A 56,477-nucleotide genomic window follows, 5' to 3' on the forward strand; every position below is an offset into this window, starting at 1 on the left:
CCTATGGCCTGACGGGCTGGAAGCTGTATGCCTACGTGATCATGCCTTCGGCCCTGCGCCGTTCGTTGCCCTACTACAGCAACGAAGTGATCCTGATGCTGCACTCCACCACCGTGGCCTTCACCGCGACCATTCCGGACATCCTGAAAGTCGCGCGGGATGCCAACTCGGCGACCTTCCTGACCTTCCAGTCGTTCGGCATCGCCGCGTTGATCTACCTGGCCGTGACCTTCGCCCTGGTCGGTCTGTTCCGGGTGGCCGAACGCCGCTGGCTGGCATTTCTCGGGCCGACCCACTAGCTCTCACGTTGCAGGACACTCACGCACATGCGCCACCAGATTCATGACTTGCTTGCCCCGCTGCCGGGCACCGCACGCCAGATCCACAGCTTCCACTTCGGCCCAACACAGGCCCGGAGCAAGGTCTACATCCAGTCCTCGCTGCATGCCGACGAGTTGCCGGGCATGCTGGTGGCCTGGCACCTCAAGCAACACCTGGCTCAACTCGAAGCCGAAGGCCGCCTGCTGAGCGAGATCGTGCTGGTGCCGGTGGCCAATCCGATTGGCCTGGAACAGGTTTTGATGGACGTGCCCCTGGGCCGCTACGAGCTGGAAAGCGGGCAGAATTTCAACCGTTGGTTTGTCGACCTCGGCGAAGCGATCGCTCACGAAATAGAAGGCCAGCTCAACCAGGATCCGCAGCACAACCTGGCCCTGGTGCGCCGCACTTTACGTCATGCACTGCTGCGCCAGAGCGCCGCCACACAACTGCAATCCCAGCGCCTGGTGCTGCAGACCCTGGCCTGCGATGCCGACATGGTGCTGGACCTGCACTGTGACTTCGAAGCCGTCGCCCACCTGTACACCACGCCCCAGGCCTGGCCCCAGGTCGAACCGCTGGCGCGCTACATCGGCGCCGAGGCCAGCCTGCTGGCCACCGATTCAGGTGGCCAGTCATTCGATGAGTGCTTCACCCTGGTGTGGTGGCAGTTGCAAGAGCGTTTTGGCGAGCATTTCCCTATTCCGTCGGGCAGCTTTTCGGTGACCCTGGAGCTGCGCGGCCAGGGCGACGTCAACCATCCCCTGGCCAGCCTCGACTGCCAGGCCTTGATCGACTACCTGACACACTTTGGCGCCATCGAAGGCCAGGCCCGGCCCCTGCCGGAGCTGCCCTACCCGGCCACGCCATTGGCGGCGGTGGAACCCGTCGCCACCCCGGTCGGTGGCCTGCTGGTGTACAGCGTGCTCCCGGGTGAATACCTGCAAGCCGGGCAATTGATCGCCGAGATCATCGATCCGATCAGCGACCGGGTCACGCCGGTGCACTGCGCCAACGAGGGCCTGCTGTACGCCCGCTCGACCCGCCGCATGGCCACCGCCGGCATGGTAATCGCCCATGTCGCGGGCCTTGAAGCCTATCGCACCGGCTACCTACTTTCGCCTTGAGGATGTTCACCCCATGTACAAATTGACCATCGAAGGCCTGCACAAGAGCTACGGCAGCCATGAAGTCCTCAAGGGTGTGTCGCTCAAGGCCAGGACGGGCGATGTGATCAGCCTGATCGGCGCCAGCGGCTCGGGCAAGAGCACCTTCTTGCGCTGCATCAACTTTCTCGAAACCCCCAACGACGGCGCCATGAGCCTGGACGGCAAGTCGATTCGCATGGTCAAGGATCACCATGGCATGCGCGTGGCCGACGACGCCGAGCTGCAACGCCTGCGCACCCGCCTGGCCATGGTGTTCCAGCATTTCAACCTGTGGAGCCACATGACGGTGCTGGAAAACATCAGCATGGCGCCGCGCCGGGTGCTGGGGGTGAGTAGAAAAGACGCTGAAGACCGTGCGCGCCGCTACCTCGATAAGGTGGGCCTGGCCGCCCGCGTGGCGGACCAGTACCCAGCGTTCCTCTCTGGCGGTCAGCAACAGCGGGTGGCCATTGCCCGCGCGCTGGCGATGGAACCGGAAGTCATGCTGTTCGATGAACCGACTTCGGCCCTGGACCCGGAGTTGGTGGGCGAAGTGCTCAGGGTGATCCAGGGGCTGGCCGAGGAGGGCCGGACCATGATCATGGTCACCCATGAAATGAGCTTTGCGCGCAAGGTGTCCAACCAGGTGCTGTTCCTGCATCAGGGCCTGGTGGAAGAGGAAGGAACACCCGAGGAGGTGTTGGGCAATCCCCGGAGTGAACGGCTCCAGCAGTTCCTCAGTGGCAACCTGAAGTAGTCGTCAGTGGGGGCGCGGGGACCGGCCCCCACTGCTGAGCCTTGAACCGGCTTAAGCCTGGCGTTCCAGTCGGAAACTGCCGTTTGCGATCTGGATCCCGTCGGCATCCGTGCCGCTGAACGTACCGGAGAACTGTCCACCCCCGCCAACGGTCAGTGTCAGGCTGCCCACAGGGTACAGCTCCGCTTCACTGCAGTCCGTCACATGGATAATCGAGGGCAGCCCGATCTCGAGCTGATAGGTACCGGTCTTGATGTCATCCGGCAAATACACGTAAAAACCTTCCCCCTTGTCATTGACCGCTTCAATACTGTGCACCCCTTTGCGCAGGTAGTGCCGCAGGCCCACCATCATGCGAAACGACTCCAGGCCGCTGGCGGTGTGGATGTCAGCGCTGAAATGACCCGATCGAACTGAACTCATTGAAAATTCCTTTTTCACTGGTTTGGCTAGCCGCTCGCCTCCGCTGCTGTTCAAGCCACGCAGGGGAGCACCGTCGCGATAAAAACACGACCTGCCCAGCTATAGGTTTCAACGTTGATCACAGTTGTTTCGGGGCATGAACAACCAGTGAACAGCGGTCAACTCCTACCGCCGTTCACTGGCGTTGCCCTTGGGGCTGGATCAATCAGGCCACAGGCGCGGGAGGTGGCTCGTCCGGCAGGGTCGGCTCACCGGGCTCGGTGGGTTGTTCATTGGGGGTGTCGGGGTCGGGCTGACCGGGAATTCCGCCAGCCTGGGCGACGGACGGATGGGCTAACAACGACCAGGCCAGTACGCCCACCTGATTGGGCTCAAGCCTAGCCAGTTCGGCACTTACGCGTGGATCGATCTTCATTGGGCACTCCTGAGCGATAGCCCGATCCGCCTTGCGCGGATCCGAGCAGTACACTCCATAGAGTCTACGCTCGCCCAGGAATTCCCACGGTCTGTCCGGACGACTGACTCAGGTACGCGGCAGGGTCACGCCACGTTGGCCCTGGTACTTGCCGCCACGGTCTTTGTAGGAGACTTCGCACTCTTCGTCGGATTCGAAGAACAACATCTGCGCCACGCCTTCATTGGCGTAGATCTTCGCCGGCAGCGTGGTGGTGTTGGAGAATTCCAGGGTCACGTGGCCTTCCCACTCCGGTTCCAGCGGCGTGACGTTGACGATGATGCCGCAGCGCGCGTAAGTGCTCTTGCCCAGGCAGATGGTCAGGACATTGCGCGGAATGCGGAAGAACTCGACGGTACGGGCCAGGGCGAAGGAGTTCGGCGGGATGATGCAGACATCGCTCTTGACGTCGACGAAGCTCTTCTCATCGAAGTTTTTCGGATCGACGGTGGCCGAGTTGATATTGGTGAACACCTTGAACTCATCAGCGCAGCGCACATCGTAGCCATAGCTCGACACACCGAAGGAAATCAGTCGTTCGGCGCCTTCGCCACGCATCTGGCGCTCGACGAAGGGCTCGATCATGCCGTGCTCTTGCGCCATGCGGCGAATCCACTTGTCCGATTTGATGCTCATGGCGGGTGTCCTGAATAGCGAGGTGGAAAAATTCTGTCCGGCATCTTACCGGGGCGCGCCGCCGGGTTCAAAGTCCGGTACGCATTAATCGCCGATCGCCTTTAATATCGGATACCGCGCGTCGATCACGCACACCGTCAGTCACGAAAACCAAGAAACCTTCGCAAAGACCATTGGCACGTTCCGGAAAAAGGGTTAAGGTGGCGCCACTGTGCTGCTTGTGTCACTGAGAATCTCTACACGATATGTTGAATTTCGATCCAACCATCTACAAGAATTTTTCCTGCTCTTTGCACTCAGTCTCGGCCAGGGTTCTTCCTGAGTCGCAGTTATCTTTGTTCAAGGAGTTACACCATGTCTAATCGCCAAACCGGTACCGTTAAGTGGTTCAACGATGAAAAAGGCTTCGGCTTCATCACTCCACAATCCGGTGACGACCTGTTCGTTCACTTCAAAGCTATCCAATCCGACGGCTTCAAAAGCCTGAAAGAAGGCCAACAGGTTTCTTTCATCGCTACCCGCGGTCAGAAAGGCATGCAAGCTGAAGAAGTTCAAGTTATCTAACTTGTACTGATTTAGTAAAAAGCCCCGCCCTCAAAAGCGGGGCTTTTTTGTGCCCGTGTGTTTTGTGCCTCCTTGTAGGGGGCAGCAGCCCCCCCTCGCCAGGTGACTGGCTTTACCAGGTCACCCCAAAACCCGCGGTGTAGCGGGTCTTGCTGAAGTCGGCATCATCGGAACCACTGATGATGTCACGCTCGGCCTTGAGGTTGAGCGATGCCCAGTCCGTGACCTTGTAGCGCAGGCCCAACTCGGCATCGAGGGCAAAGTTGGCGACGCCCGACAGCGGCTTGCCGACTTCGCCATTGGTGAAGAACTCCACCGACTTGCCGATCAGGTAGCGGTTGTAATCCCACTTCATCGCCAGCGAATAGAAGTTGTCCTTGCCGCCGTCCGAGTACTCGTAGTCGGTGCGGTTCAGCAGTGAGCCGAGAGAGAACGCGCCCAGCTCGTCATCCCAGAACTGGTAGCCCGGACCGGTACCGACGGTTCGCTGACGAGCGAGGTCTTCGACCTTGTCGCGCTTGTAGGTCAAGCGCCCCTGCCAGAACCATTGCTCGGTAATGAAGCGGTCAAGGGAGTATTCGGCCCGCCAGTTGTCAGTCGTCACCACCTCATCCTGGAACTCGCGATTGTATTCACCCTCTGCGGTATGACGCCATTTGCCATGCCGGGCGGAAGTCTTGAAATCCACGTCATAGTCGTCGGTGTCATTTTCCGCGCGCTGATAATCCAGGGCGACATCGACATTGCCCTTCCACACCAGGTCCTCGACCACCGGCTTGGGCTTGAGAATCTGCTGAATACTCGCCAACTCCACCGTCTTGGGCGTCTCGCCATTGGCCAGGGTGACCTTGCCCTCATCGGCAGGCTGCAGGGACTTGGCTTTTTCGCCGGTGTAGGCATCCTGCTTGACCAGCAGCTCCTGGTCACTCTCCAGGGTCCTGACCTGCTTCCAGTCGATCGGGATGGCGCCCGCGTATTCGGTCTGGATCAGCAGTTTGCCACCGTCAAAGAGCTTGATCTTGCCACTCAGACGATCGCCATTCTTTAACCAGACGGTGTCGCCGAGTGCAGGAGCGCAAGCACTGATGGCGGCGAGGCAGAGCAGGATTCTGGACGGCATAAACAAGGACAGGCCTCAGGTTCGCGAAAAAAGGCGGCATTATCCCTATAGAGAAAGCCTGAGCAAGGACTGACCGGGGTATTTGTGATGAGTTCATTTATCATTGAGTGATCGGAACCTTACTCTACCAACGGTACTTCGACCGCCCCTCAAGGAACCACGCCCGTGAGCGACTGCGAGAACGCCCCCCAGGACCCCGCACAAATCCGCCGAACGGCACTCTACCTCACCCTGGCCCAAGTGCCGGAAGGCAAGGTGGTGAGTTACGGCCAGCTCGCCGAACTGGCCGGCCTGGGTCGGGCCGCGCGCTGGGTGGGGCGCACCCTGAGCCAGTTGCCCGGCGACAGCAAGCTGCCCTGGCACCGCGTGCTCGGCGCGGGCGGACGCATCAGCCTGGTCGTCGGCACGCCCTCGGGCGACGAACAACGCGCGCGCTTGCGGGCAGAGGGCATCAGTATCCAGAACAATCGTGTTGATATTCAGCGCCATGGCTGGCGCCCGGTAGAGCACAGCGGTTAGAGTGCGCGCTTTGTTTCCGCAATTTTGAGGCAGACTCCAGCCCATGCCCCGTAAAACCTGGCGCGCCGCGCTCGCCGCTTATGCCAGCCCCTCGACGCTCGTGCTGTTGTTGCTGGGTTTCGCCGCCGGCCTGCCCTACATGCTGGTGTTTTCGACGCTTTCCGTCTGGCTGCGCGAGGCCGGTGTGGCCCGCGAAACCATTGGCTATGCCAGCCTGATCGGCCTGGCCTACGCCTTCAAATGGGTGTGGTCGCCGCTGCTCGACCAATGGCGCCTGCCTTTGCTCGGCAAACTGGGCCGGCGACGCTCCTGGCTGGTGCTGTCGCAAGCACTGGTGATCCTCGGCTTGATTGGCATGGGCTTCTGCGACCCGCAAAAACACCTATCCTGGCTGATCGCCATCGCGGTGGTGGTGGCCTTCGCTTCGGCCACCCAGGACATTGCCGTCGACGCCTACCGCCTGGAAATCGCCGACGACACCCGCCAGGCTGCCCTCGCCGCCAGCTACATGTCCGGTTATCGGGTGGCCGCCCTCCTGGCGACCGCCGGCGCACTGTTCTTTGCCGAGGGTTTTGGCTCCACCGGCTTCAATTACCAGCATTCGGCCTGGACCGGCACCTACGTACTGTTTGGCCTGCTGATGGTCCCGGCACTGCTGACCAGCCTGTTCATGCGCGAACCGCCGGTGCCGCTGCGTACCCAGCTGTCCGCCGGGCGCTACAGCTTTGTGCACCAACTGGCGTCGGTGTTCGTGCTAATTGTGTTGCTGGTCTCGGTACCGGCGATGTGCACCCAACTCTACAACACCGACTTTGCCAGCGTGCTGTTCGGCGACGCCAGCCTGCTCGACCTGCTGCTCGAAGACCGCGCCTTCCTGCGCGCCATTCTCTACATCACCCTCACCGGCATGTGCCTGTCGACCATGGGCCGTCGCGGCCTGGCGCCCGTGCTGACGCCGATCAACGACTTCGTCATGCGGTATCGCTGGCAGGCCTTCCTGCTGCTGGGGCTGATTGCCACCTATCGAATGTCCGATACGGTGATGGGCGTCATGGCCAACGTGTTCTACATCGACCTGGGCTTTACCAAGGACCAGATCGCCGGGGTCAGCAAGATTTTCGGCCTGATCATGACCCTGGTGGGCGCCGGCATGGGCGGCCTGCTGATCGTGCGCTTCGGCATCCTGCCCATACTGTTCATCGGCGGCGCGGCGTCGGCCGGCACCAACATCCTGTTCGTGATGCTCGCCGACATGGGCGCCAACCTGCAGATGCTGATTGCCACCATTTCACTCGACAACTTCAGCTCCGGCCTGGCGACGTCGGCCTTCGTGGCCTACCTGTCGAGCCTGACCAACCTGAAGTTTTCCGCCACCCAGTACGCCCTGCTAAGCTCGATCATGCTCCTGCTGCCGCGCCTGATCGGCGGCTATACCGGGGTCATGGTGGAAAAATTCGGTTATCACGACTTTTTCATCATCACCGCCCTGCTCGGCGTGCCGACACTGATTCTGATCGCCATTCACTGGTTCCAGGAAAGCCGCCGCGAAGGCCCGACCCCGACGGCGGAGCCCGTGACGAACACCAACACCGTCGAAGAATCCTGACAAACGCCCGGGGTGCGGGGCTTTCCCCGCCCCTGGGCGACACCATGGACCGCACGCCTGTACGCCAGCAGATCTCGCCCGTACAATGCTCCGTCATTTCTAGTCTTCAGCAACCGACAACGGCCTACCATGCGCACCAGTCAATTTTTGCTCGCCACACAGAAAGAAACGCCTTCCGATGCGGTCGTCATCAGCCACCAGCTGATGCTGCGCGCCGGCATGATCCGCAAACTCGCCTCGGGCCTGTACACCTGGCTCCCCATGGGCCTGCGGGTAATGCGCAAGGTAGAAGCCGTCGTTCGCGAAGAAATGAACGCCGCCGGTTCTCTCGAAGTGTTGATGCCGAGCACTCAACCGGCTGAGCTGTGGCAGGAATCCGGGCGCTGGGAAGAGTACGGCCCTGAGCTGCTGCGCTTCAAGGATCGACATGGCCGCGATTTCTGCGCCGGCCCGACCCACGAAGAAGTGATCACCGACCTGATGCGCAACGAGTTGAGCAGCTACAAACAGCTGCCCATCAACCTGTATCAGATCCAGACCAAATTCCGTGACGAAATCCGCCCACGCTTCGGTTTGATGCGCGGCCGTGAATTCATCATGAAGGACGCCTACTCCTTCCACGCCGACCAGCCCTCGCTGCAGATCACCTATGACCGCATGCACCAGGCTTACTGCAACGTGTTCACCCGCCTGGGCCTGAAATTCCGCCCAGTCGAGGCAGACAACGGCTCGATCGGCGGCGCCGGCTCCCACGAATTCCACGTGCTGGCCGAATCCGGCGAAGACGACATCGTCTTCAGCAACGGTTCCGACTACGCAGCCAACATCGAAAAAGCCGAAGCCGTGCCACGGGAAACCTCCCGTCCTGCGCCAAGCGAAGAGCTGCGCCTGGTGGACACACCAGAGACCAAGACCATCGCGGCACTGGTGGAAAAATTCAATCTGCCGATTGAAAAGACCATCAAGACCCTGATCGTGCACGCCGAAGAAGCCGGCAAGCTGATCGCCCTGGTCATCCGTGGCGACCACGAACTCAACGAAATCAAGGCCGCCAACCAGCCGGGCGTTGCCAGCCCACTGGTCATGGCCAGCGATGCCGAACTGCGCGACGTCATTGGCGCCGGCGCTGGCTCCCTGGGCCCGCTGAACCTGCCGCTGCCGATCATCATCGACCGCTCGGTCGAACTGATGAGCGACTTCGGGATCGGTGCCAACATCGACGACAAGCACTACTTCGGCGTTAACTGGGAACGCGACCTACCGGTTCCGACCGTGGCCGACCTGCGCAACGTCGTGGCCGGCGATCCAAGCCCGGACGGCAAGGGCACCCTGGAAATCAAGCGTGGCATCGAAGTCGGGCACATCTTCCAGCTGGGCAACAAGTACAGCAAGGCGATGAAGTGCGAAGTGCTGGGCGAGAACGGCAAGCCGGTAACCCTGGAAATGGGTTGCTATGGCATTGGCGTTTCCCGCGTGGTCGCGGCGGCCATCGAGCAGGGCAACGACGAAAAAGGCATCATCTGGAGCGACACCCTCGCACCCTTCCAGATTGCCCTGGTGCCGCTGCGCTATGAAACCGAGCTGGTACGCGAAGCCACCGACAAGCTCTACGCAGAACTGACTGCGGCCGGCTTCGAAGTGCTGCTGGACGATCGCGACAAGAAAACCAGCCCCGGCATCAAGTTTGCGGACATGGAGCTGATCGGCATTCCCCACCGGATCGTGGTCAGTGACCGCGGCCTCGCCGAAGGCAACCTGGAATACAAGAGCCGTACCGAGGCCGAGCCGCAAGCGCTGCCGGTCGCTGACGTACTGTCGTTCCTTCAGGCTCGTATCCGCCGCTGACACCAGATAGAGACGTCATGTTCAAGCGAAACACCTTAAGCCTCGGTGGTGCTGCCCTGTGCAGCACCCTGCTGCTCAGCGGCTGTGCCAATCAAATGTCACAGCGCAGCGAGCACGAGGAGCGTATCGAGCGCAAACTGCTCGATCACAGCCTGCAGATCGATGTCGGTGAGCCTAAGGTGCTTGAGCTGCCGCAACGCCGAGTGCGGATTCACGAACAGAAGACCTTCGAAGTCACCGAGTTCGAAGTTACCCGGCGCTACGACCGCTACACGCCCTACCAACCCTGGCGGGAGGTCTATGAGATCCCGCTGGGTGCGGTCGCGGTGGTGGCCGGCGTCGGTGCCAACGTGGTCAACGTGTTTGCCCTCGGCAACCTGCCGGACAGCGTCACCAAGGACTGGATCAGCTACGGCTTTGCCGGGCTCAACCCGTTCATGAACGTGCAGTCCCACGGTCGCGCGCAGCAAAACCTGGCGGGCATTGATGAAGTCGAGCGGGAAAAACGCACGGAATACTCAAGCCTGCCCTGGAGCGAACGCCCGGTAGAGGTCAAGACCGGCAAGCAGACCTTCGGGCTAACCACCGACCGCAATGGCGTGTTGCGATTGAATCTGCTGGACAGCCCGTTCTCCGAACATGACCTGAGCCACATCAGCAAGCTGCAGATCTCTGTCGCAGACGCCCAGGATGACGTGCACACCGACTCCTCGCTGGCCATCAGCGGCAATTTGCGCGGCAAGCTGCTGGAAGCCCACGAACTGATCTACGACGACCTCGAAGATGACGAAGTGAGCCAGTGGGTACACCGGGTCAAGCGCCTGTCGGAGCTGGGCCTGGAAGAAGAGGCCAGCGAACTGGAACAGAGCCTGATCGAACTGACCCGCAACGATCCCGAGTTGCAGAGTGAGTTCCTCAAGTCGCTGACCAAGGATGCCGGGCGCCTGGTGGCCGATCCGGGCGTCAACTGACATCGGCAATGTTCGCGGGCAAGCCTTGCCCGCGAACACTGTCTAGCGCCCGAACAGGTCCAACTGCTCGAACCCGCCGCGCATATCCTGCAATCGCACACCAATCCCCAGCAACCGCACCGGTTTCCCACCCCGATTGAACGCCTGGGTCAGCAACAGCTGATAACTGCCCAGGTCACGCCCTGCCCCCGCCTGCTCCAAGGTGGTCTGGGTAAAGTCATGGAATTTGACCTTCACGAACGGCTTGCCCGGACGGTAACTGCTGTCAATGCGGGCCATGCGTCCATTCAGGTTTTCCAGCAGCTCGGGCAACTTGTCCAGGCAACTGACGAGATCAGGCAGGTCCACATCGTAGGTATTTTCCACGCTCACCGATTGCCGGCGACTGTCGTTTTGTACCGCCCGCTCATCGATCCCACGGGCCAGACTCCATAACCGCTCACCAAAACTGCCGAATTCGCGCACCAGCGCCAGCTTGTTCCACTCGCGCAGTTGCAGGCAATCGACGATACCCAGGCGCGCCAGCTTGTCCGCCGTGACCTTGCCGACGCCGTGCAACTTGCCTACTGGCAACTGCGAGACAAAGTCCTCGACCTGGTCCGGCGTAATCACGAACAGCCCGTTGGGCTTTTTCCAGTCGCTGGCGATTTTTGCCAGAAACTTGTTCGGCGCCACACCCGCCGACACCGTGATGTGCAACTGATTGGAGACTCGCCGGCGGATATCCTGGGCAATCCGCGTGGCACTGCCGGCAAAATGCCCACAGTCGGACACATCCAGGTAGGCCTCATCCAGTGACAACGGCTCGATCAGCTCGGTGTAGTCGCGAAAGATCGTCTGGATTTCCCTGGACGCCTCGCGGTAAGCGTCCATGCGTGGCTTGACGATGACCAGGTCCGGACACAACTTCAACGCATGACGGGAAGACATTGCCGACCGAACCCCATAGGCCCGGGCTTCATAGTTGCAGGTCGCAATCACCCCCCGCCGATCCGCGGAACCACCCACTGCCAGCGGCTTACTGGCCAGCGTCGGGTCGTCACGCATCTCGATGGCTGCATAAAAGCAGTCACAGTCGACGTGAATGATTTTGCGTTGAGTCATAAAAGGCGGTGTTCACTGAAGGAAAAAGGACAAATACCAGTCAGAACACCAGTATCTCACTGACACCTGTATATAGCACCAGTGCTTTTAATCTTCTGTTACTGGGAGTCATACCTCCCTTTATGGATTTATTTTATTAATCGAAATCAGACCTTCAATAGAGCTGAAACCCTTACGGGGCAAGCCCTGCAGCCCTCCTCCTCTCTCCATAGAAGCGCTAAGCGATTGAACAGGAACAGATTTTTCTCAGGTAGCGGTTGACACACCGGCGATCCTCTGTAGAATGCCGACACACAGACGCGGGATGGAGCAGTCTGGTAGCTCGTCGGGCTCATAACCCGAAGGTCGTCGGTTCAAATCCGGCTCCCGCAACCAAACATCAAAAAAGGCTACTCGAAAGAGTGGCCTTTTTTGTGCGTGGGTGTTTTTACCCACAGCCTCTGGAGCCGCAACACAGACGCGACGAATTCTCGTTATGCTTCTGACACTTAAGTGCGGGCCTGCGCCCCTCCCCAGGTAATTTACGTTTATTTGACCCAATCCACGATTAACGGTTGACACCCCCGCGTTCCTCTGTAGAATGCCGCCACACAGACGCGGGATGGAGCAGTCTGGTAGCTCGTCGGGCTCATAACCCGAAGGTCGTCGGTTCAAATCCGGCTCCCGCAACCAAACATCAAAAAAGGCTACTCGAAAGAGTGGCCTTTTTTGTATCTGCAGAAAAAGTCCTTTCGCAACAATGGTCTGGCAAGGTACTGCGAACCTTTGCCACGCCCTCCTGGTCCATCAGATCAGGCTATGCTCAATCGCAGGCACCCCCTCAAGCATTGAATTGCGCACACGCGCCAAGGCTCAATGACAGGCCTCAGTATTTGTAACTATTTTTTACTACAGGGATTGGTAACTTGGCTGGATACCCCCATCCTGTCGCGCACAATCCAAGAGGTGATTGATGCGCGCCAACTCTTCTGATTCACAAAACACCGTCACTGCGACCCAACCGATCAAAGCCAGCCGCCTGCACTGGCTGGATCTGCTCAGCAAGTACCGCCAGCCCATCGGCCTGGCCGTAACCTTGCTGTTGTTCGCGATTGCCTTGATTGCCTGTCGCCATCTATTAAGTGAACTGGATCTTTACGCCCTGCATGACTCCATCTTGCAAGTGCCACAACCGGCCTTGCTCGGCGCCCTGGGTGCAACGATCGTCGGCTTTATCATCCTGCTCGGCTACGAGTGGTCGGCCTCGCGCTATGCCGGCGTGAGCCTGCCGCCCCGCAGCCTGATGTTCGGCGGCTTCACCGCGTTTGCCATTGGCAATGCCATCGGCCTGTCGCTGCTCTCGGGGGGCTCGGTCCGTTACCGGCTCTATGCGCGCCACGGTCTCGGGGCTTCGGAAGTCGCCCACATGACCCTGTTTGCCAGCCTGTCCCTGGGCTGCGCCCTGCCCCCACTGGCAGCCCTGGCGACCCTGAGCAACCTGCCGGCCGCCGCTGCCGCCCTGCACCTGTCCGAAGCCCTGCTGGGCGGTATCGCGATTGCCGTGCTGCTGCTCTGTGCCGTCCTGGCGATTGGCATCTATCGCCGCCGTCTGCCCGAACAACCCTACCCCGACAACCTGCTGGTGCGTGCCGGGCGCCGCACCCTACGCTTGCCGGGCCGGCGCCTGACCTTCCTGCAGCTGATCATCACCGCGCTCGACGTCGCCGCCGCGGCCACCGTCTTGTATCTGCTGCTGCCGGAAACCCCGCCATTCGGTGCGTTCCTGCTGGTCTACCTGCTGGCCCTGGCAGCGGGCGTGCTCAGTCACGTACCCGGCGGCGTCGGCGTGTTCGAGGCGATTCTGCTGGCCGCCTTTGCCGACAAGCTCGGCGCCGCGCCGCTGGCTGCCGCCCTGCTGCTGTATCGCCTGATCTACGTGATCCTGCCGATGCTGGTGGCCTGCCTCCTGCTGCTGATCAATGAAGCCCAACGCCTGTTCAACAGCCGTGAGGCGCTGCGCACCGCTTCCGGCCTCGCCGCTCCAGTGCTCGCGGTGCTGGTGTTCCTGTCGGGCGTGGTCCTGCTGTTTTCGGGCGCTACACCGGAGATCGATACCCGCCTGGAACACATCGGCTTTCTGATCCCCCATCGCCTGATCGACGCCTCGCACTTCGGCGCCAGCCTGATCGGCGTCCTGTGCCTGTTGCTGGCCCAGGGCCTGCGCCGACGACTGTCGGCCGCCTGGATGCTCACCACCGTGTTGTTGCTAGCGGGCGCCTTACTGTCGCTGCTCAAGGGTTTTGACTGGGAAGAAGCCAGCCTGCTGATCCTGACGGCCAGCCTGCTGGCGATCTTCCGCCGCTCGTTCTATCGCCCCAGCCGCCTGACCGAACTGCCCTTCTCGCCGCTGTACCTGGTGGCCAGCGTGTGTGTATTGGCCGCGTCGATCTGGCTGCTGCTGTTCGCCTACCAGGATGTGCCGTACAGCCATCAACTGTGGTGGCAGTTCACCCTGGACTCCGATGCACCGCGCGGTTTGCGTTCACTGCTCGGCGCCGCGGTGCTGCTGGTGGTCGTGTCGCTGACCTGGTTGCTACGCACCGCTCGCCCCACCATTGACCTGCCCGGCGCGACTGATCTTGCGAAAGCGCAGAAAATCCTGATGGCCTCGGCCCAACCGGATGGCGGTCTGGCCCTGACCGGTGACAAGGCGTTGCTGTTCCACCCCAACGGCGACGCCTTCTTGATGTATGCCCGTCGTGGCCGCAGCCTGGTTGCCCTGTACGACCCGATCGGCCAGCCGCAGCAACGTGCCGAGATGATCTGGCAGTTCCGCGACCTCTGCGACCTGCACCATGCCCGCCCGGTGTTTTATCAGGTGCGCGCCGAAAACCTGCCCTACTACATGGACATCGGCCTGACCGCCATCAAGCTGGGCGAAGAGGCCCGGGTCGACCTGCTGCGCTTTGATCTGGAAGCCAAGGGCAAGGAGATGAAGGACCTGCGCTACACCTGGAACCGCGGCACCCGTGACGGCCTGTCGCTGGAAATCCACGAGCCCGGCCAGGCGCCGATGGACGAACTGAAAGTGATCTCCGATGCCTGGCTCACCGGCAAGAACGTACGCGAGAAAGGCTTCTCCCTCGGTCGCTTCAGCGATGACTACCTGAAGTACTTTCGCATTGCGATCATTCGTTTCGAGGGGCGCCCGGTGGCATTTGCCAACCTGCTCGAGACCTACAGCCACGACCTGGCCAGCCTCGACCTGATGCGCGCGCACCCGGACGCCCCCAAGTTGACCATGGAATTCATGATGGTCGGCCTGATTCAGCATTATAAGAACCACGGCTATGCACGCTTCAGCCTGGGCATGGTGCCATTGTCGGGCCTGCAACCCCGGCGTGGCGCACCACTGACCCAGCGCCTCGGCTCGATGGTGTTCCGCCGGGGTGAGCAGCTCTACAATTTCCAGGGGCTGCGCCGCTTCAAAGACAAGTTCCAGCCTGACTGGGAACCTCGTTACATGGCCGTGCCCGCCGGACTCGATCCGCTGGTGGCACTGGCCGATACCGCCGCCCTGATTGCGGGCGGCTTGACTGGATTGGTGAAACGCTGATGATTCAACGCTCCTGGCGGTATGTATTGGCCACTCTGGTGGCACTGGCTGTGATCCTCGGCGGTGGGTACTGGTACTGGAGCCGTCCAGCTCCACAACCCACCGTGGAACTGTTGACACCGGCAATCGGCGCGCCCATGACCCGAGTCATTCCGGGCACCCAGGCGCGTGCCCAAGTGGTTGTCGCGGTCAACGAAGAGCAGAAACTCAGCGACACCCAACTGATCACCCTCAGCCGTGGCGGCGCGACAGAAATCGTCCAGGTGATCCTGCCCAAGGACTGCATGCTGCAAGGGCGCGCCCTGCAGTCGGCGCTCAAGCAGCTCAACGGCCCGGCCACCCTGGTCAGCGGTATCGGCCCGGGCGCGGTGCTGGCGTGGCGCTGGCTGGCCGAGCAGAAGGACGACAAGTCCCAGGCGGTCTCGGTCGACCTGGCCCTGGAGAAACCCGGTTGCACCCACCTGCTGCCAAAAAGCGCCGCCCACGGCCACTGGCTGGTGGCATGGAACAACAACCCGGACGACACCAGTGCCGGTTTCGTACGGGACCAGGCCAACGCGCAAACCAGCATCAGCGACTACGACATCAACCTGCCACAGGTGCTGAACAACGAGCTGCGCAAGCTGCTGATCGGCGCCGACAAGGGTAATGGCGGCCTGAACATCCCGGTGGTCGAAGTACCGGCCGGCCTGGCCAAGGACACCGTCACCCTGTTCCTCTCCGGTGACGGTGGCTGGCGCGACCTGGACCGCGACGTGGCCGGTGAAATGGCCAAGATTGGCTACCCGGTGGTCGGCATCGACACCCTGCGCTACTACTGGCAGCACAAAAGCCCTGAACAGAGCGCCATCGACCTCGCCGAACTGATGCAGCACTACCGGCAGAAATGGGGCACCCAGCGCTTCATCCTCACCGGCTACTCGTTTGGCGCCGACGTTCTGCCCGCCATCTACAACCGCCTGGCGGAATCGGAGCAACAACGGGTCGACGCGATCATCCTGCTGGCCTTCGCCCGCACCGGCAGCTTCGAGATTGAAGTCGAAGGCTGGCTCGGTAACGCCGGCAAGGAAGCGGCCACCGGCCCGGAAATGACCAAGCTGCCCGCCGCCAAAGTGGTGTGCATCTACGGCGAGGAAGAAGCCGACGAGAGCGGCTGCACCGACAAGACCGCCGTGGGCCAAGCCATGAAGCTCCCTGGCGGCCACCACTTCGACGAGAACTACCCGGCCCTGGCCCAGCGCTTGGTGGACATCATCGAAAAGCACCAGGGTGCTTCCAGGGTTGCTGAAGACTGAGTGCATCGCCCAACAAAAAGCCCCCGCTATCGCACGATAGCGGGGGCTTTTTGTTACCGCCGACAGACCTCGCCGCGGGCCCGCGAACTACATCTCGACCTGCGTCCCCAATTCAATCACCCGGTTGAGCGGCAGATTGAAGAAGCGCAGGTTGCCGTTGGCGTTTTTCAACATGAAGGCGAACAGGGCTTCGCGCCAGCGGGCCATGCCTTCGAGCTTGGAGGCGATCACCGTTTCGCGGCTGAGGAAGTAGGTGGTGCGCATCGGGCTGAAGTCCAGCTCATCGAGATGACACAGCTTCAGCGCCTGCGGCACGTCCGGCTCATCGACGAAGCCAAAGTGCAGGATCACCCGGAAGAACCCTTCGCCGTGGGCTTCGACCTCAAAGCGCCGCGCCGGTGGCACCCGTGGGATGTCTTCGTAGACCACGGTCAGCAGCACCACCTGCTCGTGCAGCACCTGGTTATGCAACAGGTTGTGCAACAGCGCATGGGGCACGGCGTCCGGACGTGCGGTGAGGAACACCGCCGTACCCTGGACCCGATGGGGCGGTTGCACACGGATGCTGCCGATGAAGATCGGCAGAGGCAGGCCACCCTCGTCCATCCGCTCGACCAACAGTTGTTTGCCGCGCTTCCAGGTGGTCATCAGCACGAACAGCGCCAGACCGGCGATCACCGGAAAGGCCCCGCCCTGGACGATTTTCGGCACGTTGGCGGCAAAATACAGACCGTCCACCAACAGGAAGCCCAGCAGCACCGGCACCGCCAGCAGCGGAGGCCATTTCCACAGCAACAGCATGACCGCCGACACCAGGATGGTGGTCATCAGCATGGTGCCCGTCACCGCCACCCCGTACGCCGAGGCCAGCGCCCCGGAGGATTCGAAACCGAGCACCAGCAGGATCACCCCGACCATCAGCGACCAGTTCACCGCGCCAATGTAGATCTGGCCCTGTTCGGCACTGGAGGTGTGCTGGATGTGCATGCGCGGAATGTAGCCGAGCTGGATGGCCTGGCGGGTCAGGGAGAACGCCCCGGAAATCACCGCCTGGGAGGCAATCACTGTGGCCAGGGTCGCCAGGCCGACCAACGGAATCAAGGCCCAGCTTGGCGCCAGCAGATAGAACGGGTTGCGGGCTGCGGTCGGGTCACCGAGCAGCAGTGCGCCCTGGCCGAAGTAGTTCAGCATCAGTGCCGGCAGCACCAGGATGAACCACGCACGGGCAATTGGCTTGCGGCCGAAGTGGCCCATGTCGGCGTACAGCGCTTCGGCACCGGTCAATGCCAGCACCACCGCGCCGAGGATCGCCACGCCCATGCCCGGGTGGACAATGAAGAAGCGCACACCCCAGACCGGGTTCATCGCCTGCAGCACTTCCGGGTGCTGGAGGATGCCGTAGACACCCAGCGCGCCCAGCACCAGGAACCAGGTGACCATGATCGGCCCGAACAGAATGCCGATGCGCGCAGTACCGTGGCGTTGAATCAGGAACAGCGCCACCAGCACCACCAGAGATATCGGCACCACCCAATGGTCAATGCCGTCGAATGCCAGGCCCAGGCCTTCAATCGCCGAGAGCACGGAAATCGCCGGGGTAATCATGCTGTCGCCATAAAACAGCGCCGCACCGATCAGCCCGCAGACCACCAGCAAGGTGCGCAACTTCGCATGCCCGGCCGCCGCGCGCCGCGCCAGCGCGGTCAGGGCCATGATTCCGCCTTCGCCCTGGTTGTCGGCACGCAGGACAAACATCATGTACTTGACCGACACCACCCAAATCAACGACCAGAAGATCAGCGCCAGAATCCCCAGCACGCCGTCGTGGTTGACCGGCACACCATAGCCCCCGGAGAAGACCTCCTTGAGGGTATACAGCGGGCTCGTGCCAATATCGCCGTACACCACCCCAACCGCCGCCACCAGCATGCCGATCGGCTTGGCCGCCGAATGCTCGACACCTGCCGCCTGACTACTTGCCTGACCCATCCACCCCCCCTACTACCCAGACCCGGACTGCCTTGGCAAAGCACGATACGTTATCGCGCAGCATGCGCTGTTTTACTTCCCGTTACAGACGTTTTGTTGACTGTAAGAAATCGGCAAAGCCCAACGGCGCGAAGCATAGCGCAGCACTCGTCGTATTTCCCTGCATAAAGCTGGTCAAGAGGGCCGACCATCGCTAGAATTGCGCACTTTTTGATCAGAGGCGCAGTAAGCGCCCGTCTGTCGCCTTGCCGTTCCCGGCTGGAGGCGTCACAAATACCGAGGTTAGACATGTCCACCACTCCTGCGTCGGCCAACCCCAAGGTTGGCTTCGTATCCCTGGGTTGCCCAAAAGCGTTGGTCGACTCCGAACGCATCCTTACCCAACTGCGTATGGAAGGCTATGACGTCGTGTCCACCTATCAGGACGCGGACGTCGTGGTGGTCAACACCTGTGGCTTCATCGACTCGGCCAAGGCCGAATCCCTGGAAGTGATCGGCGAAGCCATCAAGGAAAACGGCAAGGTCATCGTGACCGGCTGCATGGGCGTCGAAGAAGGCAACATCCGCAACGTGCACCCAAGCGTGCTGGCCGTCACCGGCCCGCAGCAGTACGAGCAAGTGGTCAATGCCGTGCACGAAGTCGTGCCGCCGCGCCAGGATCACAACCCGCTGATCGACCTGGTGCCGCCACAAGGCATCAAGCTGACCCCGCGCCACTACGCCTACCTGAAGATTTCCGAAGGCTGCAACCACAGCTGCAGCTTCTGCATCATCCCGTCGATGCGCGGCAAGCTGGTCAGCCGCCCGGTGGGCGACGTGCTGGACGAGGCCCAGCGCCTGGTCAAATCCGGCGTCAAGGAACTGCTGGTGATCTCCCAGGACACCAGCGCCTACGGTGTTGACGTCAAGTACCGCACCGGGTTCTGGAACGGCGCGCCGGTCAAGACCCGCATGACCGAACTGTGCGAAGCCCTCAGCACCCTCGGTGTCTGGGTACGCCTGCACTATGTCTACCCGTACCCGCACGTCGACGAGCTGATCCCGCTGATGGCCGCCGGCAAGATCCTGCCGTACCTGGACATCCCGTTCCAGCACGCCAGCCCGAAAGTCCTCAAGTCGATGAAGCGCCCGGCCTTCGAAGACAAGACCCTGGCGCGCATCAAGAACTGGCGTGAAATCTGCCCGGACCTGATCATCCGCTCGACCTTCATCGTCGGTTTCCCTGGCGAAACCGAAGAAGACTTCCAGTACCTGCTGAATTGGCTGACCGAAGCGCAACTCGACCGCGTGGGCTGCTTCCAGTACTCGCCGGTGGAAGGCGCACCGGCCAACGACCTGGACCTGGACGTGGTCCCGGACGACGTCAAACAGGACCGTTGGGAGCGCTTCATGGCGCACCAGCAGGCCATCAGCTCGGCGCGCCTGCAAATGCGCATCGGCCGTGAAATCGAAGTGCTGGTCGATGAAGTCGACGAGCAAGGCGCGGTCGGCCGCTGCTTCTTCGATGCCCCGGAAATCGACGGCAACGTGTTCATCGACAACGGCAGCAACCTCAAGCCCGGCGATAAAGTCTGGTGCAAGGTCACCGATGCCGACGAGTACGACCTGTGGGCTGAACAGATCTAAACGACACACGTCCGGTGGGAGCGAGCAGGCTCGCTCACCATCGATTGCGCTGAATCCGAAAGCCCCGCTCTTTTTCACGAGATGCGGGGCTTTTTTACAGCTATCGTTTGCTTATCCACCAAAAGAGGCAGACGGGCATGCGTCACCATTCGGTCATCCATACGCCGACACTCAACGATTATCAGGAACTGACCCAGGTCTGGGAGGCATCGGTCCGCGCGACCCACGATTTTCTGCCAGACAGCTACATCGAGTTGCTGCGCAATCTGGTACTCACCCGCTACCTCGACGCGGTGATGCTGATCTGCACCCGTGACAAACAGCAGCACATCACCGGGTTCGCCGGGGTCGCGGCCGGCAAGATCGAAATGCTCTTCATCGCCCCCCAGCATCGTGGCGAAGGCCTGGGCAAACAACTGTTGCACTACGCCATGGAACACCTGAATGCCGATGAACTGGACGTCAACGAACAGAATCCCCAGGCCCTGGGCTTCTACCACAAGCAAGGGTTTGAAGTGATCGGACGCTCGGCAGTCGACGGCATGGGCCAGCCCTATCCGTTGTTGCACATGCGTTTGAAGCAGCCCAAGCCGCAGGCGCTGCGCGGCTAAAAGCCACACAAGGCAAATGGACCCGCGATTAACCGGCGCGAGGCAGGTACAATGCCTGCCCCCTTTTTGTTACGGCCCTGTCATGACTGACCCGATTCGTCTCTCCAAACGCCTCATCGAACTCGTCGGCTGTTCCCGTCGGGAGGCTGAGCTGTTCATTGAAGGCGGCTGGGTCACCGTGGACGGCGAAGTCATCGACGAGCCGCAGTTCAAGGTCGACACCCAGAAAGTCGCGCTGGACCCCGAAGCCAAGGCCACTGCGCCGGAGCCGGTGACCATCCTGCTGCATGCCCCCGCGGGCATGGACGTCGAGAGCGCCCAGCAATTGATCAGCGCCGACACCCTGAGCGAGGAGCACCGTTTCAGCAAGCGTCCACTCAAGGGCCATTTCCTGCGCCTGACCGCCAGTGCCGACCTGCAAGCCAACGCCAGCGGCCTGCTGGTGTTCACCCAGGACTGGAAGATCCTGCGCAAGCTCACGGCCGACGCGAGCAAGATCGAGCAAGAATATGTGGTCGAAGTCGAAGGCGACATGGTCGCCCACGGTCTCAACCGCCTGAACCATGGCCTGACTTACAAGGGCAAGGAGTTGCCAGCGGTCAAAGCCAGCTGGCAGAACGAAAACCGCCTGCGCTTCGCGATGAAGAACCCGCAACCGGGCATCATCGCCCTGCTCTGCCAGGCGGTCGGCCTCAAGGTCATCGCCATCCGCCGCATTCGTATCGGCGGCGTCTCCATCGGCAAGGTTCCTCTGGGCCAATGGCGCTATCTGTCCGCCAAAGAGAAATTCTGAGGCTGCCACACATTTCGGTGTCGCCGGTACCGGCAACGCCCACAGCTGAATGATCAGGACTGCACACATGATTCATAACGACGTACTGCGCAGCGTGCGCTACATGCTCGACATCAGCGACAACAAGGTCGTCGAGATCATCAAACTCGGCGGCATGGACGTCACCAAGGAAGACCTGGTGACCTACCTCAAGAAAGACGAGGAAGAAGGTTTCGTGTTCTGCCCCGACGACGTCATGGCACATTTCCTCGATGGCCTGGTGATCTTCAAGCGTGGCAAGGACGAAAGCCGTCCGCCACAGCCGATCGAAACGCCGGTGACCAACAACATCATCCTGAAGAAACTGCGCGTGGCCTTCGAACTGAAGGAAGACGACATGCACGCCATCCTCAAGGCCTCCGAGTTCCCGGTGTCCAAGCCGGAGCTGAGCGCGCTGTTTCGCAAGTTCGGCCACACCAACTACCGCCCGTGCGGCGACCAACTGCTGCGCAACTTCCTCAAGGGCCTGACCCTGCGCGTCCGTCCGCAGTAAGAGCCGGCCTGCCAGCGATGGTGTCCCTCAAAACGCCATCGCCCGCAAGCGCCTCCTGCCCCTATGGCTGCACATTCCGGGCAAAAATAGTGGCTCCGCTTCCGGCGGCTGACGACTAGGGTGTAGTGACCCTCAGTGATCAGGATTCGCCATGCACCCCTACTTCTCCCTGCAAGGCCGCACCGCTCTGGTGACCGGCGGTACTCGTGGTATCGGCAAAATGATTGCCAAAGCCTTCCTCGAAGCGGGAGCGACGGTGTATGTCTGCTCGCGCGACGCCGGGGCCTGCCAACAGACCGCCGATGAACTGGGCGCTCTGGGGCGCTGCCACGGGATCGCGGCCAACCTCGCCACAGAGGAAGGTGTCGCCCATTTGGCCAGCCGTCTCGGCGAACGCGTGAGCCACCTGGACATCCTGGTGAACAATGCTGGCACCACCTGGGGAGCACCATTGGAAAGCTACCCAGTCAAAGGCTGGGAAAAAGTCATGCAGTTGAACGTGACCTCGGTGTTCAACTGCATCCAGCAATTCCTGCCGCTGTTGCGCAAGGCCGGTTCGGCCGCCAATCCGGCGCGGATCATCAACATCGGCTCGGTCGCCGGGATCTCCTCCTTCGGTGAACAGGCCTACGCCTATGGCCCGAGCAAGGCAGCCCTGCACCAGCTGTCGCGGATTCTCGCCAGGGAGCTGGTCAGCCAGCACATCAACGTCAACGTGATTGCCCCAGGACGCTTCCCGAGCAAGATGACCCAGCACATCGGCAACGATGCCCAGGCCTTGGTCGAAGACACGGCCTTGATCCCCATGCAGCGCTGGGGGCGCGAGGAGGAAATGGCGGCGCTGGCTATCAGCCTGGCGAGCACCGCCGGGGCGTACATGACCGGGAACATTATTCCGCTGGATGGTGGGTTCAGCCTCCGAGGCCGGTGGGGCGGCTCCAGGGTCGCCTGAGTTATCATGCTCGCCCTAACCCCGCCTCGACCCGCCACCATGACCTACAGCGTTTCCCCCATCGGCTTTGTGCACTCCTGCTTCAAGGAGAAGTTCGCCATTCCCCGCCAGCCCCAACTGGCCCCTGCCGCGCGGGGCATCCTGGAGCTGGTGGCGCCGTTCGACCAGGGAGATGCGGTGCAGGGCCTGGAGCAGGTCAGCCATGTCTGGCTGCTGTTCCTGTTTCACCAGGCCCTGGAAGACAAGCCACGGCTCAAGGTGCGCCCACCACGCCTGGGCGGCAACACATCCATGGGGGTATTCGCCACCCGGGCCACCCATCGCCCCAACGGCATCGGTCAGTCAGTGGTCAAGCTGGACCGGGTCGAAGCCAATCGCCTGTGGATCTCCGGTATCGACCTGCTCGATGGCACACCGGTTCTGGACATCAAACCCTATGTGCCCTACGCCGATATTATCGACAGCGCCTCCAACAGCATCGCCAGCGCCGCGCCGCAACTGATCCCCGTGCAGTGGGCGGATGTTGCGCTGCAACAGGCTCACGAGCACGCTCAGCGCCTTGCAGAGCCGCTGGTTGAGCTGATTGAGCAATGTCTGGCACAGGACCCACGCCCGGCTTATCAGATTCCTACACCTGAGCGGGAATATGGCGCGCAGTTCTGGGACCTGGATGTGCGTTGGCATTATCCCGAGGCCGGGGTGATTCGCGTCCTCGAAGTTATTCCGACATAAAAAAGCCCCCACTGCCTACACAGGCAATGGGGGCTTTTCAGTGATGCGGGGACTTACTTCTCGACGAACGCACGCTCGATCAAGTAATCACCCGGCTCACGCATGCGCGGCGACACTTTCAGGCCGAAGCTATTGAGCACTTCGCTGGTCTCGTCGAGCATGCTCGGGCTACCGCACAGCATGGCGCGGTCGTCCTGCGGGTTGATCGGGGGCAGGCCGATGTCGCTGAACAGCTTGCCGCTGCGCATCAGGTCGGTCAGGCGGCCTTCGTTTTCGAACGGCTCGCGGGTCACGGTCGGGTAGTAGATCAACTTGTCACGCAGGGCTTCGCCGAAGAACTCGTTCTGTGGCAGGTGCTCGGTGATGAACTCGCGGTAAGCGACTTCGTTGACGTAACGCACGCCGTGGCACAGGATCACTTTTTCGAAACGCTCATAGGTTTCCGGATCCTGGATCACGCTCATGAAGGGCGCGAGGCCGGTACCGGTGCTGAGCAGGTACAGATGCTTGCCCGGTTTCAGGTCGTCCAGCACCAGCGTGCCCGTAGGCTTCTTGCTGATGATGATCTCGTCGCCTTCCTTGAGGTGCTGCAACTGGGAAGTCAGCGGGCCATCAGGCACCTTGATGCTGAAGAACTCCAGATGCTCTTCCCAGTTCGGGCTGGCAATCGAGTAAGCGCGCATAAGCGGGCGGCCGTTGGGCTGTTGCAGGCCGATCATCACGAACTGACCGTTCTCGAAGCGCAGGCCCGGATCGCGGGTGCACTTGAAGCTGAACAGAGTGTCGTTCCAGTGGTGAACACTGAGGACACGCTCGTGGTTCATGTTGCTCATGTACGTGGGACTCCTGGAGATTTTGCCTGCGCCGCTGTGCGCAATTGCATCGCATTCTAATGGCAGCGACAATATCTGTTAAATGGATTATTAAGATAAGGGTTATCGGTTATATAGATATGCGATTTACTCTACGTCAACTTCAAGTCTTCGTCGCCGTTGCCCAGCAGGAAAGCGTATCCCGTGCTGCGGGTCTGCTCAACCTCTCGCAATCGGCGGCCAGCACCTCGATCACCGAACTGGAGCGCCAGTGCAGCTGCCAGTTGTTCGATCGCGCCGGCAAACGGCTGAGCCTCAACGCCCTGGGTAAACAGCTGTTGCCGCAAGCGGTGGCCCTGCTCGACCAGGCCAAAGAAATCGAGGACCTGCTCAACGGCAAGTCCGGTTTTGGCTCGCTGGCGGTCGGCGCCACCCTGACCATCGGCAACTACCTGGCGACCTTGCTGATCGGCAGCTTCATGCAGCGCCACCCGGAGAGCCAGGTGAAGCTGCATGTGCAGAACACAGCCAATATCGTGCAACAGGTCGCGCACTATGAAATTGATCTGGGTCTAATCGAGGGCGACTGCAGCCATCCGGACATCGAAGTGCAGAGCTGGGTCGAAGATGAACTGGTGGTGTTCTGCGCCCCCCAGCATCCGCTGGCACAGCGTGGCACCGCCAGCATGGAGGAGCTCAGCCATGAGGCGTGGATTCTGCGCGAACAGGGTTCCGGCACTCGCCTGACCTTCGACCAAGCCATGCGCCATCACCGCAGCGCCTTGAACATCCGCCTGGAGCTGGAACACACCGAAGCGATCAAACGCGCGGTGGAGTCGGGCCTGGGCATTGGCTGCATTTCCCGCCTGGCCCTGCGCGACGCCTTCCGGCGCGGCAGTCTGGTGGCGGTGGAAACGCCAGACCTGGACCTGGCCCGGCAGTTCTATTTCATCTGGCACAAACAGAAGTACCAGACCTCGGCCATGCGCGAGTTCCTCGAGCTGTGCCGCGCCTTCACCGCCGGGGTTCAGCGCAGCGACGAAATCGTGCTGCCGAGCATCGCCTGAGGGGTCAGATCAGGATCACCGCCCACACCAGCGCGATCATGCTCAAGGCCACGAACTGAGCGGCGCTGCCCATGTCCTTGGCATTTTTCGACAGCGGGTGCAGGTCGAGGGAGATGCGGTCGATGGCCGCTTCTACCGCGGAGTTGAGCAACTCCACGATCAGCGCCAGCAGGCAGACGGCAATCAGCACAGCCTGTTCGACGCGGCTGACATTCAGAATGAAGGTCAGCGGAATCAGTATCACGTTGAGCAACACCAGTTGCCGAAAAGCCGCTTCGCCGGTGAAGGCGGCACGCAGGCCGTCCAGGGAGTAGCCCGAAGCGTTGAGGATGCGTTTGAGGCCGGTCTGGCCTTTGAAAGGTGACATAGGAGTAGGCAACTGAACAAAAAGGAGTAGGAAAACTAGATCAACAAAAGTCAAAAAAGCGTGAATGAGCCGGCTTTATTGCGGCGAAATTGACTCAAGTTGTTGCAAGAGCAGCGCCGCCTGAGTCCGCGTGCGCACACCCAGCTTGCGGAAAATCGCCGTCACGTGGGCCTTGATGGTCGCCTCCGACACACTCAGCTCGTAGGCAATCTGCTTGTTCAGCAAACCTTCGCAGACCATGGTCAGCACGCGGAACTGCTGCGGGGTCAAACTCGCCAGGCCCTCGCTCGCCGCCTTGGCTTCTGGTGAGACACTGACGGCTTCGAACGCTTGCGGCGGCCAGAACACATCGCCGTCCAGCACCGCACGCACCGCCTGCTGGATCACTTCCAGCGAGCTGGACTTGGGAATGAAGCCGCTGGCCCCGAACTCCCGGGACTTGACCATGATCGACGCTTCTTCCTGTGCCGAGACCATCACCACCGGAATCTGAGGGTACTGGCCGCGCAACAGCACCAGCCCGGAAAACCCGTATGCACCCGGCATGTTCAGGTCCAGCAGCACCAGGTCCCAGTCGGCCTTCTCGGTCAGGCGGGTTTCCAGCTCGGCAATGCTCGCCACTTCCACCAGGCGCACGTCCGGGCCCAGGCCCAGGGTGACGGCCTGGTGCAGTGCGCTACGAAAGAGGGGGTGGTCATCGGCAATCAGGATTTCGTATGTGGCCATTGTTCAAATGATCCTGTTTTTTATGGCAGGCCTGATGCATTCAGGCCTCACCAACACAACTCAAGGTAGCACCAGCAGGCGCAACCAACAGGGTACGTTCAACGCCAAGAGCCCATAAAACCGGCGTTTCAATCTTCGGCCGCACCCTAATCGGCGCCAAGGATGCCCAGCGAAGCCGGGGTGGTCAAGCCGCATCCTTTACGGCATCTTAGCTGGCTAACTAATAAGAGTGCCATCATGCAGACCACAGCCCTGCGTGCCGATGTCCTGATGTTGATCACCGCTATGATTTGGGGATCAGGATTTGTCGCACAAACCTCCGGTATGGATCACATTGGTCCTTTCCTCTATTCCGGCCTGCGCTTCGCACTGGGTTCGTTGTGTCTGCTACCGCTGGTCCTGCGTGGCACCCGTCAGAACAGCCACCACGAACCCTTCCTGACCCGTGGTTTGTTGATCGGCGGTGGCCTGATGGGCCTCGCCCTGGCCCTGGGGATCAACCTGCAACAGGTCGGCCTGCTGTTTACCAGCGTAACCAATGCCGGCTTCATCACCGGGCTCTACGTCATCGTCGTGCCGCTGCTGGGGCTGTTGATTGGCCACAAGACCGGGCTCGGCACCTGGTTCGGGGCGACTCTGGCGGTGGTCGGGATGTTCCTGCTCAGCGTCGGCGATCAGTTCCAGGTCGCTTCCGGCGACTGGTTGCAGTTGATCGGTGCTTTTGTCTGGGGCGGACACGTGGTGCTGGTGGGCGTTTTCGCCAGCCGCCACGACCCGATTCGCCTGGCATTCCTGCAGTTCACCACCTGCTCGGTGGTCAGCCTGGTCCTGGCGCTGTGCCTGGAGACCTTGGACCTCAACGCGATCATCGCCGCCGGCCCGGCCATTCTCTATGGTGGCCTGATTGCGGTCGGCATCGGCTACACCTTGCAGGTCATTGCGCAGAAAGACGCAATTGCCTCCCATGCCGCGATCATTTTTTCCCTGGAGGCGGTGTTTGCCGCCATCGCCGGTGCCTGGCTGCTGGGTGAAGAACTGAGCCTGCGCGGCTATATCGGCTGTGGGTTGATGTTGGCCGGGATGCTGGCGGCTCAGCTCTGGCCAAAAAGCCCAGCGCTGGCCCGCAGCACCACCTAGAGGTAGGGCTTGAGGCGAGTGTGGACTGCGTCGTGCGGATCAATCGCCTGCTGAAACTTGGCCGACAGGTAATGGGTGCTGAAGACGTCCAGGTAGGCGTCCAGCACTTCGCTGGCGACTTGGTCGTCGGCCAGTTCCAGGCAGAGCGCGGCCACTTCGGCGGTGCAGAAGTGATCATCGCGTTTGGAGCGGCGCAACTTGTAGCGCGACAGTTGCTCGGGCTGCAGGCTCAACACCGGCAAATGCTCAAGATAAGGGCTCTTGCGAAACATCTTGCGTGCCTCGCTCCAAGTCGCGTCCAGCAGAATGAACAGCGGGCGCTTGCCCGGCTCCAGCCGGACCTCACTCACCACCCGCTGCGGGGCGACAAACTCCCCCGGAAACACAATGTACGGCTGCCACTGCGGGTCGGCGATCAAGGCCAGCAAGCCCGGCTCGACCTCGGTTCGGGACCAGGGAAACGCACTGGTTTGCTCGATCACGTCGGCAATCAGCCAACCGGTATTGCTCGGTTTCATCGGCTCGACGTCATGCATCACCAGGCACATGGCCGATTTGGCGGCAACGGTCGGCCGCCAGGCACACAGGCAATGGCTGGGGATCACCCGGCAGCCGGCGCACCGCTCAGCCCGCGAACCCCGCGCAACAAAGGGGCGGACGGCGCGGGCCAGGCGCTGGGCGCGCAAACGGGAAACGGCGTGGCTCATGGCAGGTTTCGACGGCAAGGGGATTGAATCGACACAAAAAGCGCTCGGCAGGGCAATAAAGTGCCAGCAGTTTACCAGAGCAGCCCGCGCAAGCCTGTACCACCCGCCGCCCGCACCCTATAATTTGCCGCCACTGAACGCTCAGCCCTGTGACGGGTCGAAGCACCAGTCACTGAATCAGGAGAGTTTCATGCTGCGCCTAATCGTCCCCACCGCCGCCCTTGTGCTGGCTCTGCCCTTCTGCGCCCAGGCCGCGTCCCTGAAAGACTTGAACTTGAGCAAGATGCTGGAGAAGGTGGCCGCGGAAAGTAACGTTGGCCTGCCTCGTGAGCTCAATGACAACATTCTGGACCAGGGCTACACGGTCGAAGGAAAGGAGCTGGTTAGTCACCTCAGCGTGCAATCGGTGTATGCCGAAGAAATGCGCGCCAACCCGAAAGCCGTCTACCTGCAACTGGGCGCCAGCGTTTGCCGCAACCCCAACTACCGCAAGCTGATGGCCCAAGGCGCGATCATGCGTTACGAATTCACCGAGAACAAAACCAACCGTCCGGTGGCCTCGGCCCGATTCCAGGAGTCGGACTGCCCGGCAGAACCTGCGAAAAAGAAGAAGTAACTACCCCGAGCCCGCGCGTCGCTGCTCTTCATCGGCGCGCAGTTCCGCCACCAGCGCCTGCAGATATGGCAAGCGCTGTTCCTTGCCTTCCAGCCGCCGCCGACATTCCTCCTCGAGGCTCACCTGATGGTCCTCGGCTGCCGACTTGAGCATTCGATACAACTGCGTATCGATCTCCAGTATCACCAGCGTCATAACCCGCCTCCGTGCTTAAGAATCGCCACTACTTTGTTGCGCGATGACTCCCCACAGCTCCTGGTGCCTTGCGTCTTGCCCGGGACGCACGACAAATGTGTTGCGTGTCTGTGTTTCAGTAAATCAGAGCGTAGGACCTGCGGTGCAGCTTCGGACGGGCGGTGAAAGTCGATTACCTGTCGCCAACAAGCTATTGCCAGCACAGACTTTTCAGGACCATGATCACGTCAGCGCAACTGACGCCGAGCGTCTAGATTTAACCTGTGGATATTCAATGCTCATGGCAGAAAAGGGCTGCCCTCCAGAGCGGTGTCTTACGAACGTTTCTTTCATCCAAGGGATAAACAGAGCCCGTCAGGATGACTCGACGGCCGTCCGCGGAGAGTCGGGTTGGCTGTAATGCCCAGGCGACACAAGGTGTGTCGCGGCCCCGACGAATCTTTCGGTCGGGCCGAAGGTTCTGTGTAGAAGGAGAAGTTGAATGCCTTACCAACCGAATGACCTTCTGATACGTCATTTTCAGAGCAACGGTATCGATCTCACGAGCAAGATCGAAGAACAACTCAACCTGGTTTCCCCCAACAGTCCGAACATTCCGATCTACCGCGACATGATGTTGACTGTCCTGCGCATGGCCCAGGACGACCACAACCGCTGGAATGCCAAAATCACCCTGCAAGCCTTGCGCGAACTGGAGCATGCGTTCCGTGTGCTGGAACAGTTCAAGGGACGGCGCAAGGTGACGGTGTTCGGCTCAGCGCGTACGCCGGTGGAGCATCCGCTGTATGCCCTGGCTCGGGAACTGGGGGGGAAACTCGCGCAATCGGACCTGATGGTGATCACCGGTGCCGGTGGCGGGATCATGGCCGCCGCTCACGAAGGCGCCGGCCGCGATCACAGCCTTGGGTTCAACATCACCCTGCCCTTCGAACAGCATGCCAACCCCACCGTCGGTGGCACCGCCAACTTGCTGCCCTTCCACTTTTTCTTCACCCGCAAACTGTTCTTCGTCAAGGAAGCGGACGCGCTGGTGCTGTGCCCGGGCGGCTTCGGCACACTGGACGAAGCCCTGGAAGTACTGACCCTGATCCAGACCGGCAAAAGCCCGCTGGTGCCCGTGGTGCTGCTGGATGCCCCGGGCGGCAAGTTCTGGGAAGGCGCACTGGATTTCATCCGCAATCAACTGGAGGCCAATCGCTACATCCTGCCCAACGACCTGAAACTGGTGCGCCTGGTGGATAACGCCGAGGACGCCGTGGCGCAAATCAATCAGTTCTACAGCAACTTCCACTCCAGCCGCTGGCTGAAGAACCAGTTTGTGATCCGCATGAATCATGCGCTCAACGAGCAGGCGCTGGCACACTTGCAAGTGGCCTTCGCCGACCTGTGCCTGAGCGATCACTTTCACCAGCATGCCTACAGCGGCGAGGAGCATGACGAAGCCCAGTTCAGCCACCTGGCGCGCCTGGCGTTCACCTTCAACGCCCGGGATCATGGGCGTCTGCGTGAGCTGGTGGACTACCTCAACCTGCCGGAAAACTGGGTCACCTCCCAACCCGCAACGACCCAACGCCAACGGGACCCCAGCAAAGTGACGTGAATAAAAAAGCCCGACTATTTTTAGTCGGGCTTGTTTACTCGTCCATTGCTCGGCCGCTGAACAAACGGCCGATCATCTCCATGGAGTAGCCTCGATACGCGAGGAAGCGCCCTTGCTTGGCACGCTCGCGGGCATCGATCGGCAACTGCCCGGCAAATTTACGGCGCCAGGTGTCTTCCAATTGTGCCTGCCAACTGATTCCACACTCACGCAAGGCGAGTTCGATATCGGCGCGCTGCAACCCACGCTGACTCAGCTCTTCACGAATGCGCAAAGGGCCATAGCCTGAACGGGCTCGGTAGGAGACGAAGCTTTCGAGGTAACGGGATTCGGACAGCAGCCCCTCTTCCGTCAGACGGTCGAGGGCAGTGTCGATCATTTCATCGGGGGCGCCGCGCTGACGCAGTTTGCGCGTCAGCTCGACTCGACCGTGCTCGCGTCGCGCGAGCAGGTCCATTGCGGTTCGCCGCACCGCGACGAGGGTATCGAGTACGGCGGTCATTGGATCAATCAGATATCAGCGTCGGCCAGGTCATCTTCGGTCTCTTTGACCGGCGCGGCGTTCAGGTCCACCGGCGTCAGCAGCTTGTCGCGAATCTGCTTCTCGAGCTTGGCGGCGATGTCCGGGTTGTCTTGCAGGAACTTGGCCGAGTTGGCCTTGCCCTGACCGATCTTGCTACCGTTGTAGGCATACCAGGCACCGGACTTCTCAACAAAACCGTGCAACACGCCCAGGTCGATCATCTCGCCATTGAGGTAGATGCCCTTGCCGTAAAGAATCTGGAACTCGGCCTGCCGGAACGGTGCTGCCACCTTGTTCTTGACGACTTTGACGCGGGTTTCGCTGCCAACCACTTCGTCGCCTTCTTTCACCGCGCCGGTACGGCGGATGTCCAGGCGAACCGAGGCGTAGAACTTCAGCGCGTTACCACCGGTGGTGGTTTCCGGGCTGCCGAACATCACGCCGATTTTCATCCGGATCTGGTTGATGAAGATCACCAGGCAATTGGCGTTCTTGATGTTACCGGTGATTTTACGCAGCGCCTGGGACATCAGGCGGGCTTGCAGGCCCACGTGCATGTCGCCCATCTCGCCTTCGATTTCCGCCTTGGGTACCAATGCTGCCACGGAGTCGACGATGATCACGTCAACCGCGTTGGAACGCACCAGCATGTCGGTGATTTCCAGGGCTTGTTCGCCGGTGTCTGGTTGGGAAACCAGCAGGTCGTCAACGTTGACCCCCAGTTTGCCAGCGTATTCCGGGTCCAAGGCGTGCTCGGCGTCGACGAACGCGCAGGTCGCGCCGGCTTTTTGCGCCTGGGCGATGACCGACAGGGTCAGGGTAGTTTTACCGGAGGATTCAGGACCGTAGATTTCAACGATACGGCCTTTTGGCAGGCCGCCAATGCCGAGCGCGATGTCCAGCCCCAGAGAGCCAGTGGAGATAGCCGGGATCGCCTGACGGTCCTGATCGCCCATACGCATTACGGCACCCTTGCCGAATTGACGTTCGATCTGACCCAGGGCCGCAGCCAAGGCTTTCTTCTTGTTGTCGTCCATTAAAGTCCTCACGTAATCAATAAGGCCTGACGGCCAACACCTGTATAAGTAGACAGTATTATTCCACAGCGATTGTGGATCGCCTACCCCTGATTTGAGATTTCTCCGGCGGCATGTCGCAGCAAGCCCTCTAGCGCGGCCTTCACCGTTTGTCGGCGGACCTCATCGCGGTTGCCGGGGAAGTGCTGGCACTCGCTAAACACGGCCTCGCCCACCCCCCAGGCCAGCCAGACAGTCCCCACCGGCTTGGCCGGCGAGCCACCGTCAGGTCCGGCGATCCCGCTGACCGCCACGGCAAACCGCGCATGGCTGTTGCGCTGCGCCCCGCGGACCATGGCCTCCACGACCTCGCGACTCACCGCCCCGACCCGCTCGAACAATTCACCCGGCACCTTCAGTTGCTGGGTTTTCTGGCGATTGGAGTAGGTGACATAACCCGCTTCGAACCAGGCCGAACTACCGGCAATCCGGGTAATCGCTTCAGCGATCCCGCCCCCAGTGCAGGATTCGGCCGTGCTGACGTGGGCATTGAGAACCTGTAAACGCCGGCCCAGTTCCGCGGCCAGCTGGGTGATTTCATTCACGACTCTCTCTCCTGATCAGACGGGCGTGGGCACTACCCTACATGAGCAGGTTGCGCTTGCAAGGCGCTGGGTGGATCAAAATATGAGTCGCGCCGCGCCAGTGCACTACCGCTGATCCTCCGAGGCATTGGCTTGCGCTACGCCGATACGCCTGGCTACCCAGCGCTGATACAAGCCAATGGCGAAATCTGCACCGGCCAAGGCCGTCAGGCAGCCGAACGCGCCAGCCGTCCAGGCCGAGATGTTGGCGGCGTACAACAGCATCACCACCGAGACACCGCAGATCATGCTCGACCCGGAGCGCAGGCCCAGGCGCCGGACCAAGGACCAACCACGGTCACCCTCCTTGTCCGCTCGCCACATTTCACCCGACAAGCCACCCAGCAGCGTGAGCGCAATGACCAGCCAGACAGGGATCTCCAGCAAGGCTTGCTGTTCAATTGTCATTTCAGTACTCCTGAGTGGCGAGCCAAAAGACTATGCACTGATGCATAATCAGTCAATCACAAATGCTGCAACTTTGAACAAGATCAATGCGCAAACGCATCAAACTAATTCATGGCCAAATACCCAAAAGAATTCCAGGCACAAAAAACCCGCCGTAGGGCGGGCTTGCATTGACGCGCAAAACCATCAGCGGGCGTACATCCCCCACCAGAACACATGCCCCAGGATGATGATCTGCCCTGCCTGGATATCCTGGAAGCCATAGTCCTCATCCGGATGCTCCTCACGATTAAAGCTGCGCAGGCGAATCCCGGTGGGCAGGCGATACAGTTGTTTGACGCGTAACTGGCCGTTGTGGTTGATGGCGTAGAGGTCGCCGTCGACGATATCGCCGATCCCACACTTGCCGGCATTCACCCCGACCGTGGCGCCATCACGCAGCACCGGCAACATGCTGTTGCCGCGCACGGTCACGCACTTGGCCTGATCGAACTGCACGCCGTTGTGGCGCAGGCTGCGCTTGCCGAAACGCAGGCTGGCGCGCTCGCTTTCTTCGATGACGAATCGTCCTGATCCAGCAGCCAATTCAACCTCGCGCAGAAAGGGTACCGAGACCTCGTCGTCTTCGATGGGTGTATCGTCATCCCACAGGCTGATGTCCTTGAGTTCCGAGTGCGCGGGATCCCGTGCAGGCGGACTACCCGGCGCGACATCGACGCGACCCCGCAACTGGTCGGTGCTCACGCGAAAATACTCGGCGATCTTCGAGATGTGTTTATCCGATGGATCGGCGATCTTGCCGCCGAGTATCCGCGAGAGGGTGGATTGCGGCACGCCGGTACGACGGTGAAGCTCCGTAGGGGAGATCCCGTGTTGATCGAGCAGCGCCCTGAGGACGGTAGAAACATTGCGTTTTTGCATAATTCCCATGATGCGGGTTCTTTTCAGTGATGACAAATGCAGTTTTGCATAAATGGCCTTTTGGATCTGCAAAACACCCCGCATGACGTTCATCCCTGGGTCACGCGCAGCCGCCCATGGTAACCTTGCGCCCATCGCGCAAAGGCCTGGGCAACGCCCTCCTTTACCCACCCCTTTGAATGAATCCGCCTGATTACCCGATGAATAAAGCACTTTCCGACCTGTCCTCCCACACCCCGATGATGCAGCAGTACTGGCGCCTGAAGAACCAGCACCCGGACCAGTTGATGTTCTATCGCATGGGTGACTTCTACGAGATCTTCTACGAGGACGCGAAGAAAGCCGCCAAGCTGCTGGACATCACCTTGACGGCACGTGGGCAGTCGGCCGGTCAGGCGATCCCGATGTGCGGGATTCCTTACCATGCCGCCGAAGGCTACCTGGCCAAGCTGGTCAAGCTGGGCGAGTCGGTGGTGATCTGTGAGCAGGTAGGCGACCCGGCGACCAGCAAGGGCCCGGTGGATCGCCAGGTGGTGCGCATCATTACCCCTGGTACCGTCAGCGACGAGGCGTTGCTGGACGAGCGACGCGACAACCTGATCGCCGCTGTGCTGGGTGACGAACGTCTGTTCGGCCTGGCCGTGCTGGACATTACCAGCGGCAACTTCACAGTGCTGGAAATCAAAGGCTGGGGAAACCTGCTGGCCGAGCTGGAGCGGGTCAACCCGGTGGAACTGATGATCCCGGATGACTGGCCCAAAGACCTGCCGGCCGAAAAACGGCGTGGCGTTCGTCGTCGCGCGCCGTGGGATTTCGAGCGAGATTCGGCGCTCAAGAGCCTATGCCAGCAATTTTCCACCCAGGACCTCAAGGGTTTTGGTTGCGAAAACCTGACCCTGGCCATCGGCGCTGCCGGTTGCCTGTTGAGCTATGCCAAGGAAACCCAGCGTACCGCCCTGCCGCACTTGCGCAGCTTGCGGCATGAACGCCTGGACGACACCGTGGTGCTGGACGGCGCGAGCCGGCGCAACCTGGAACTGGACACCAACCTGGCCGGCGGCCGTGACAACACCCTGCAATCGGTGGTCGATCGCTGCCAGACCGCCATGGGCAGTCGCCTGCTGACCCGCTGGTTGAACCGCCCGCTGCGTGACCTGCAGGTGCTGCAGGCGCGGCAGAGTTCGATCACCTGCCTGCTGGATGGCTATCGCTTCGAGAAGCTGCAACCGCAGCTCAAGGAGATCGGCGACATCGAGCGGATCCTGGCACGGATCGGCCTGCGCAATGCTCGCCCGCGCGACCTGGCACGTTTGCGTGACGCCCTCGGTGCCCTGCCGCAACTGCAGGTGGCGATGAGTGAACTGGAGGCGCCCCACCTGAACCAGTTGGCCGTGACCACCAGCACCTATCCCGAGCTGGCGGCGCTGCTGGAAAAAGCCATCATCGATAACCCGCCTGCGGTAATCCGCGACGGCGGGGTATTGAAAACCGGGTACGACGCCGAGCTCGACGAACTGCAATCGCTGAGCGAAAACGCCGGCCAGTTCCTGATCGACCTGGAAGCTCGAGAAAAGGCCCGCACCGGCCTGTCGCATCTGAAGGTCGGTTACAACCGGATTCACGGCTACTTCATCGAACTGCCCAGCAAGCAAGCCGAACAAGCTCCCGCCGACTACATCCGGCGCCAAACGCTCAAGGGGGCCGAGCGTTTCATCACTCCGGAACTCAAGGCGTTCGAGGACAAGGCGCTGTCGGCCAAGAGCCGTGCGCTGGCCCGCGAGAAAATGCTTTACGAAGCCTTGCTCGAGGACCTGATCAGCCAACTGCCGCCCCTGCAGGACACCGCTGCGGCGCTGGCCGAGCTGGATGTGCTGAGCAACCTGGCCGAACGGGCCTTGAACCTGGACCTGAACTGCCCGCGCTTCGTCAGCGAGCCGTGCATGCGCATCAGCCAGGGGCGCCACCCAGTGGTCGAGCAAGTGCTCACCACACCGTTCGTGGCCAATGACCTGAGCCTGGATGACAACACGCGGATGCTGGTGATCACCGGCCCGAACATGGGCGGTAAATCCACCTACATGCGCCAGACCGCACTGATCGTGTTGCTGGCCCACATCGGCAGTTTCGTGCCGGCAGCCAGCTGTGAATTGTCGCTCATGGACCGGATCTTCACCCGGATCGGCTCCAGTGACGACCTCGCCGGCGGGCGTTCGACCTTCATGGTGGAGATGAGCGAAACCGCGAACATTTTGCACAATGCCACCGAGCGCAGCCTGGTGCTGATGGACGAAGTGGGGCGTGGCACCAGCACCTTCGACGGTCTATCCCTGGCCTGGGCAGCGGCCGAGCGCCTGGCCCAGTTGCGCGCCTATACCCTGTTCGCCACCCACTACTTCGAGTTGACGGTCCTGCCGGAAAGCCAGCCATTGGTAGCCAACGTGCATCTCAATGCCACTGAGCACAACGAACGCATCGTGTTCCTCCACCACGTGCTGCCTGGCCCCGCCAGTCAGAGTTACGGCCTGGCGGTGGCACAACTGGCGGGCGTACCCACAGAGGTCATCCTGCGTGCCCGGGAACACTTGAGCCGCCTGGAAACCACCAGCCTGCCCCATGAAGTCCCGGCTCCGGCCAAAGGCAAACCGGCTACGCCGCAGCAGAGCGACATGTTCGCCAGCCTGCCTCACCCCGTGCTGGATGAGCTGGCAAAACTCGATCTGGATGACCTGACACCACGTCGTGCACTCGAAATGCTCTATACACTGAAGACACGGATCTAACGCTGTTGCCTGCAAGCTGTTAGAATCTCGCGCGGTTTGGGGTGCTGCAGGCTATTAGCCTGGTCTGCAGGCAAGCGCTCCCAAACCTGGCGACCCCACCGTGAAGGGGCGCAGCACGCCGCCTGAGGAGAGAATTAGAAATGACCTTCGTCGTCACCGACAACTGCATCAAGTGCAAGTACACCGACTGCGTAGAAGTCTGTCCGGTGGACTGCTTTTACGAAGGCCCGAACTTCCTGGTGATTCACCCGGATGAGTGCATCGACTGCGCCCTGTGCGAGCCGGAATGCCCTGCTGTGGCCATCTTCTCCGAGGACGAAGTTCCGGAAGGGATGCAAGAATTCATTCAGCTGAACGTTGAACTGGCCGAAATCTGGCCCAACATCACTGAGAAGAAAGATCCGCTGCCAGACGCAGCGGAGTTTGATGGCGTCAAAGGCAAGATCCAAGACCTGGATCGCTGATCTTCGCTGCACGCTCAAAAAAGGCCCTTCGCGGGCCTTTTTGCGTATTCGGGAGCGGTACTTTTCGGCGGGCAAAAAAAGGGGCGGTGTGACCCGCCCACATTTTTTCCCTAGTCCCTGTGTTCCTTTTCATCGTCCTGATGAATCACATCCTTGCGATGTTCCCTGACCATCATCCTTGATGGCTGTGTCTGTCCGTCGACACAGGGCTGATATTAAAGGCTTCGTCAGCAATCACAATCACCGCTTAGGCTTAAACAGTAGGTGTAGAAGTGCCTTCAGCAACAATTAATTCTTTATAAATCAGCATGTTAAAAAATGTATTACTGAGTAACGGCATTCATCCAGCAAACATAAAAACCGAACACTTACGAAAGAGTAAGCCACGGCTTACAGCAACACGGGAAAGCACCCGGGTTACTCTCCCAGCTAAACAAAGGGTGAAATCGCGGGCACAAAAAACCCCGAGATGTCGGGGTTTTTGCTGATCGAGTACCGGGGTTCCTGCTACTGGAACAGAGACTCGCTCGACAATCCATTTTTCTCGAGGATTTCACGCAGGCGTTTCAGCCCTTCTACCTGGATCTGCCGGACCCGTTCGCGGGTCAGTCCGATTTCCAGGCCTACGTCCTCCAGCGTGCTGCTCTCATGGCCGCGCAAGCCGAAGCGGCGAATCACCACCTCGCGTTGCTTGTCGGTCAATTCACACAGCCACTGATCGATACTCTGTGACAGGTCATCATCCTGAAGCAACTCACAGGGATCGGTAGGACGGTCGTCGGTCAGGGTGTCCAGCAGGGTTTTGTCCGAATCCGGACCCAGCGAGACGTCGACCGAAGAAACCCGTTCATTCAGGCCGAGCATGCGCTTGACCTCGCCCACCGGTTTTTCCAGCAGGTTGGCGATTTCTTCGGGCGAGGGTTCATGATCGAGCTTTTGTGTCAGCTCTCGGGCGGCACGCAGGTAGACATTCAGCTCTTTGACTACGTGAATCGGCAACCGGATGGTCCGGGTCTGATTCATGATCGCGCGCTCGATGGTCTGACGAATCCACCAAGTTGCGTAGGTCGAGAAGCGGAAGCCACGCTCCGGATCAAACTTTTCCACTGCCCGGATCAGTCCGAGGTTGCCCTCTTCGATCAGGTCGAGCAATGACAGCCCACGATTGACATAGCGCCGGGCGATTTTCACCACCAGCCGCAAGTTGCTTTCAATCATGCGTTTTCGCCCAGCCGGATCACCGCTTTGCGACAGGCGCGCAAAATGAACTTCTTCTTCCGGGGACAACAGGGGGGAAAAGCCGATTTCATTGAGGTACAGCTGGGTGGCGTCAAGCGCCCGCGTGTAGTCAATGTACTTGTGTTGCTTGAGTGAGGCGGAGTGCTTGGATTTTGCGCGAACTGAAGGTGTAGCAGACCCCTCATTCGACGTCTGATCCGATGCGACGTCGGTCTCCATCAGGAGAACCTCATCGTCGATGTCAAACTCCGGCACTTCTTTACTGAGAGCCATTGTTATAGTCCTTTGGTGAGTTCGACCTCAAGCTCGAGCGGCGCCTTTATCCTTGGCAACGCTGGAGCCTGTTCCTCTACGTGAAGGAACAGGCTGGTAACAAATCAACGACGCGGCAGGAATTGCAGCGGATCAACTGGCTTACCTTGTCGGCGAATCTCAAAATGCAGTTTCACCCGGTCCGTACCCGTTGACCCCATTTCGGCAATTGTCTGTCCGACCTTGACCTGCTGCCCCTCCCGAACCAACAGCCTGCGGTTGTGACCGTAGGCACTGACGTAGGTATCGCTGTGTTTGATAATGACCAATTCACCGTAGCCCCGCAAGCCACTCCCGGCGTAAACGACAGTCCCATCAGACGCAGCTAAAACAGGCTGTCCCAAATCTCCGGCGATATCAATTCCTTTATTCAAACTACCGTTTGAAGAGAATTTTCCAATAAGAATGCCATTAGATGGCCAACCCCATCCTGTGGGAGCGGGCCCCGCCGGGGGCATTGGCGCCGGCGCTGGCTTGCGGGCAGTGGACGGCGCAGCGGTGGTCGTACTGGTGCCGGCCGAAGCGGGACGGCGGGTCACCGTGAATTTTCCGGAAGGCGAAGAACTGGTGGTGGAGGACGTCACCACCGGGGTCGGCGTTGAACCGGAGCGCCCATCGAAGCGAATCGTCTGACCCGGATGTATCGTGTAAGGCGCAGGAATATTGTTGCGCGCCGCGAGGGCTTTGTAGTCCCAGCCGTAGCGAAAAGCGATGGAAAACAAGGTATCGCCGCGACGGACTACATACTGGCCGGTGGTAACGGCAGGACGCTGGGCGGCCGTGTTGCTGCGATCGACAACCCGCACGTCACTCGACTTGGTGCTGGAGCAACCGACCAGCAAGGAGCTCAAGACAAGGCCAGTCACCAGGCACTGAAAGCTTTTTGTACCAATACGCTGCGCAATGACGTTGAGACTCACCCGCCGCTCCCTTTCTGGTGGCTGAAAATAGTAGATGCCTGGTTCAGGCATGAAGTGTCGCAAGTATAACTGGCCGTTGGCGCATTACCGTCGGCAAAACGAAATCGTACAGGCCCAGGGTTTACTGGCTGTAGTACAACGACGTTGAAGCCATCCTTGCCGCTGTAAGACCAAGGCAATCGAAGAGAATTCAGCGCCGTTGAACAAATGCTCAGGCCAATGGCCCGTTCAGCAACGGGACGAAGCGCACCGAGCCCAGCACGCGCCTGGAAAACCCTTGTTCTTCTCGGATGATCAACATCAATTGTTGAACCTCCCCTGACCCGACCGGAATCACCAGACGCCCTCCTGGCGCCAACTGATCCAGCAGGGCCTGGGGCACATCGGTCGCTACCGCCGTGACAATGATGCCGTTATAAGGCGCCAGCGCCGGCCAGCCTTCCCAACCATCGCCCCAGCGAAACACCACGTTGCGCAGGTTCAACTCCACCAGGCGCTCTTTGGCCCGATCCTGCAGGACCTTGATCCGCTCGACCGAAAACACTCGCTCCACCAGTTGCGACAACACCGCAGTCTGGTAACCGGAGCCCGTACCGATCTCCATGACCTTGTCCAGGGGCCCCGCCTCCAGAAGCAGCTCGCTCATGCGCGCCACCATGTAAGGCTGGGAAATGGTCTGGTTGTGGCCAATCGGCAGGGCCGTGTCTTCGTAGGCACGATGGGCCAGCGCTTCATCGACAAACAGATGGCGCGGCGTGCGGCGAATCACCTCCAGGACCTGGGCGTTGCTCACGCCCTCTTCATAAAGTCGCTGGATCAGGCGCTCACGGGTACGCTGGGAAGTCATCCCGATCCCGCGGCGCAGCATATCGTCTTGCTCGCGAGCCATCAGCGCAGCCCCTCCAGCCAGCCGTCGAGACTGGCAAAGGCATCATTGAAGGTGCGATCGAGCTGCAGCGGGGTGATCGAGACATACCCCTGCATGACAGCGTGGAAATCCGTACCCGGCCCACCGTCTTCCGCGTCACCCGCCGCGGCAATCCAGTAGCCGGACTTGCCGCGGGGGTCGACCACTTTGGTCGGTGCCGCAGCGCGGGCTCGGTGACCCAGGCGGGTCAGTTGAATGCCGCGGATGTGATCCAGCGGCAGGTTCGGAATGTTCACGTTCAACACCGTGCGCGGCGGCAGGTTCAGCTCGGCATGAGCCTCCACCAGTTTGCGCGCAAAGTAGGCCGCTGTCGGCAAATTATCCACCTGCCGCGAGACCAGGGAAAAAGCAAAAGACGGCTTGGCGAGAAAGCGCCCTTCGAGGGCCGCGGCCACCGTACCGGAGTACAGCACATCGTCCCCCAGGTTGGCCCCCAGGTTGATCCCGGAAACCACCATGTCTGGCTCACGCTCGAGCAAGCCGTTGAGGCCCAGGTGCACGCAATCGGTCGGTGTGCCATTGAGGCTGATAAAGCCGTTGCCCAGGGTTTGCGGGTGCAGCGGACGGTCCAGCGTCAGCGAACTGCTGGCGCCGCTTTTGTCCTGGTCCGGGGCGATAACCACGCACTCGGTGTAATCCGCCAGCGCAGCATGAAGCGCAGCGAGACCGGGTGCGGTTACCCCATCGTCGTTAGAGATCAGAATACGCATGGGCTGTCCGTCTGCCCCACCGGCACCAGATCAACGAGTTCACGCACCAATACGGTGGCGAAGCATCCGGCCGGCAGGACGAATTCCAGTTGCAGAATGTCCAGCGAAGGATAATGCCACGTCAACCCGCCAATGGGCAGCCGCAGGATGCGCCGTTCGTGGCTCATTCCGGCGTTTACCAGCCAGTCGCGCAACTCCGCTTCGCCCGTGGCGATCCGTTGTTCCAGCTCATGGGTCGCACCAGTGGCAGGCGAGTCGCCCTCGCCCCATTGCGGCCCGGTCGGATGCAGGTCGAGGATCGCCAGGCGCGGGTCGCTGCACTCCGCTTCGCCAGCCGGAAAAAAACTGCGGCTGTCGGTGAATGCCAGCAAATCACCCACTTGGGCGCGCTGCCAACTGCCATCGGCAACACGCGCCGCCAGCACCTGATTGAACAGAAAGCTGCGAGCGGTGGACAACAACCGCGAACGCACATTGTGCTGCTCCGGCAAGGCTTTGCGCGCGGCCCAGGCACGCGCATCCACCACGTTGCCGCCGTCATGGCCAAAACGCTGCGCACCGAAGTAATTGGGGATGCCCTGCTTGGCGATCAGTTGCAGACGCGCCTCGATCGCCTCTTTGTCACCGGCGAACTGGGTCAGGCGTAAAGTAAAACCGTTGGCCGAATGTGCGCCTCGTTGCAGCTTGCGCTTGTGCCGGGCGGTCTTGAGAATTTTCAGGGTGTCGTTTTCAGCCGCCGACAGATCCGGATCAGCCTTGCCGGGCAATTGCACGCTGAACCACTGACGGGTCAGCGCCTGGCGATCCTTCAGACCGGCATAGCTAACCGTGCGCAAGGGCACGCCGGCGGCCTTGGCGATGCGCCGTGCCGCTTCCTCGGTATTCAGACCGCGTTTTTCCACCCAGATCCACAGGTGCTCACCGTCGCCAGTCAGCGGAATGTCGAGCACTTCATCGACCTGGAAATCTTCCGCGATGGCTTTTAGTACGGCGGTGCCCAGGGGTTCACCGTAGGCACGCGGGCCAAGCAATTGCGCTTCGTTCATGGGCGCAGCAACAAGGCAACGGAATGCACGGCAATGCCTTCTTCGCGACCGACAAAGCCGAGTTTTTCGGTGGTGGTAGCTTTCACGTTCACTTGATCCAGTTCTACTTGAAGATCGGCGGCAATCAGCGCGCGCATCGATTCGATATGGGGGGCCATTTTCGGCGCCTGGGCCACGATGGTGTTGTCGACGTTGCCGACTTTCCAGCCCTTGGCATGAATCAGCGCAACGACATGACGCAACAGCGCACGGCTGTCAGCACCCTTGAACTGTGGATCGGTATCGGGGAAGTGTTTACCGATATCGCCCAATGCCGCAGCACCCAGCAAGGCATCGCTCAACGCGTGCAACAACACGTCGCCGTCGGAGTGGGCGAGCAGCCCGAAGCTATGTGCAATCCGCACGCCGCCCAGAGTGATGAAATCGCCTTCAGCAAAACGGTGCACATCGTAGCCGTGGCCAATACGCATAAAAAAACGCCCTGATTGAGTCAGGGCGTGATTCTACCTGCTTTAGGCGCCTAGGGCGTGCGCGTGATGCCGTAAGTGATCATCGATGAAGCTGGCGATGAAGAAATAACTGTGGTCGTAGCCCGGTTGCAAGCGCAAGGTCAACGGATGGCCGGCGAGTTTGGCCGCCTGCTGCAAAGCTTCAGGCTTGAGTTGCGTGGCGAGGAAATCGTCCCGATCGCCCTGATCGACCAGCAGTGGCAGCTGTTCGCCGGCCTCGCTGATCAGCACCGTGGCATCCCACTCACGCCACTTCGAACGCTCTTCCCCCAGATACCGGGAGAACGCCTTCTGACCCCACGGGCAATCCATTGGGTTATTGATCGGCGCGAATGCCGAGACTGACTGGTAGCGCCCCGGATTACGCAGTGCGCACACCAGTGCGCCGTGGCCACCCATGGAATGACCGCTGACGCCACGTTTGTCCGAAGCCGGGAAATGCGCCTCGACCAATGCCGGCAATTCCTGCACCACGTAGTCGTGCATCCGATAGTGTTTGGCCCAGGGTTCCTGGGTGGCGTTCAGGTAAAACCCGGCCCCCAGGCCGAAATCCCAGGCGCCCTCCGGGTCCCCCGGCACATCGGCACCGCGCGGGCTGGTGTCCGGCGCCACGATGATCAAGCCAAGCTCGGCCGCCAGGCGCATGGCCCCCGCCTTATGCATGAAGTTCTCATCGGTGCAGGTCAAGCCTGACAACCAATACAGCACCGGCAACTTGCCGCCCTGCTCCGCCTGAGGCGGCAGATACACGGCAAACACCATGTCGCAGCCCAACGTTTCGGAGTGATGCCTGTAGCGTTTATGCCAGCCACCGAAGCTCTTCTGGCATGAAATATTTTCCAGACTCATGGGGATACTCCCAACTTCAAGCTTGTAGCTTGCCGCTGCTCTTAAAAATGGATGACGGTGCGAATGCTTTTGCCTTCATGCATCAGGTCAAAAGCCTTGTTGATGTCTTCCAGGCCCATGGTGTGGGTGATGAAGGTGTCCAGTGGAATCTCGCCGGTCTGGGCCATTTCCACGTAGCTTGGCAACTCGCTGCGACCGCGCACCCCACCAAAGGCCGAACCGCGCCAGACGCGCCCGGTGACCAACTGGAACGGACGGGTAGCGATTTCCTGGCCGGCACCGGCCACGCCGATGATCACCGACTCGCCCCAGCCTTTATGGCAGCACTCCAGTGCCGCACGCATCAGTTGAACATTGCCGATGCACTCAAAGGAAAAGTCCACGCCACCATCCGTCATGTCGACAATGACGTCCTGGATCGGACGATCGAAATCTTTCGGATTCACACAGTCGGTGGCACCCAACTGTTTGGCGATCTCGAATTTGCCCGGATTGATGTCGATGGCAATAATGCGCGCGGCCTTGGCCTTGACCGCACCGATCACGGCCGACAGGCCAATCCCGCCCAGACCGAAGATAGCCACGGTATCGCCCGGCTTGACCTTGGCAGTGTTGATCACGGCACCGATCCCGGTGGTCACGCCGCAGCCCAGCAGGCAGACCTTTTCCAGCGGCGCCTCTTTAGGAATCTTGGCCACGGAAATTTCCGGCAGCACGGTGTACTCGGAGAAAGTCGAGGTGCCCATGTAGTGGAAAATCGGCTGGCCTTTGTAGGAGAAACGAGTAGTGCCGTCCGGCATCAGGCCTTTGCCCTGGGTCGCACGGATCGCCTGGCAGAGGTTGGTCTTGCCGGACTTGCAGAACTTGCACTGGCCACATTCCGGGGTGTAGAGCGGAATCACATGATCACCCACCGCCACCGAGGTCACGCCTTCACCGATGGCTTCGACGACCGCGCCACCTTCGTGCCCGAGGATCGACGGGAAGATGCCTTCCGGATCGGCACCCGACAAGGTGTAGGCGTCGGTGTGGCATACACCGGAGGCGACCACGCGCAACAGCACTTCACCGGCCTTGGGCATGGCGACATCGACTTCAACGATCTCCAGGGGTTTCTTGGCCTCGAAGGCAACGGCAGCGCGCGACTTGATCATCCTGACTCTCCAGCAAATTAAAACGAGACCGGGAGTGTAATACACGGTCATCCGATGAATAATCGAGACAAACGCAAAATATTATTGCCACACAGGGATAATCAGAATGTCCGAGAACCGCTGGGAAGGCATTGACGAGTTCGTCGCCGTCGCTGAATGCAGCCAGTTCACCGCCGCCGCCGAGCGCCTGGGAGTCTCTTCCTCACACGTCAGTCGACAAATCGTACGCCTGGAAGAACGCCTGCAAACCCGCCTGCTCTACCGCAGCACACGTCGGGTGACGCTCACCGAGGCCGGACAAACCTTCCTGCAACACTGCCAACGCCTGCAGGACGGGCGCGAAGAGGCTCTGCGCGCGGTCGGCGACTTGACCAGCGAACCCAAGGGCATGTTGCGCATGACGTGTGCCGTGGCCTACGGCGAGCGCTTCATCGTGCCACTGGTGACCGGCTTCATGGGGCTCTATCCGCAGTTGCGGGTCGACATCGAACTGAGTAACCGGCCTCTTGACCTGGTCCACGAAGGCCTCGACCTGGCCATCCGCCTGGGCCGCCTCCAGGACTCACGCCTGGTGGCCACCCGACTGGCACCTCGACGCATGTACCTGTGCGCGTCGCCCTCCTACCTCGAACGCTATGGACGCCCCCATAGCCTGTCGGAATTGAGCCGGCACAACTGTCTCATCGGCAGTTCGGACCTCTGGCAACTGGAACAGAATGGCCGGGAATTTTCCCAGCGGGTCCAAGGCAACTGGCGCTGCAACAGCGGGCAAGCCGTCCTGGATGCCGCGCTTCAGGGCGTAGGCCTATGCCAGCTCCCGGACTACTACGTGCTGGAACACCTGAACAGTGGCGCCCTGGTGTCGTTACTCGATGCCCACCAGCCACCGAACACCGCCGTCTGGGCGTTATACCCACAGCAGCGACACCTGTCGCCCAAAGTGCGCAAGTTGGTGGATTTTCTTAAGGAAGGGTTGGCGAAACGGCCGGAGTACAGCAGTCAGCCCACTGCCGATGCCAACCACTGAACGGGGTGAGGGGCCGTACGTCAGGGCGAAAACCTAAGGCAGCAACGGATGTGTACACCACACCTACAGCCCCCCGCGCTGCCCCCAACGCAAGCGCAACCACTCAAGATCCTCGGGCCGGGTCACCTTGAGGTTATCCGCCCGCCCCTCGATCAAGCGCGGCGCCTGCCCCGACCACTCCATCGCCGAAGCCTCATCAGTGATCGTGACATCCGCCACCAGGCTATCGGCCAACGCCCGATGCAGGGCCCCCAGGCGAAACATCTGCGGCGTATACGCCTGCCAGATCAAACTGCGGTCAACGGTCTCCAGCACTCGGCCGTGCTTGTCCGCCCGCTTGAGGGTGTCACGCGCCGGCACCGCCAGCAGCCCACCCACCGGGTCATCCGCCAGCTCCGACAGCAGCTTGTCGAGGTCATCACGAGTCAGGTTCGGCCGCGCCGCGTCATGGACCAATACCCAATCCTCATTGGCAGCCCCCTGCGCATGCAAGTGCAACAAGGCATTGAGTACCGAACCCGAACGCTCTTCGCCACCGTCCACCCGCTGAATGCGCGGGTCGGCAGCGCAGGCCAGGTTCGGCCAATACGGATCATCGAGCGCCAGACTGACCACCAGCCCCTTCAAGGCTGGGTGATCGAGGAAACAGCCAAGGCTGTGTTCAAGAATTGTGCGTCCGCCCAATTGCAAATACTGCTTGGGACGGTCGACTGCCATACGGGCACCTACACCCGCGGCAGGAATCACGGCCCAGAAGGCCGGCAAGCTATTCATCATTGAGCCAACTGGTAAAGGGTTTCACCGTCCTTGACCATGCCCAACTCATGGCGAGCCCGCTCTTCAACGGTCTCCATGCCTTTTTTCAACTCCATCACTTCGGCGTCCATCACCCGGTTGCGCTCCAGCAGGGTCTGGTTTTCAGCCTGCTGATCGGCAATTTGCTGAGTCAGGTCGGCCACCTGTGCCAGGCTGCCGTTTCCCACCCACAGGCGGTACTGCAACCCCCCCAGGAGCAAGAGCAAGACAAGAAACAACCAATAGGGACTGCGCATCGAATATCAGGTATCCACTGAAAAAAAACAGCCATGCCAACACTTTGAAGCGTCTGATAGCACGAAGCCTGGAAGAACCAGGCTCGTACTCTAAGGCATCAGACTAGTGGCAAAAAACCCGCTGATGCGATTTTTTCGACACAATCCGGTGTCTTTTTACTCCACCAAGCTTAGCCGCGGAATTCGCTGCGGCCGTTGTACTTGGCTTTGGTACCCAATTGCTCTTCGATACGCAGCAGTTGGTTGTACTTGGAAACGCGGTCGGAACGGCACAGCGAACCAGTCTTGATCTGGCCTGCCGAAGTGCCCACAGCCAGGTCGGCAATGGTCGAATCTTCGGTTTCGCCGGAACGGTGCGAGATCACGGCAGTGTAACCAGCGGCCTTGGCCATCTGGATCGCTTCCAGGGTCTCGGTCAGGGTACCGATCTGGTTGAACTTGATCAGGATCGAGTTGGCGATCTTTTTATCGATGCCTTCTTTCAGGATCTTGGTGTTGGTTACGAACAGGTCATCGCCCACCAGTTGGGTCTTCTCGCCGATCTTGTCGGTGAGGATCTTCCAGCCAGCCCAGTCGGACTCGTCCAGGCCGTCTTCGATCGAGATGATCGGGTAACGCTCGGTCAGGCCTTTGAGGTAATCCGCGAAACCTTCAGCGGTGAACACCTGGCCTTCGCCGGACAGGTTGTACTTGCCGTCTTCGTAGAATTCGCTCGCCGCGCAGTCCAGGGCCAGGGTCACGTCGGTGCCCAGGGTGTAACCGGCGTTGGCCACGGCTTCGGAGATCACTTTCAAAGCATCTTCGTTGGAAGCCAGGTTTGGTGCGAAACCACCTTCGTCACCCACTGCAGTGCTCAGGCCGCGGGCCTTCAGCACAGCCTTGAGGTGGTGGAAAATCTCGGTACCCATGCGCAGGCCTTCCGAGAACGACTTGGCGCCAACCGGCTGCACCATGAATTCCTGGATGTCGACGTTGTTATCGGCGTGCTCGCCACCGTTGATGATGTTCATCATCGGCACCGGCATCGAGTAGACACCCGGGGTACCGTTCAGGTTGGCGATGTGGGCATACAGCGGCAGGTCTTGATCGTGGGCAGCTGCCTTGGCCGCAGCCAGGGAGACGGCGAGGATCGCGTTGGCGCCCAGGCTGCCTTTGTTTTCGGTACCGTCCAGCTCGATCATGATGCGGTCGAGGGCTTTCTGGTCAACCGGGTCTTTACCCAGCAGTGCGGTGCGAATCGGGCCATTGATGTTGGCTACAGCCTTGAGCACACCCTTGCCCAGGTAACGGCTCTTGTCGCCATCACGCAGCTCGAGCGCTTCACGCGAGCCAGTGGAAGCACCGGACGGCGCGCAAGCGCTGCCGATGATGCCGTTATCGAGAAGCACGTCCGCTTCGACGGTGGGGTTGCCACGGGAGTCGAGAACTTCACGACCTTTGATGTCGACGATTTTTGCCATTGTTGTAAACACTCCAAAGTTGACGAAAACGCTGTATACCGATCGATTTATAACTTGTGGGTCACATTACTGTTGGTCGGCGCTGGCAAACCAGTGCCGAGCAACACGGAGAACCCCAGGTAACGCGGCTTCTCCGTTGGAAAACTTTTCAGCCAATCATTCAAAAGCGACCAGCGGCGTCATCGCGGCAACCCACGGGCCTTGGCAGCCCGCGGGTCACGTGGCGAGTCCACGCCTTGGCGCGTCAGGCTTTTTTCTGGTGCTGAGCCAGTGCTGCCTTGACGAAACCACTGAACAGCGGGTGGCCGTCACGGGGAGTCGAGGTGAACTCCGGGTGGAACTGGCAAGCGACGAACCAGGGGTGATCCGGTGCTTCAACCACTTCAACCAGGGCGCCATCACCGGAACGACCGGAGATTTTCAGGCCAGCTTCGATCAGTTGTGGCAGCAGATTGTTGTTCACTTCATAGCGATGACGATGACGCTCGACGATCACGTCCTTGGCATAGCAGTCGTGAACCAGGGAGCCGGCTTCCAGCAGGCAGTCCTGGGCACCCAGACGCATGGTGCCGCCCAGGTCGGAAGACTCGGTGCGGGTTTCAACGGCGCCGGTGGCATCTTCCCACTCGGTGATCAGGCCCACGACCGGGTGACCGCTGGCGCGATCGAACTCGGTGGAGTTGGCGTCTTTCCAGCCCAGCACGTTACGGGCGAACTCGATGACCGCCACTTGCATGCCCAGGCAGATACCCAGGTACGGCACCTTGTTCTCACGAGCGTACTGCACCGCAGTGATCTTGCCTTCCACGCCACGCAGGCCAAAACCGCCTGGTACCAGGATCGCATCGACACCTTCGAGCAGCGCAGTGCCCTGGTTCTCGATGTCTTCGGAGTCGATGTAGCGCAGGTTGACCTTGGTCCGGTTGCTGATGCCGGCGTGGCTCATCGCTTCGATCAGCGACTTGTACGCGTCCAGCAGTTCCATGTACTTGCCGACCATGGCGATGGTGACTTCGTGCTCCGGGTTCAGCTTGGCGTCGACCACCGCTTCCCACTCGGACAGGTCGGCGCTATCGCATTGCAGGCCAAAACGCTCGACGACAAAATCATCCAGGCCCTGGGAGTGCAGGATGCCCGGGATCTTGTAGATGGTGTCGGCGTCTTCCAGGGCGATCACCGCACGTTCTTCAACGTTGGTGAACTGCGCGATCTTGCGACGCGAAGACAGGTCGATCGGGTGGTCGGAACGGCAGACCAGCACGTCCGGCTGCAAGCCAATGGAACGCAGCTCCTTGACCGAATGCTGGGTCGGCTTGGTCTTGGTTTCGCCAGCGGTGGCGATGTACGGTACCAGCGTCAGGTGCATCAGCATCGCGCGCTTGGCGCCGACTTCGAAACGCAGTTGGCGGATCGCTTCCAGGAACGGTTGCGACTCGATGTCACCCACGGTGCCACCGATCTCGACCATTGCCACGTCAGCGTCGCCAGCACCCTTGATGATGCGGCGCTTGATTTCGTCGGTGATGTGCGGAATCACCTGGATGGTTGCACCCAGGTAGTCACCACGGCGCTCTTTGCGCAGCACGTGCTCGTAGACACGGCCGGTGGTGAAGTTGTTGTTCTGGGTCATGGTCGTGCGGATGAACCGCTCGTAGTGCCCCAGGTCCAGGTCGGTCTCGGCGCCGTCGTGAGTGACGAACACTTCACCGTGCTGGAACGGGCTCATGGTGCCCGGGTCGACGTTGATGTACGGGTCCAGCTTGAGCATGGTGACCTTAAGTCCCCGCGCCTCCAGGATGGCCGCCAATGATGCCGATGCAATGCCTTTCCCCAATGAAGAAACAACACCGCCCGTGACGAATATGTAGCGCGTCATGAAAAACCCTAGAAGTCTGCGTTAAAGCGGTCAGTGCCGCCGGGGAAAGCGAAGGAAGGCCGAAGCCCCCGATCACCTGCATTAATTACAGTGCATCTTTCAAAAAAACCGCCGCGTTGGGACAGACCGGCAGATGAATCGCCGGTAGGTTGCTCGCTACACATTTTTTGGAATCGCCCAGCAAAGACTGCTTGGTAATCGGCAACTCCTGCAATTCAGGCGAATCCACAGAAGTTGTATCAAGAAGGGAGCGTAGTCTACCGGAAAGCCCCTTTCAGCTCAAACCTTGATCGTTGATTACTGGCTGCCATCGCAAAACGAAGTTTGCCCCCGCGCTGCCGTCCAGCCCAGGCAGGTTGGCCACAGCGATCAATTGCTCATTGCAGTACAGCAGCGGCAATCTGCCACGGGCGAACCACGGCACCTGACGCTCATTGAGCAAGCGCTTGAGGTCGCGGTGTCCACGGCCGGGTAACTGCATCGCCTCCCCACCCTGGCGGTAGCCCACGCTGAGCGGGCCTGGCGGGGCCTCGCCCAGCAGGTTGAGGCGACCATTGCCGGGCAATGTCAGTTCACGCAATGGGTCAGGCCAGGGCACTGTGCCGGCTAGCGCCGGCAGCCCAGCGCCGGACAACCACCAGACCCGCCCATTGGCCCGATGCAGTTCGCCATCCACCAGACGCCAGATCGGCCGGGCATCCGCCGCGGCATCCCGCAAGCTGGCCCAACCCGACCAATGGTCAGTGTCTGGCAGTCGAGTCAGCGTCGCCAGCCAATGACCCAGGGCGTTGCGCTGGCGAGCCACAGACAGCCCGGCCAGTGCCGCCAAGTCCAGCGACGGATACCCCAGCCACGCAAACTCATGGGCGTTGGCAGCCTGGGCCAGGTCCATCTGCGCCAGCTCATCGAGCAAGCCTTGGGCCTCGCGCAGATGGCCGGCACTGCGGGCCAGGGTGGCAGCGGCTTGGGGCCAGCGGCGACTGAGCAAGGGGAACACCTGCTGGCGCAGGTAATTGCGGGAAAATTGCTGGTCGCCGTTCGAGGGGTCCTCGACCCAGCACAACCGGTGCTCCCGGGCGTATGCCTCAAGCTCGGCCCGCGGCACATCCAGCAACGGCCGCACCAGGTACCCGCGCGCCAAAGCACGCTGCACCGGCATTGCGGACAAGCCCCTGACTCCCGCCCCCCTTAACAGACGAAACATCAGGGTCTCGGCCTGATCGTCGCGGTGCTGGGCGGTCAGCAACACATCACCGACCTGGATCAGTTGGGCAAAGGCTTCATAACGCGCCTCACGGGCGGCTCGTTCCAGGCTGGCACCCGCCTGGACCTGCACCCGAATCACCGCCAGCGGCACGCCCAGGCCGTCACACACGGCCTGACAATGCTGCGGCCACGCATCAGCCGCAGCCTGCAGGCCGTGATGCACATGGACAGCTTGGAGTTCGGGCAGGGCCTGGGTTTTAGCCAGTTGCGCCAGCAGGTGCAGCAGCACGGTGGAGTCGAGGCCACCGGAGAAGGCGATGCGCCAGGTCGGCGCGTTGCGCCAGGGGGTCAGGCGCTTGAGAAGAGCTGCGGATAACGTCATGCATGCACCCAAACCTGTAGGGGCCGAGCTTGCTCGCGATGAACGATCACGCGGCCGGTCGGTTGGACCGGAGCGTGCGGATCGCGGGCAAGCCCTGCTCCTACAAGAAGAAGCAGGGTTCGATCACAGACCGTAGCTCATCAGGCGCTCGTAACGGCGGGCCAGCAGCGCGTCGTTGTCGAATTTCTTGAGCATCTGCAGTTGCGCGATCAGCTCGCCACGGATCGAGGCAGCCGCAGCGGCCGGATCACGGTGGGCGCCGCCCAATGGCTCGCCAATCACTTTATCGACGATACCCAGGCCCTTGAGGCGCTCAGCGGTGATGCCCATCGCTTCGGCAGCATCCGGAGCCTTTTCCGCGGTTTTCCACAGGATCGAGGCACAACCTTCCGGCGAAATCACCGCGTAAGTCGAATACTGCAGCATGTTCAACTGATCGCAGACACCGATGGCCAGTGCACCACCGGAACCACCCTCACCGATCACGGTGGCGATGATTGGGGTTTTCAGGCGAGCCATGACACGCAGGTTCCAGGCAATCGCCTCGCTCTGGTTACGTTCTTCGGCGTCGATCCCCGGGTAGGCGCCCGGCGTGTCGATGAAGGTCAGGATCGGCATCTTGAAGCGTTCAGCCATTTCCATCAGGCGGCACGCCTTGCGGTAGCCTTCCGGACGCGGCATGCCGAAGTTGCGGCGGACCTTCTCGCGCACTTCACGGCCTTTCTGGTGACCGATCACCATCACTGGCTGATCGTCCAGACGGGCGACACCACCGACAATCGCGGCGTCATCGGAGAAGTGACGGTCGCCGTGCAGCTCATCGAACTCGGTGAAGATGTGCTGGATGTAGTCCAGGGTATAGGGACGACGCGGATGACGCGCCAGACGAGCGATCTGCCAGCTGGTCAGCTTGCCGAAGATGTCTTCGGTCAGCGTGCTGCTCTTGTCCTGCAGGCGCGAGATCTCATCGCCGATATTCAGCGAATTGTCATTACCGACCAAGCGCAACTCTTCGATCTTGGCTTGCAGGTCGGCGATCGGCTGTTCGAAATCTAGAAAATTCGGGTTCATAGGCGTCCGTCTTGGGTCGACGTCCAAGTGAGCTTGGGTCGGCCGGTTGTCTATTCGCGCCCTACCTTAAGGGACAGGCGCGTTCAGGTCGAGATTAAAAATTCGGGTCATGGCCAGGGCGCCTCAAGGGCCCCTGACCGTCAACGGTATTGGAGGAAGACGTTGTCTCGCCCGAACTGGTCACGCAGGGCTTGAATCAAGCTGTCTGCCGGATCGATTCGCCAGGTCTCGCCAAACTGCAGCAAGGCCTTGGCGTCGGGGCTGGTGTACTCCATGGTGATGGGGCAGGCGCCACGATGACGCTTGAACAACTCCCCCAGCCAGCGCAACTGATCGCCCTTGAGGTCCTGGGTCTGCACCTTCAGGCGCAGGCTTTCGGCCAGGTTGGTGCGCGCATCTTCCATGCTCATCACCCGCTTGACCCGCAACCTGAGGCCACCGGAGAAGTCGTCATTGCTGACTTCGCCCTCGACCACCACCATCGCGTCGGTCTGCAGCAACGACTGCGCGGAATGGAACGCCTCGGCGAACAGCGACGCCTCGATCCGCCCCGAACGGTCGTCGAGGGTGATAAAGCCCATCTTGTCGCCCTTTTTGTTCTTCATCACCCGCAGGGCGATGATCATGCCGGCGACAGTCTGGGTGTCGCGAGCCGGCTTCAGGTCAATGATGCGCTGGCGGGCAAAGCGACGAATTTCACCTTCATATTCGTCAATCGGGTGACCGGTCAGATACAGCCCCAGGGTGTCTTTTTCACCCTTGAGGCGTTCCTTGAGTGTCAGCTCCTTGGCTTTGCGGTGATTGGCGTAGACATCCGCGTCTTCTTCGACAAACAGCCCACCAAAGAGATCGGCATGCCCGCTGTCGTGGGTCCGCGCCGTCTGCTCGGCCGCCTTGATCGCCTCTTCCATGGCCGTCAGCAGCACGGCGCGGTTACGGTCGATGTTGGCCTGGTAGGCTTTGGTCTCATCAAAGAAATACGGACCCAGACGGTCCAGCGCGCCGCTGCGGATCAGGCCGTCGAGAGTGCGTTTGTTGATTCGCTTGAGGTCGACCCGCGCGCAGAAGTCGAACAGGTCCTGGAACGGCCCATCCTGACGCGCCTCGGTAATCGCCTCGACCGGCCCCTCGCCCACGCCCTTGATCGCGCCCAGGCCGTAGATGATCCGGCCCTCCTCGTTCACCGTGAACTTGAACTCCGAAGTGTTCACGTCCGGCGCATCGAGGCGCAGCTTCATGGTCCGCACTTCCTCGATCAAGGTCACGACCTTGTCGGTGTTGTGCATATCCGCCGAGAGTACCGCGGCCATGAACGGCGCCGGGTAGTGGGCTTTCAGCCAGGCCGTCTGGTAAGACACCAGGCCGTAGGCGGCGGAGTGAGATTTGTTGAAGCCGTAACCGGCGAATTTTTCCACCAGGTCAAAGATGTTACCCGCAAGGTCAGCATCGATATTGTTGGTGGCGCAACCTTCGATGAAGCCGCCGCGCTGCTTGGCCATCTCTTCGGGCTTTTTCTTACCCATGGCCCGACGCAGCATGTCCGCACCGCCGAGGGTGTAGCCAGCCATGACCTGGGCGATCTGCATCACCTGTTCCTGATACAGGATGATGCCGTAGGTCGGCGCCAGTACGGGCTTGAGGCCTTCGTACTGGTAGTCGGAGTGCGGGTACGCCAGCTCGGCGCGACCGTGCTTACGGTTGATGAAGTCGTCCACCATGCCCGATTGCAACGGGCCCGGACGGAACAGGGCCACCAGTGCGATCAAGTCTTCCAGGCAGTCGGGCTTGAGCTTTTTGATCAGCTCCTTCATGCCGCGCGACTCGAGCTGGAACACCGCGGTGGTCTCGGCCTTTTGCAGCAAGCTGTAGGTCGGTTTGTCGTCCAGCGGGATAAAGGCGATATCCAGCGGCGGCTCGTTGACCTTGGCACGGTCGCGGTTGATGGTTTTCAGCGCCCAGTCGATGATCGTCAGGGTCCGCAGGCCGAGGAAGTCGAACTTCACCAGACCGGCCGCCTCGACGTCATCCTTGTCGAACTGGGTGACCAGGCCACCCCCCTCTTCATCGCAATAGATCGGCGAGAAGTCGGTCAGCTTGGTGGGTGCGATCACCACACCACCGGCGTGTTTGCCGACGTTACGCACAATGCCTTCGAGCTTGCGCGCCATCTCCCAGATTTCCGCCGCCTCTTCATCGACTTTGATGAAGTCGCGCAGGATCTCTTCCTGCTCGTAGGCTTTTTCCAGGGTCATGCCGACTTCGAAAGGGATCATCTTCGACAGGCGATCCGCCAGGCCGTAGGACTTGCCCTGGACCCGCGCCACGTCCCGCACCACCGCCTTGGCGGCCATGGAACCGAAGGTGATGATCTGGCTCACTGCGTTGCGCCCGTATTTCTCGGCCACATACTCGATGACCCGGTCGCGACCGTCCATGCAGAAGTCGACGTCGAAGTCGGGCATGGAGACCCGTTCCGGGTTGAGGAAACGTTCGAACAGCAGGTCGTATTCCAGCGGATCGAGATCGGTGATCTTCTGCACATAGGCTACCAGCGAGCCAGCACCCGACCCCCGGCCCGGCCCCACCGGAACCCCGTTGCTCTTGGCCCACTGGATAAAGTCCATCACGATCAGGAAGTAACCGGGGAACCCCATCTGGATAATGATATCCAGTTCGAAATTCAGCCGGTCGACGTAGACCTGGCGCTTGGCCTCGTAGTCCTCTGTGGTGTCCTTGGGCAGCAGCACGCTCAAGCGCTCGTCAAGCCCGTCGAAGGACACCTTGCGGAAATACTCATCGATGGTCATGCCATCGGGAATCGGGAAGTTGGGCAGGAAGTGCGTGCCCAGCTTTACTTCGATGTTGCAGCGCTTGGCGATCTCGACCGTGTTCTGCACGGCATCGGGCAAATCGCTGAACAGCTCGAGCATTTCCTCGGCACTTTTGAGGTATTGCTGGTCGCTGTAGTTTTTCGAGCGCCGTGGGTCGTCGAGCGCCCGGCCTTCACCGATGCAGACCCGGGTTTCGTGGGCGGCAAAGTCTTCCTGCTTGATGAACCGCACGTCATTGGTGGCCACCAGCGGCGCACCGATCTTGTCGGCCAGGGCCACGGCCGCGTGCAACTGCTCTTCATCGTTGGGACGGTTGGTACGCTGGATTTCCA

Annotated in this window: 53 protein-coding genes, 2 tRNA genes and 1 pseudogene (1 of these 56 running past the window's edge); 25 read left to right on the forward strand and 31 right to left on the reverse strand. The window is 60.7% G+C overall.

Annotated elements, in window-relative coordinates; all coding sequences use genetic code 11:
- The 3 genes and pseudogenes from AACY45_RS16190 to AACY45_RS16200 form a co-directional block, all read left to right on the forward strand.
- Positions 1–299 (forward strand): annotated as a pseudogene (locus tag AACY45_RS16190) (amino acid ABC transporter permease); the annotation flags it as partial.
- A gap of 27 nt (positions 300–326) precedes the next feature.
- Positions 327–1,445, forward strand: coding sequence for a succinylglutamate desuccinylase/aspartoacylase family protein (locus AACY45_RS16195; protein WP_339546399.1), 1,119 nt, complete (start codon positions 327–329; stop codon positions 1,443–1,445).
- Between the two features lie 13 nt (positions 1,446–1,458).
- On the forward strand, positions 1,459–2,223 hold the full coding sequence (locus AACY45_RS16200) for an ABC transporter ATP-binding protein (RefSeq protein WP_339546400.1): 765 nt from the start codon (positions 1,459–1,461) through the stop codon (positions 2,221–2,223).
- A 51-nt stretch (positions 2,224–2,274) separates the two neighbouring features.
- Here AACY45_RS16200 and AACY45_RS16205 read toward each other — a convergent pair whose 3' ends face one another.
- The 3 genes from AACY45_RS16205 to dcd all read right to left on the reverse strand — a co-directional run bounded on the left by AACY45_RS16205 (position 2,275) and on the right by dcd (position 3,736).
- Positions 2,275–2,646 (reverse strand): hypothetical protein, encoded by a 372-nt coding sequence (locus AACY45_RS16205; RefSeq protein ID WP_339546401.1) that lies wholly within the window; start codon positions 2,644–2,646, stop codon positions 2,275–2,277.
- A 205-nt stretch (positions 2,647–2,851) separates the two neighbouring features.
- Entirely contained in the window at positions 2,852–3,061 is a 210-nt protein-coding gene (locus tag AACY45_RS16210; RefSeq protein ID WP_095166923.1) for a hypothetical protein, read from the reverse strand.
- A 108-nt stretch (positions 3,062–3,169) separates the two neighbouring features.
- Positions 3,170–3,736 carry a dCTP deaminase gene (gene dcd, locus AACY45_RS16215; RefSeq protein ID WP_003219273.1) on the reverse strand — a complete coding sequence of 189 codons (567 nt, stop codon included), beginning with the start codon at positions 3,734–3,736 and terminating at the stop codon, positions 3,170–3,172.
- A 354-nt stretch (positions 3,737–4,090) separates the two neighbouring features.
- Here dcd and AACY45_RS16220 point away from each other — a divergent pair, with 354 nt between their 5' ends.
- A complete protein-coding gene (locus AACY45_RS16220; protein ID WP_002554837.1) occupies positions 4,091–4,300 on the forward strand; it encodes a cold-shock protein in 210 nt (69 codons plus the stop codon).
- Positions 4,301–4,412: 112 nt separating this feature from the next.
- Here the strand turns inward: AACY45_RS16220 and AACY45_RS16225 are convergent, their stop codons facing one another.
- Positions 4,413–5,420 (reverse strand): DUF481 domain-containing protein, encoded by a 1,008-nt coding sequence (locus AACY45_RS16225; protein ID WP_339546403.1) that lies wholly within the window; start codon positions 5,418–5,420, stop codon positions 4,413–4,415.
- Between the two features lie 165 nt (positions 5,421–5,585).
- Here AACY45_RS16225 and AACY45_RS16230 point away from each other — a divergent pair, with 165 nt between their 5' ends.
- The 4 genes from AACY45_RS16230 to AACY45_RS16245 all read left to right on the forward strand — a co-directional run bounded on the left by AACY45_RS16230 (position 5,586) and on the right by AACY45_RS16245 (position 10,361).
- Positions 5,586–5,939 (forward strand): MGMT family protein, encoded by a 354-nt coding sequence (locus tag AACY45_RS16230; RefSeq protein WP_339546404.1) that lies wholly within the window; start codon positions 5,586–5,588, stop codon positions 5,937–5,939.
- A 43-nt stretch (positions 5,940–5,982) separates the two neighbouring features.
- Positions 5,983–7,545: an AmpG family muropeptide MFS transporter gene (locus AACY45_RS16235; RefSeq protein WP_339546405.1), complete on the forward strand. Its 1,563-nt coding sequence runs from the start codon at positions 5,983–5,985 to the stop codon at positions 7,543–7,545.
- Between the two features lie 129 nt (positions 7,546–7,674).
- Positions 7,675–9,390 carry a proline--tRNA ligase gene (locus tag AACY45_RS16240; RefSeq protein ID WP_339546406.1) on the forward strand — a complete coding sequence of 572 codons (1,716 nt, stop codon included), beginning with the start codon at positions 7,675–7,677 and terminating at the stop codon, positions 9,388–9,390.
- Between the two features lie 17 nt (positions 9,391–9,407).
- Positions 9,408–10,361, forward strand: coding sequence for a hypothetical protein (locus tag AACY45_RS16245; RefSeq protein ID WP_339546407.1), 954 nt, complete (start codon positions 9,408–9,410; stop codon positions 10,359–10,361).
- Positions 10,362–10,403: 42 nt separating this feature from the next.
- Here the strand turns inward: AACY45_RS16245 and dinB are convergent, their stop codons facing one another.
- The gene (dinB, locus tag AACY45_RS16250; protein ID WP_339546408.1) at positions 10,404–11,465 is read right to left on the reverse strand and encodes a DNA polymerase IV; all 1,062 of its coding nucleotides are present in this window, start codon (positions 11,463–11,465) and stop codon (positions 10,404–10,406) included.
- Positions 11,466–11,763: 298 nt separating this feature from the next.
- Here dinB and AACY45_RS16255 point away from each other — a divergent pair.
- The 4 genes from AACY45_RS16255 (at position 11,764) to AACY45_RS16270 (ending at position 16,355) form a co-directional block, all read left to right on the forward strand.
- Positions 11,764–11,840, forward strand: a tRNA-Met gene (locus AACY45_RS16255).
- Positions 11,841–12,060: 220 nt separating this feature from the next.
- A tRNA-Met gene (locus AACY45_RS16260) sits at positions 12,061–12,137 on the forward strand.
- Positions 12,138–12,417: 280 nt separating this feature from the next.
- Entirely contained in the window at positions 12,418–15,060 is a 2,643-nt protein-coding gene (gene mprF / locus AACY45_RS16265; protein WP_339546409.1) for a bifunctional lysylphosphatidylglycerol flippase/synthetase MprF, read from the forward strand.
- Positions 15,060–16,355 (forward strand): virulence factor family protein, encoded by a 1,296-nt coding sequence (locus AACY45_RS16270; RefSeq protein ID WP_339546410.1) that lies wholly within the window; start codon positions 15,060–15,062, stop codon positions 16,353–16,355. Before mprF ends, AACY45_RS16270 begins: the two co-directional genes overlap by 1 nt.
- 87 nt (positions 16,356–16,442) lie before the next feature.
- Here the strand turns inward: AACY45_RS16270 and AACY45_RS16275 are convergent, their stop codons facing one another.
- Positions 16,443–18,344 carry a potassium transporter Kup gene (locus AACY45_RS16275; protein ID WP_339546411.1) on the reverse strand — a complete coding sequence of 634 codons (1,902 nt, stop codon included), beginning with the start codon at positions 18,342–18,344 and terminating at the stop codon, positions 16,443–16,445.
- 288 nt (positions 18,345–18,632) lie between these two features.
- Here AACY45_RS16275 and rimO point away from each other — a divergent pair, with 288 nt between their 5' ends.
- From rimO to tsaA, 6 genes are all read left to right on the forward strand, one after another.
- Positions 18,633–19,970, forward strand: a complete 1,338-nt coding sequence (gene rimO / locus AACY45_RS16280; RefSeq protein ID WP_339546412.1) for a 30S ribosomal protein S12 methylthiotransferase RimO — start codon at positions 18,633–18,635, stop codon at positions 19,968–19,970.
- Positions 19,971–20,107: 137 nt separating this feature from the next.
- A complete protein-coding gene (locus AACY45_RS16285; protein ID WP_339546413.1) occupies positions 20,108–20,581 on the forward strand; it encodes a GNAT family N-acetyltransferase in 474 nt (157 codons plus the stop codon).
- An 82-nt stretch (positions 20,582–20,663) separates the two neighbouring features.
- Positions 20,664–21,374 (forward strand): rRNA pseudouridine synthase, encoded by a 711-nt coding sequence (locus tag AACY45_RS16290; protein ID WP_339546414.1) that lies wholly within the window; start codon positions 20,664–20,666, stop codon positions 21,372–21,374.
- A gap of 67 nt (positions 21,375–21,441) precedes the next feature.
- Entirely contained in the window at positions 21,442–21,906 is a 465-nt protein-coding gene (locus tag AACY45_RS16295) for a YehS family protein (protein WP_095166883.1), read from the forward strand.
- A gap of 151 nt (positions 21,907–22,057) precedes the next feature.
- Positions 22,058–22,858, forward strand: coding sequence for an SDR family oxidoreductase (locus AACY45_RS16300; protein ID WP_339546415.1), 801 nt, complete (start codon positions 22,058–22,060; stop codon positions 22,856–22,858).
- A gap of 39 nt (positions 22,859–22,897) precedes the next feature.
- The gene (tsaA, locus tag AACY45_RS16305; protein WP_339546520.1) at positions 22,898–23,590 is read left to right on the forward strand and encodes a tRNA (N6-threonylcarbamoyladenosine(37)-N6)-methyltransferase TrmO; all 693 of its coding nucleotides are present in this window, start codon (positions 22,898–22,900) and stop codon (positions 23,588–23,590) included.
- A 53-nt stretch (positions 23,591–23,643) separates the two neighbouring features.
- Here tsaA and fpr read toward each other — a convergent pair whose 3' ends face one another.
- Positions 23,644–24,423: a ferredoxin-NADP reductase gene (gene fpr / locus AACY45_RS16310; RefSeq protein ID WP_003443014.1), complete on the reverse strand. Its 780-nt coding sequence runs from the start codon at positions 24,421–24,423 to the stop codon at positions 23,644–23,646.
- Between the two features lie 119 nt (positions 24,424–24,542).
- On the opposite strand from fpr, the gene AACY45_RS16315 reads away from it, so the two are divergent.
- Positions 24,543–25,469, forward strand: coding sequence for a LysR family transcriptional regulator (locus AACY45_RS16315; RefSeq protein WP_095166878.1), 927 nt, complete (start codon positions 24,543–24,545; stop codon positions 25,467–25,469).
- Between the two features lie 4 nt (positions 25,470–25,473).
- Here the strand turns inward: AACY45_RS16315 and AACY45_RS16320 are convergent, their stop codons facing one another.
- On the reverse strand, positions 25,474–25,836 hold the full coding sequence (locus AACY45_RS16320; protein ID WP_095166877.1) for a diacylglycerol kinase: 363 nt from the start codon (positions 25,834–25,836) through the stop codon (positions 25,474–25,476).
- Between the two features lie 75 nt (positions 25,837–25,911).
- Entirely contained in the window at positions 25,912–26,562 is a 651-nt protein-coding gene (erdR, locus tag AACY45_RS16325; protein WP_095166875.1) for a response regulator transcription factor ErdR, read from the reverse strand.
- Between the two features lie 237 nt (positions 26,563–26,799).
- Here erdR and AACY45_RS16330 point away from each other — a divergent pair, with 237 nt between their 5' ends.
- Entirely contained in the window at positions 26,800–27,699 is a 900-nt protein-coding gene (locus tag AACY45_RS16330) for a DMT family transporter (protein ID WP_339546416.1), read from the forward strand.
- Here AACY45_RS16330 and AACY45_RS16335 read toward each other — a convergent pair.
- Positions 27,696–28,406, reverse strand: coding sequence for a tRNA-uridine aminocarboxypropyltransferase (locus tag AACY45_RS16335; RefSeq protein WP_339546417.1), 711 nt, complete (start codon positions 28,404–28,406; stop codon positions 27,696–27,698). The genes AACY45_RS16330 and AACY45_RS16335 overlap by 4 nt on opposite strands.
- Positions 28,407–28,596: 190 nt before the next feature.
- On the opposite strand from AACY45_RS16335, the gene AACY45_RS16340 reads away from it, so the two are divergent.
- Positions 28,597–29,022, forward strand: a complete 426-nt coding sequence (locus AACY45_RS16340; protein ID WP_339546418.1) for a PA3611 family quorum-sensing-regulated virulence factor — start codon at positions 28,597–28,599, stop codon at positions 29,020–29,022.
- Here the strand turns inward: AACY45_RS16340 and AACY45_RS16345 are convergent, their stop codons facing one another.
- Positions 29,023–29,217 carry a hypothetical protein gene (locus AACY45_RS16345; RefSeq protein WP_339546419.1) on the reverse strand — a complete coding sequence of 65 codons (195 nt, stop codon included), beginning with the start codon at positions 29,215–29,217 and terminating at the stop codon, positions 29,023–29,025.
- Between the two features lie 481 nt (positions 29,218–29,698).
- Between AACY45_RS16345 and AACY45_RS16350 the strand changes: the two genes are divergently transcribed.
- Positions 29,699–30,817: an LOG family protein gene (locus AACY45_RS16350; protein ID WP_339546420.1), complete on the forward strand. Its 1,119-nt coding sequence runs from the start codon at positions 29,699–29,701 to the stop codon at positions 30,815–30,817.
- A gap of 34 nt (positions 30,818–30,851) precedes the next feature.
- Here AACY45_RS16350 and recX read toward each other — a convergent pair whose 3' ends face one another.
- From recX to AACY45_RS16375, 5 genes are all read right to left on the reverse strand, one after another.
- Complete coding sequence (gene recX, locus AACY45_RS16355) at positions 30,852–31,319, reverse strand: recombination regulator RecX (RefSeq protein WP_339546421.1); 468 nt, start codon at positions 31,317–31,319, stop codon at positions 30,852–30,854.
- Between the two features lie 8 nt (positions 31,320–31,327).
- A complete protein-coding gene (gene recA / locus AACY45_RS16360) occupies positions 31,328–32,377 on the reverse strand; it encodes a recombinase RecA (protein WP_095166849.1) in 1,050 nt (349 codons plus the stop codon).
- 83 nt (positions 32,378–32,460) lie between these two features.
- Complete coding sequence (locus tag AACY45_RS16365; RefSeq protein ID WP_339546422.1) at positions 32,461–32,961, reverse strand: CinA family protein; 501 nt, start codon at positions 32,959–32,961, stop codon at positions 32,461–32,463.
- Positions 32,962–33,066: 105 nt separating this feature from the next.
- The gene (locus AACY45_RS16370; RefSeq protein ID WP_339546423.1) at positions 33,067–33,408 is read right to left on the reverse strand and encodes a phage holin family protein; all 342 of its coding nucleotides are present in this window, start codon (positions 33,406–33,408) and stop codon (positions 33,067–33,069) included.
- 186 nt (positions 33,409–33,594) lie between these two features.
- Positions 33,595–34,329, reverse strand: coding sequence for a LexA family transcriptional regulator (locus AACY45_RS16375; protein ID WP_339546521.1), 735 nt, complete (start codon positions 34,327–34,329; stop codon positions 33,595–33,597).
- Positions 34,330–34,529: 200 nt separating this feature from the next.
- Between AACY45_RS16375 and mutS the strand changes: the two genes are divergently transcribed.
- Both mutS and fdxA read left to right on the forward strand, forming a co-directional pair.
- Positions 34,530–37,109: a DNA mismatch repair protein MutS gene (mutS, locus tag AACY45_RS16380; protein ID WP_339546424.1), complete on the forward strand. Its 2,580-nt coding sequence runs from the start codon at positions 34,530–34,532 to the stop codon at positions 37,107–37,109.
- A gap of 140 nt (positions 37,110–37,249) precedes the next feature.
- Positions 37,250–37,573, forward strand: coding sequence for a ferredoxin FdxA (gene fdxA, locus AACY45_RS16385; RefSeq protein WP_339546425.1), 324 nt, complete (start codon positions 37,250–37,252; stop codon positions 37,571–37,573).
- Positions 37,574–38,080: 507 nt separating this feature from the next.
- Here the strand turns inward: fdxA and rpoS are convergent.
- From rpoS to AACY45_RS16425, 8 genes are all read right to left on the reverse strand, one after another.
- Positions 38,081–39,085, reverse strand: a complete 1,005-nt coding sequence (rpoS, locus tag AACY45_RS16390; RefSeq protein ID WP_095166839.1) for an RNA polymerase sigma factor RpoS — start codon at positions 39,083–39,085, stop codon at positions 38,081–38,083.
- A 104-nt stretch (positions 39,086–39,189) separates the two neighbouring features.
- The gene (locus AACY45_RS16395; RefSeq protein ID WP_339546426.1) at positions 39,190–40,044 is read right to left on the reverse strand and encodes a peptidoglycan DD-metalloendopeptidase family protein; all 855 of its coding nucleotides are present in this window, start codon (positions 40,042–40,044) and stop codon (positions 39,190–39,192) included.
- Between the two features lie 211 nt (positions 40,045–40,255).
- The gene (locus AACY45_RS16400) at positions 40,256–40,891 is read right to left on the reverse strand and encodes a protein-L-isoaspartate(D-aspartate) O-methyltransferase (RefSeq protein ID WP_176457689.1); all 636 of its coding nucleotides are present in this window, start codon (positions 40,889–40,891) and stop codon (positions 40,256–40,258) included.
- Positions 40,892–40,932: 41 nt separating this feature from the next.
- Positions 40,933–41,682, reverse strand: coding sequence for a 5'/3'-nucleotidase SurE (gene surE / locus AACY45_RS16405; protein WP_339546427.1), 750 nt, complete (start codon positions 41,680–41,682; stop codon positions 40,933–40,935).
- Positions 41,670–42,728, reverse strand: coding sequence for a tRNA pseudouridine(13) synthase TruD (truD, locus tag AACY45_RS16410; RefSeq protein WP_339546428.1), 1,059 nt, complete (start codon positions 42,726–42,728; stop codon positions 41,670–41,672). The genes surE and truD overlap by 13 nt, the downstream gene beginning before the upstream one ends.
- Positions 42,725–43,198 carry a 2-C-methyl-D-erythritol 2,4-cyclodiphosphate synthase gene (gene ispF / locus AACY45_RS16415; protein ID WP_166592670.1) on the reverse strand — a complete coding sequence of 158 codons (474 nt, stop codon included), beginning with the start codon at positions 43,196–43,198 and terminating at the stop codon, positions 42,725–42,727. The genes truD and ispF overlap by 4 nt, the downstream gene beginning before the upstream one ends.
- A 42-nt stretch (positions 43,199–43,240) precedes the next feature.
- Positions 43,241–44,092 carry an S-formylglutathione hydrolase gene (fghA, locus tag AACY45_RS16420; RefSeq protein ID WP_339546522.1) on the reverse strand — a complete coding sequence of 284 codons (852 nt, stop codon included), beginning with the start codon at positions 44,090–44,092 and terminating at the stop codon, positions 43,241–43,243.
- A gap of 35 nt (positions 44,093–44,127) precedes the next feature.
- On the reverse strand, positions 44,128–45,240 hold the full coding sequence (locus AACY45_RS16425) for an S-(hydroxymethyl)glutathione dehydrogenase/class III alcohol dehydrogenase (protein WP_182343682.1): 1,113 nt from the start codon (positions 45,238–45,240) through the stop codon (positions 44,128–44,130).
- 106 nt (positions 45,241–45,346) lie between these two features.
- Between AACY45_RS16425 and AACY45_RS16430 the strand changes: the two genes are divergently transcribed.
- Positions 45,347–46,267, forward strand: coding sequence for a LysR substrate-binding domain-containing protein (locus tag AACY45_RS16430; protein WP_339546429.1), 921 nt, complete (start codon positions 45,347–45,349; stop codon positions 46,265–46,267).
- A 63-nt stretch (positions 46,268–46,330) separates the two neighbouring features.
- Here the strand turns inward: AACY45_RS16430 and ispD are convergent, their stop codons facing one another.
- The 7 genes from ispD to dnaE all read right to left on the reverse strand — a co-directional run.
- Positions 46,331–47,044, reverse strand: coding sequence for a 2-C-methyl-D-erythritol 4-phosphate cytidylyltransferase (gene ispD / locus AACY45_RS16435; protein ID WP_339546430.1), 714 nt, complete (start codon positions 47,042–47,044; stop codon positions 46,331–46,333).
- Positions 47,041–47,319: a cell division protein FtsB gene (gene ftsB, locus AACY45_RS16440; RefSeq protein ID WP_027619031.1), complete on the reverse strand. Its 279-nt coding sequence runs from the start codon at positions 47,317–47,319 to the stop codon at positions 47,041–47,043. Before ftsB ends, ispD begins: the two co-directional genes overlap by 4 nt.
- Before the next feature lie 170 nt (positions 47,320–47,489).
- Positions 47,490–48,779 carry a phosphopyruvate hydratase gene (eno, locus tag AACY45_RS16445; RefSeq protein ID WP_339546431.1) on the reverse strand — a complete coding sequence of 430 codons (1,290 nt, stop codon included), beginning with the start codon at positions 48,777–48,779 and terminating at the stop codon, positions 47,490–47,492.
- Positions 48,780–49,023: 244 nt separating this feature from the next.
- Positions 49,024–50,655 (reverse strand): CTP synthase, encoded by a 1,632-nt coding sequence (locus AACY45_RS16450; protein WP_166588545.1) that lies wholly within the window; start codon positions 50,653–50,655, stop codon positions 49,024–49,026.
- 274 nt (positions 50,656–50,929) lie between these two features.
- Positions 50,930–52,243 carry a tRNA lysidine(34) synthetase TilS gene (gene tilS, locus AACY45_RS16455; RefSeq protein WP_339546432.1) on the reverse strand — a complete coding sequence of 438 codons (1,314 nt, stop codon included), beginning with the start codon at positions 52,241–52,243 and terminating at the stop codon, positions 50,930–50,932.
- Positions 52,244–52,366: 123 nt separating this feature from the next.
- Positions 52,367–53,314 carry an acetyl-CoA carboxylase carboxyltransferase subunit alpha gene (locus AACY45_RS16460; RefSeq protein WP_182343678.1) on the reverse strand — a complete coding sequence of 316 codons (948 nt, stop codon included), beginning with the start codon at positions 53,312–53,314 and terminating at the stop codon, positions 52,367–52,369.
- A gap of 140 nt (positions 53,315–53,454) precedes the next feature.
- Positions 53,455–56,477: the 3' portion of a DNA polymerase III subunit alpha gene (gene dnaE / locus AACY45_RS16465; RefSeq protein ID WP_339546433.1), read on the reverse strand. It continues 499 nt past the right edge of the window; only the last 3,023 of its 3,522 coding nucleotides appear in the window; its start codon lies beyond the right edge, outside the window; the stop codon is at positions 53,455–53,457.

The sequence above is a fragment of the Pseudomonas sp. RA_35y_Pfl2_P32 genome, assembly GCF_963970735.1.
Classification (GTDB): Bacteria; Pseudomonadota; Gammaproteobacteria; order Pseudomonadales; family Pseudomonadaceae; genus Aquipseudomonas.

Bases quoted from the DNA above. Each gene is read 5' to 3' on its own strand.
- AACY45_RS16195 (WP_339546399.1), top strand. From the start codon at position 327: ATGCGCCACCAGATTCATGACTTGCTTGCCCCGCTGCCGGGCACCGCA.
- AACY45_RS16200 (WP_339546400.1), top strand. From the start codon at position 1,459: ATGTACAAATTGACCATCGAAGGCCTGCACAAGAGCTACGGCAGCCAT.
- AACY45_RS16205 (WP_339546401.1), bottom strand. From the start codon at position 2,646: ATGAGTTCAGTTCGATCGGGTCATTTCAGCGCTGACATCCACACCGCC.
- AACY45_RS16210 (WP_095166923.1), bottom strand. From the start codon at position 3,061: ATGAAGATCGATCCACGCGTAAGTGCCGAACTGGCTAGGCTTGAGCCC.
- dcd (WP_003219273.1), bottom strand. From the start codon at position 3,736: ATGAGCATCAAATCGGACAAGTGGATTCGCCGCATGGCGCAAGAGCAC.
- AACY45_RS16220 (WP_002554837.1), top strand. From the start codon at position 4,091: ATGTCTAATCGCCAAACCGGTACCGTTAAGTGGTTCAACGATGAAAAA.
- AACY45_RS16225 (WP_339546403.1), bottom strand. From the start codon at position 5,420: ATGCCGTCCAGAATCCTGCTCTGCCTCGCCGCCATCAGTGCTTGCGCT.
- AACY45_RS16235 (WP_339546405.1), top strand. From the start codon at position 5,983: ATGCCCCGTAAAACCTGGCGCGCCGCGCTCGCCGCTTATGCCAGCCCC.
- AACY45_RS16240 (WP_339546406.1), top strand. From the start codon at position 7,675: ATGCGCACCAGTCAATTTTTGCTCGCCACACAGAAAGAAACGCCTTCC.
- AACY45_RS16245 (WP_339546407.1), top strand. From the start codon at position 9,408: ATGTTCAAGCGAAACACCTTAAGCCTCGGTGGTGCTGCCCTGTGCAGC.
- dinB (WP_339546408.1), bottom strand. From the start codon at position 11,465: ATGACTCAACGCAAAATCATTCACGTCGACTGTGACTGCTTTTATGCA.
- mprF (WP_339546409.1), top strand. From the start codon at position 12,418: ATGCGCGCCAACTCTTCTGATTCACAAAACACCGTCACTGCGACCCAA.
- AACY45_RS16270 (WP_339546410.1), top strand. From the start codon at position 15,060: ATGATTCAACGCTCCTGGCGGTATGTATTGGCCACTCTGGTGGCACTG.
- AACY45_RS16275 (WP_339546411.1), bottom strand. From the start codon at position 18,344: ATGGGTCAGGCAAGTAGTCAGGCGGCAGGTGTCGAGCATTCGGCGGCC.
- rimO (WP_339546412.1), top strand. From the start codon at position 18,633: ATGTCCACCACTCCTGCGTCGGCCAACCCCAAGGTTGGCTTCGTATCC.
- AACY45_RS16285 (WP_339546413.1), top strand. From the start codon at position 20,108: ATGCGTCACCATTCGGTCATCCATACGCCGACACTCAACGATTATCAG.
- AACY45_RS16290 (WP_339546414.1), top strand. From the start codon at position 20,664: ATGACTGACCCGATTCGTCTCTCCAAACGCCTCATCGAACTCGTCGGC.
- AACY45_RS16295 (WP_095166883.1), top strand. From the start codon at position 21,442: ATGATTCATAACGACGTACTGCGCAGCGTGCGCTACATGCTCGACATC.
- AACY45_RS16300 (WP_339546415.1), top strand. From the start codon at position 22,058: ATGCACCCCTACTTCTCCCTGCAAGGCCGCACCGCTCTGGTGACCGGC.
- tsaA (WP_339546520.1), top strand. From the start codon at position 22,898: ATGACCTACAGCGTTTCCCCCATCGGCTTTGTGCACTCCTGCTTCAAG.
- fpr (WP_003443014.1), bottom strand. From the start codon at position 24,423: ATGAGCAACATGAACCACGAGCGTGTCCTCAGTGTTCACCACTGGAAC.
- AACY45_RS16315 (WP_095166878.1), top strand. From the start codon at position 24,543: ATGCGATTTACTCTACGTCAACTTCAAGTCTTCGTCGCCGTTGCCCAG.
- AACY45_RS16320 (WP_095166877.1), bottom strand. From the start codon at position 25,836: ATGTCACCTTTCAAAGGCCAGACCGGCCTCAAACGCATCCTCAACGCT.
- erdR (WP_095166875.1), bottom strand. From the start codon at position 26,562: ATGGCCACATACGAAATCCTGATTGCCGATGACCACCCCCTCTTTCGT.
- AACY45_RS16330 (WP_339546416.1), top strand. From the start codon at position 26,800: ATGCAGACCACAGCCCTGCGTGCCGATGTCCTGATGTTGATCACCGCT.
- AACY45_RS16335 (WP_339546417.1), bottom strand. From the start codon at position 28,406: ATGAGCCACGCCGTTTCCCGTTTGCGCGCCCAGCGCCTGGCCCGCGCC.
- AACY45_RS16340 (WP_339546418.1), top strand. From the start codon at position 28,597: ATGCTGCGCCTAATCGTCCCCACCGCCGCCCTTGTGCTGGCTCTGCCC.
- AACY45_RS16345 (WP_339546419.1), bottom strand. From the start codon at position 29,217: ATGACGCTGGTGATACTGGAGATCGATACGCAGTTGTATCGAATGCTC.
- AACY45_RS16350 (WP_339546420.1), top strand. From the start codon at position 29,699: ATGCCTTACCAACCGAATGACCTTCTGATACGTCATTTTCAGAGCAAC.
- recX (WP_339546421.1), bottom strand. From the start codon at position 31,319: ATGACCGCCGTACTCGATACCCTCGTCGCGGTGCGGCGAACCGCAATG.
- recA (WP_095166849.1), bottom strand. From the start codon at position 32,377: ATGGACGACAACAAGAAGAAAGCCTTGGCTGCGGCCCTGGGTCAGATC.
- AACY45_RS16370 (WP_339546423.1), bottom strand. From the start codon at position 33,408: ATGACAATTGAACAGCAAGCCTTGCTGGAGATCCCTGTCTGGCTGGTC.
- AACY45_RS16375 (WP_339546521.1), bottom strand. From the start codon at position 34,329: ATGCAAAAACGCAATGTTTCTACCGTCCTCAGGGCGCTGCTCGATCAA.
- mutS (WP_339546424.1), top strand. From the start codon at position 34,530: ATGAATAAAGCACTTTCCGACCTGTCCTCCCACACCCCGATGATGCAG.
- fdxA (WP_339546425.1), top strand. From the start codon at position 37,250: ATGACCTTCGTCGTCACCGACAACTGCATCAAGTGCAAGTACACCGAC.
- rpoS (WP_095166839.1), bottom strand. From the start codon at position 39,085: ATGGCTCTCAGTAAAGAAGTGCCGGAGTTTGACATCGACGATGAGGTT.
- AACY45_RS16400 (WP_176457689.1), bottom strand. From the start codon at position 40,891: ATGACTTCCCAGCGTACCCGTGAGCGCCTGATCCAGCGACTTTATGAA.
- surE (WP_339546427.1), bottom strand. From the start codon at position 41,682: ATGCGTATTCTGATCTCTAACGACGATGGGGTAACCGCACCCGGTCTC.
- truD (WP_339546428.1), bottom strand. From the start codon at position 42,728: ATGAACGAAGCGCAATTGCTTGGCCCGCGTGCCTACGGTGAACCCCTG.
- ispF (WP_166592670.1), bottom strand. From the start codon at position 43,198: ATGCGTATTGGCCACGGCTACGATGTGCACCGTTTTGCTGAAGGCGAT.
- AACY45_RS16425 (WP_182343682.1), bottom strand. From the start codon at position 45,240: ATGATCAAGTCGCGCGCTGCCGTTGCCTTCGAGGCCAAGAAACCCCTG.
- AACY45_RS16430 (WP_339546429.1), top strand. From the start codon at position 45,347: ATGTCCGAGAACCGCTGGGAAGGCATTGACGAGTTCGTCGCCGTCGCT.
- ispD (WP_339546430.1), bottom strand. From the start codon at position 47,044: ATGATGAATAGCTTGCCGGCCTTCTGGGCCGTGATTCCTGCCGCGGGT.
- ftsB (WP_027619031.1), bottom strand. From the start codon at position 47,319: ATGCGCAGTCCCTATTGGTTGTTTCTTGTCTTGCTCTTGCTCCTGGGG.
- eno (WP_339546431.1), bottom strand. From the start codon at position 48,779: ATGGCAAAAATCGTCGACATCAAAGGTCGTGAAGTTCTCGACTCCCGT.
- AACY45_RS16450 (WP_166588545.1), bottom strand. From the start codon at position 50,655: ATGACGCGCTACATATTCGTCACGGGCGGTGTTGTTTCTTCATTGGGG.
- tilS (WP_339546432.1), bottom strand. From the start codon at position 52,243: ATGACGTTATCCGCAGCTCTTCTCAAGCGCCTGACCCCCTGGCGCAAC.
- AACY45_RS16460 (WP_182343678.1), bottom strand. From the start codon at position 53,314: ATGAACCCGAATTTTCTAGATTTCGAACAGCCGATCGCCGACCTGCAA.